Here is a 56,629-nt window from a genome sequence, read left to right on the forward strand (position 1 = left end):
GACCGCCAGCACCTCGCCGTCGGTCTTCACCTCGTCGGGGGTACGGCGCAGCCGCGCGAACGGCCCGTAGACGGGCGCGCCCAGCGCCTCCACCGGACCCGCCGCGTGGTGCCCGTCGCGTTCGGTCACCGTCATGACGGCCAGCGCGGCCCCTTCGGGATCGGTGAGGGTGACCTGGTCGCCGACGGCGATCTCGTCGGGCAGTGCGATGGTGACGGGGTCGGGCCACGCGGTGCCGTCGGTGAGCGTGCCGGTCTCGGCGACCGACGCGGCGTCGGCCTTGCCGAGGAAGCCGGTCAGCGGCGCGAACGCCCCCGAAAGGAGCAGTTCGAGGTCGGCGAGTTCGCGGGCGTCGGGGGTCCAGTCGGTCATGGCGGTCGATTATCCGATCTCGGCAGGCATAGGAGGAGCCGCACAGCGGCGTCATAAAGGCTGACACATCTTCTAGGAGGTGACCGTGGACTCGGCAGCAGAACTGCGTTTCCGCGAGTTCGTGGCCGCCCGGTCACCCGCGTTGATGGGCCTTGCCTACCTGCTCACCGCCGGTGACCAGCACGCCGCGGAGGACCTGGTGCAGGCGTCGCTGGTCCGCGCGCTGGGCCGGTGGTCCGACGTGGCCGACCCCGAGGCCTACGTCCGGCGGGTCATGTACCACCAGCATGTCAGCCTGTGGCGGCGGGCGTGGCGGCGGCACGAGACCACGATGGCCGAACCCCCGGAGAAGGGCGCCGACGACGCCACCCGCACGGTCGAGTTACGCCTGGCCCTGCGTGAGGCGCTGGCCACCCTCACCCGGCGGCAGCGCACCATGCTCGTGCTCCGCTACTACGAGGACCTGCCCGAGGAGGAGATCGCCCGTGTCATGGGCTGCTCGGTCGGCACGGTCCGCAGCACCACCCACCGATCACTGGCGAAGCTGCGCTCCGCCGACCTGAGGGAGCTCTCCCGATGAACGAGGACACGATGATCAAGGAGGGCCTCCGCGACTGGGCCGAGGAGGTGCGCGTGCCCGGTGACCTGGCCGACCGCGCGCTGCGGGCCCGCAGGACGCGGCTGTTCGGCTTCGCCGGGTCGGGCGCGGTGCTGGTCGCCGTCGCCGTCACGGCCGTCGTCACCCTGCTGCCGGGCGCTTCGCCCGACCGCACCATCGTGGCCGAGAGGCCGAGGCCGGCCGCTTCGCCGGCGCCGACGACCGTCCACAGCGACACCGAGAATGACCCCCCGGTGAACCTGGTCGCGGCCGGGCCGTGGGCCGTGGGCTCCTACTACTCGACCGAATGGGTCGACACCGGCCGGGGCACCGAGACCCTCCGCTACACCTGGAGCGTCTACGACCAGGGCAAGGGCCGCTATGTCCGCACCCCCTACCAGTGGGTCGACGTGCTGCCCGGCATGGGCCTCGCGGCCGTGCTCGAGGGAGACCTGCCCTCCCGTCGGCTCGGCCTGCTCGACCTGACGACCATGACGTACACCCGCTGGTACGACCTGGAGGACGCCGCCGGATCGGTCTACTGGTCACCCGACGGCTCGAAGCTGGTCGCCACCACCTACAGCGCGCCGCCCGACGAGACGAAGTGGACGGACGCGAAGCGCACCAGCGGTGAGCACGTGCCGCAGTCGCGCACCGGCTTCCACGTGATCAACCCGAACGCCGGAACCCGGACCTGGCGCCCGCTGCCGCCCGACCCCGACGCCATGGGCAGCAGGGAGGACCTGCGCTGGGACGACGACAGCACCCGCCTGTGGGCCACCAAGATCACGGGCGGCGGCCGGTGGCTCTACGACACCGAAGGCGTCCGCCTCGGCTCCGAGGAGGACTACCCCCGCCGCATGAACGAGGCGGGAGTGTCCCCCAACGGCAGGCTGCGGGCCGGTCCCGCGGGGCTGCCCACCAAGGTCACCGATGTCGAGACCGGTGAGGTCGTCGGCCGTCAGCGGATGCTCCAGCTGTGGGCCTGGGTCGACGACGACCACCTGATCGGGCTCGGCTGCGCCCGTGACTGCGACAACGAGTTCGACAACGCGCTGGTCATGGTGAGCGTCGACGGGAAGGAGACGGTGCAGCTCGCCTCCTACCGCGACTCGCGCAACTCGTGGCGGCCGATCCTGGTGCGCCGCTAGATGATCCGCGCGAAGTGGTTCCTCGGCCGGCGCACGATCAGCGTCACCTCGTCGTAGACGGGGTCGAGCTTGCCGCGCGACAGAGCCGCCACCACCCGGCACACCGTCTCGACCAGTTTCCCGCGGGGGCCGAGACGGGCCGGGCCGGTGGTTTCTCCCCGGTCCTCGGCGATCATCAGGCCGCGCATCAGGCAGTAGGCGCGCAGCCCTTCCCGCGAGCAGACCGGTTCGTAGACCGCCGGCAGCGGCTCGCCGAACCGGCCCCGCAGCCAGCCGGGCAGGACCCGGTCGACGAAGCCGTAGGCCGACTCCCGGTCACGGACCCGGATGAGCAGCAGCCCCCCGGGACGCAGCGCGTTGACCATCCGGTCAAGGATCAGCTCGGCGTACTGGACTCGTTCGAGCAGGAACTCGACGCAGACGATGTCGAACCCCCGCGGTGTCATGGGCACCGAGCGAAGGTCGCCCAGGGCGTAGACGTGCAGGTCGGGGCGTTCGACGGTGTGCGCGCGAAGGATGGGCCGATCCTCATCGACCCCGGTAACCCGGCAGTCGACACCGCCGAGTTCCAGCGGTTCGCCCCGGCCACAGCCGGCCACCAGGACGTCGAGCGGCTTCCCGGGCGTCTCCGCCGCGCGTTCGCCGATGATTTTTCCGAAAGACGACATGTCACAAAGCGTAGTCATCCGCTCACGGAATCGGGTCGCATCATGGGCGAGTCGCGAGCGCAGTAGCCTTGTGAGGTACCCCCGGTCCCGATCAGGTTCCGGGTCGTCCGCGTGCCGTCGATTCCTCCGGCAGGCGGCTGTAGTGACTCACGTGGGGGCCCGCGGCATGACACTTTCCGGACTTCTCGACCTCGTCGCAGCGCAGCCAGAGCTGGCCGAGGCGCTCGGCCAGGAGGTGACCGGCGCCGATCTGATCGCGCCGACCGCCCTGCGGCCGTTCGGGGTGGCCGCCGTCGCGCGCACCCGTCCCGTCCTCGCCGTGACCGCCACCGGGCGCGAGGCCGAAGACCTGGCCACCGCCCTGACGAGCCTGCTGCCCGAGTCGCAGGTGGCCGTCTTCCCGGCCTGGGAGACCCTGCCGCACGAGCGCCTCTCGCCGCGCAGCGACACGGTGGGCCAGCGGCTCGCCGTGCTGCGGCGGCTGGCCCATCCCGTCGCGGGCGACGCGACCGCCGGGCCGCTGCGGGTCGTGGTCGCGCCGGTCCGCGCGATCCTGCAGCCCATCGTGGCCGGGCTCGGCGACCTGGAGCCGGTACGCCTGCACCCCGGCGACGACGCCGACCTCGAAGACGTGGTCGTCCGCCTGGTCGAGAACGGCTACCACCGGGTCGACATGGTGGAGAAGCGCGGCGAGGTCGCGGTCAGGGGCGGCCTGCTCGACGTGTTCCCGCCGACCGAGGAGCACCCGCTGCGGCTGGAGTTCTGGGGCGACACCGTGGAGGAGATCCGCTGGTTCAAGGTCGCCGACCAGCGCTCCCTCGAAGTGGCCGAGGGCGGGCTGTTCGCCGCGCCGTGCCGCGAGCTGCTGCTCACCCCCGAGGTCCGCGACCGCGCCCGTGAGCTGGCCGAGAATCATCCGGCGCTGGGGGAGATCCTCGGCTCGCTGGCCGACGGGATCCCGGTCGAGGGCATGGAGGCGTTCGCGCCCGTGCTCGCCGGGGACATGGACATGCTGATCGACCACCTGCCGCTGCGCGCGGCGGTGTTCGTCTGCGACCCCGAGCGCATCCGGGGCCGGGCGGTCGAGCTCGTCCGCACCAGCCAGGAGTTCCTGGAGGCGTCGTGGATCACCGCCGCCGCCGGGGGAGAGGCCCCGATCGACCTCGACGCCGCCGCCTTCCGCACCCTCGACGAGGTGCGCGAGCACGCCGGCGAGCTGGGCCAGCCCTGGTGGTCGATCGCGCCCTTCGGCGACGGCCTCGACCTGGGGGCCCACGACGTGGAGGCCTACCGGGGCGACACCCAGCGCGCCCTCGGCGACATCAAGGGCTGGCTCGGGGCCGGGCGCTCGGTCGTGCTGATGAGCGAGGGCCACGGGCCCGCCGAGCGGATGGTCGAGCTGCTCAAGGGGGTCGACGTCGCCGCCCGGCTGGTCCGGTCGATCGACGAGCCGCCGGGCCGCGACGTCGTGCAGGTCACCACGGGCCGGCTGGAGCACGGATTCGTGACCTCCGGCCTGGCCGTAATGACCCATCTCGACCTGGTGGGGCAGAAGGCGTCCACCAAAGACATGCGGCGGCTGCCGAGCCGGCGCCGGAACATGGTCGACCCGCTCCAGCTCAAGATCGGCGACCACGTCGTCCACGAGCAGCACGGCGTCGGCCGCTACATCGAGATGGTCCAGCGGACCGTCCAGGGCGCGACCCGCGAGTACCTCGTCATCGAGTACGCCAAGGGCGACCGCCTCTACGTCCCGACCGACCAGCTCGACGAGGTCACCCGCTACGTCGGCGGCGAGTCCCCGACCCTCAACCGCATGGGCGGCGCCGACTGGGCCAAGGCCAAGACCCGCGCCAAGAAGGCAGTCAAGGAGATCGCGGGCGAGCTGATCCGCCTCTACTCCGCCCGCATGGCCTCCCCGGGCCACGCCTTCGCGGCCGACTCGCCGTGGCAGCGCGAGATGGAGGACGCCTTCCCCTACGCCGAGACCGGCGACCAGCTCGAAGCCATCGACGAGGTCAAGCGCGACATGGAGCGCGCCGTCCCGATGGACCGGCTGATCTGCGGCGACGTCGGCTACGGCAAGACCGAGATCGCGGTGCGGGCGGCGTTCAAGGCGGTCCAGGACGGCAAGCAGGTCGCCGTGCTGGTCCCGACGACCCTGCTCGTCCAGCAGCACCTGTCGACCTTCGGCGAGCGATTCGCCAACTTCCCGGTGACCGTGCGGCCGATCTCCCGCTTCCAGACCGACGGCGAGGTGAAGGACACCCTCGAAGGGCTCAAGGCGGGCGGCATCGACGTCGTCATCGGCACCCACCGGCTGTTCTCGCCCGAGGTCAGGTTCAAGGACCTCGGCCTGATCATCGTCGACGAGGAGCAGCGGTTCGGCGTCGAGCACAAGGAGGCGATGAAGCACCTCCGCACCCAGGTCGACGTCCTGGCCATGTCGGCGACGCCGATCCCGCGAACCCTGGAGATGGGCCTCACCGGCATCCGCGAGATGTCGACCATCCTCACCCCGCCGGAGGAGCGCCACCCGATCCTGACCTTCGTCGGGCCCTACGACGAGAAGCAGATCGCCGCCGCGATCCGGCGTGAGCTGATGCGCGACGGCCAGGTGTTCTTCGTCCACAACCGGGTGCGCAGCATCGACAAGGTCGCCGCCCGCCTGCACGAGCTCGTGCCCGAGGCGCGCGTGGCGGTCGCCCACGGCCAGATGAACGAGCAGCAGCTCGAGAAGATCATGGTGGGCTTCTGGGAGCGCGACTTCGACGTGCTCGTCTCGACCACGATCGTCGAGTCGGGCCTCGACGTGCCCAACGCCAACACTTTGATCGTCGACCGGGCCGACAACTACGGCCTCTCGCAGCTCCACCAGCTCCGCGGCCGCGTCGGCCGTGGCCGCGAGCGCGGCTACGCCTACTTCCTCTACCCGCCGGAGAACCCGCTCACCGAGACCGCCCACGAGCGCCTCGCCACGATCGCCCAGCACACCGAGATGGGCGCGGGCATGTACGTCGCCATGAAGGACCTGGAGATCCGGGGCGCCGGCAACATCCTGGGCGCCGAGCAGTCGGGCCACATCCAGGGCGTGGGCTTCGACCTCTACGTGCGGATGATGGCGGAGGCCGTACAGGAACAGAAGAACAAGCTCTCCGGCGAGACGGTCACCGAGCAGCCCGACGTCAAGGTCGAGCTCCCGATCAACGCGCACATCCCGCACGACTACGTCACCAGCGAGCGCCTGCGGCTGGAGGCCTACAAGCGGATCGCCGCGATCGTCACCGAAGAAGACATCACCGCCGTCCGCGACGAGCTCACCGACCGCTACGGCCGTCCGCCGCAGGAGGTCGACAACCTGCTCGAAGTGGCCCGGTTCCGGATCAGGGCCCGCAAGGCGGGGCTGACCGACGTACAGCTGATGGGCGCCAACATCAAGTTCGCCCCGGTGGCCCTGCGCGACTCCCAGCAGGTGCGGCTCCAGCGGCTCTACCCGAAGGCCCTGCTCAAGCAGGCCACCGAGACCCTGCTGGTGCCGGTGCCGAAGACCAAGCCGATCGGCGGGCAGCCGCTGCGCGACCTCGACATGCTGCGCTGGTGCGGAGACCTGGTCGAGGCGCTTTTCCTGGAGCCCAACCGAGTAAAGTAGGCGCGCCGAACAGTCAGGGACCTGGAGGGTCTTCCGTGAAGCTCAAACTGGCCGCCGTGGCCGTCGCCGCAGGCTTGGCGCTGACCGCGTGCAGCGGGCCGATCGAGGCCGGTTCCGCCGCCACGGTCGGCGACCGCCGCATCACCATCGCCACGCTTGACAACAACGTGACGGAGTTCCAGAAGGCGCTGGAGGCCGCGAAGATCGCCCCCGACCAGCTGCAGCAGCTTCCCGGCACGGTGACCCAGGCGGTGCTCCTCCAGCTCGCCAACGTCAGCCAGTTCAGCCAGCTCGAGGAGCAGAACGGCATCACGGTCTCCGAGGGCGAGGTCGACGCCTTCTACGCCAGCAACAACGGCCAGGCCGCCGTCGACCAGATCCTCCTGCAGCGCGGCGTGTCCCCGGTGCTGGCCCGCGACTGGCTGAAGGTCTCCATCGGCTCAGAGAAGCTGGCCGCCAAGCTCGGCGGCGGCACCGGCGAGCAGCAGATGGCCGCCGGCCAGCAGAAGATCAACGAGCTGGCGAGCAAGATCCCGGTGACCTTCAGCCCCCGCTACGGCAAGTTCGACCCGTCGCAGGGCTGGCTGCCGAGCGACCGCTTCGGCACCGCGCCGGCCGGCAACGGCGCCGCTGCGGGCTGACGCGTGCCGCTGATCGTCGTCACCTCCTCGCCCCGGGTCGCCCCCGGGATCCTCAGCGCTCCCGCGTGGGAGGCCCTGCGGGCAGGGAAGGTCTTCACCGGTTCCGCCGACCATCCGCTGCTGCCGTTCGTGCCCGGGGCGGAGGTCCGCGACGACCCGGCGGCCATCGCCCGCGAGGCGGTCACCTCGACCCTGGTCTGGCTCGCGGCGCAAGACGGCGACGAGGCGTTCTTCCGCGCCGTCGGCCACGCGGCGCTGGCGCTGCCCGACCCGCCGGAGATCGAGGTCGTGCCCGGCTCCTACGACCTGCCCGGCGCCCGCCTGCTCGACATGGTCGCCGTGATGGACCGGCTGCGCCGCGAGTGCCCCTGGGACGGGCGGCAGACCCACGAGTCGCTGATCCCCTACCTGGTCGAGGAGTCCTACGAGGTCGTCGAGACGATCGAGAACGGCGACCTGGCCGGGCTCCGCGAGGAGCTCGGCGACCTGCTGTTCCAGGTGGTCTTCCACGCCCGGCTCGCCCAGGAGCGCGGCGACGAGGGCTGGGACGTCGACGACGTCGCCGAGGCGATCGTGACCAAGCTGGTCCGGCGCCACCCCCACGTGTTCGCCGACGTGCGCGTCGACGGGGCCGAGACGGTGGCGGCCAACTGGGAAGAGATCAAGAAGGCCGAGCGCGCGGCCAAGGGCGAGTCGGAGTCGGCGCTGGCCGGGGTCCCGATGGGCCAGCCGGCCGTGTCGCTGGCGGCCCAGCTGCTGCGGCGCGCGTCCCGGGCGGGCGCCCCCGCCGAACTGGCCCAGGGGCCCGGCTCGGCCGGTCAGCGGCTGTTCGACCTGGTCCGCGAGATCCAGGACGCCGGAGCCGATCCCGAGGCGGCGCTGCGGCAGGCGGCGCGCGACTACCGGGCCAGAGTCGAGGCCTGGGAGCGGAACTCCGTCTCGGATGATGGACAGATGGGCGTTACCGGCGAGTAGGCGTCGATAGGCTCTTGTCGCAAACTGTCTTTCGACATTTAGGAGTGCTTCGTGGCTTCCATCGAGGCCGTTCACGCCCGCGAGATCCTCGATTCGCGGGGTAACCCGACTGTCGAGGTCGAAGTCCTGCTCGAAGACGGCAGCACCGGCCGGGCCGCCGTCCCGAGCGGCGCCTCCACCGGGCAGTTCGAGGCGGTCGAGCTCCGTGACGGCGGCTCCCGCTACAAGGGCAAGGGCGTCGAGAAGGCCGTCCTGGCCGTCACCGACGAGATCCAGGACGAGATCCTCGGCATCGACGCCGAAGAGCAGCGCATCATCGACCAGGTCATGATCGACCTCGACGGCACGCCCAACAAGGCCCGTCTCGGCGCCAACGCCATCCTCGGCGTCTCGCTGGCCGTCGCCAAGGCCGCGGCCGAGTCGTCCGACCTGCAGCTGTTCCGCTACGTCGGCGGCCCCAACGCCCACGTGCTGCCGGTCCCGATGATGAACATCCTCAACGGCGGCGCCCACGCCGACTCCAACGTCGACATCCAGGAGTTCATGATCGCGCCGATCGGCGCGGCCACGTTCTCCGAGGCCGTCCGCATCGGCGCCGAGACCTACCACTCGCTCAAGTCGGTGCTCAAGGAGCGCGGCTACGCCACGGGCCTGGGCGACGAGGGCGGCTTCGCCCCGAACCTGCCCAGCAACCGCGACGCCCTCGACCTGATCCTGGTCGCGATCGAGAAGGCCGGCTTCACCCCCGGCACCGACATCGCGCTCGCCCTCGACGTGGCCGCCACCGAGTTCCACAAAGACGGCGTCTACACCATCGACGGCAAGGGCCTGTCGGCCGAGGAGCTCGCCGCCTACTACGAAGACCTGGTCCGCAGCTACCCGCTGGTCTCGATCGAAGACCCCTTCGACGAGGAAGACTGGACGGGCTGGAAGACCCTGACCGACACCGTCGGCGGCAAGGTCCAGATCGTCGGCGACGACCTGTTCGTCACCAACCCCGAGCGGCTCCAGCGCGGCATCGACAGCGCCACCGCCAACGCCCTCCTGGTCAAGGTCAACCAGATCGGCACCCTGTCGGAGACCCTCGACGCCGTCGACCTCGCCCACCGCAGCGGCTACCGCTGCATGATGAGCCACCGCTCGGGCGAGACCGAAGACGTCACCATCGCCGACCTGGCGGTCGCGGTCAACGCCGGCCAGATCAAGACCGGCGCCCCGGCCCGCTCCGACCGCGTCGCGAAGTACAACCAGCTCCTGCGCATCGAAGAACTTCTCGACGACGCCGCCCGCTACGCGGGTCGCAAGGCGTTCCCGCGCTTCCAGGGCTAGGTTTTACCGGTACGGCCCGCGTCCGCCCGGCGCGGGCCCTACCGGAAGCGAGGTGCAGATGGCGAAACGACCGCAGCTCACCGGCCGGGCCGCGATCCTCGCGGTCGTGGTCTGCGCGATCGCGATGAGCCTGGCCTATCCCGTGCGCGAGTTCCTCGCCCAGCGGCGGCAGATCACCCAGCTGGAACAGCAGCAGGCGAAGGCCCTGGCCGACCTCCGCTCGCTCGAAGAGGAACGCAAACGGCTCGAAGACCCCGAATACATCAAGCGCGAAGCCCGCGAGAAACTCCATTTCTGCGAGCCCGGCGCCCACTGCTACGGGGTCCTCGACGACGGAACGAAGACATCCGCCTCGGCCGGACAGCGCAGGGCCGCCGTCTCGCCGTGGTACATCTCGCTCTGGCAGTCGGTCGAATCGGCCGACCGGGGCGAAGGCAAGAAAATGGGGGGATAGGTGTCCGGGGTCAGTCCAGACGACCTGGCGGCGGTAGAGGCCCAACTGGGCCGGCCTCCGCGCGGCGTGCGCGCGATCGCCCACCGATGCCCGTGCGGCCTCCCCGACGTGGTCGAGACCTCACCCCGCCTCCCCGACGGAACCCCGTTCCCGACGACCTTCTACCTGACCTGCCCCCGCGCGGCCTCGGCGATCGGCACCCTTGAGGGCGGCGGCGTCATGAAGGAGATGCGCGACCGCCTGGCCGCCGACCCGGAACTGGCCGCCCGCTACCAGGCCGCCCACGACGACTACCTGGCCCGCCGCGACAAGGCCGCCGCGGAAGACGGCCTGGAGCCCCTTCCCCGCGGCACCCAGACGGCCGGCGGCATGCCCGACCGCGTGAAGTGTCTCCACGCCCTGGTGGGCCACGAACTGGCCGCCCCCGGAACCAACCCGTTCGGCCGCGAGGCCCTCGACGCCCTCCCGGAGTGGTGGGCCGACGGCCCGTGCGTCTGCTGAGGTCGGTCGATCGTCGGGTGGGCCGGTAGCTTGGCTGCGTATGCTGGCGGGCCTGATCGCCGGTGCTGATGAGGTGGGTTGAGTAGTGACGCGTGTGGCCGCCATCGACTGTGGGACCAACTCGGTCCGGTTGCTCATCGCCGACGTCGAAGGTGACACGCTCACCGACGTCACGCGGCGGATGGAGATCGTCCGGCTCGGGCAGGGCGTCGACAAGACCGGGATGCTCGCCCCCGAGGCCCTGGAGCGCACCTTCGCCGCGATGCGCGGCTACGCCGCCGAGATCCTCGACGAGGGCGCGGTGAAGACGCGGGTCGTCGCGACCTCCGCGACCCGCGACGCCGGGAACCGGGACGTCTTCGTCGACGGCGTGCGCGCCATTTTCGGCGTGGAGCCCGAAGTCGTCAGCGGCGCCGCAGAGGCCGCCCTCTCCTTCAACGGGGCCGTAAGGGGCATTTCCGACCCGCCGGGGCCCTATCTGGTCGTGGACATCGGCGGCGGTTCGACCGAGTTCGTCGTCGGCTCCTCGGAGGTCAAGGGCGCCCTGTCCATGGACATCGGCTGCGTCCGCCTGACCGAACGCCACGACGGCGACTTCGCCGCCATGCGCGCCGACATCGACGCCGCCCTGGCGGTGGTCGCCGACGCGGTCCCGGTCCGCGACGCCCTTACGCTCGTCGGGCTCGCCGGCTCGGTGACGACCGTCGCCGGGATCGCCCTGGGCCTGCCCCGCTACGACTCCGAGCGGATCCACCACTCGCGGATCTCCGCCGAAGACGTCCACGAGGTGACCGAACGGCTGCTCACGATGACCCGCGAGGAGCGCGCCGCGATCCCGGTGATGCACCCGGGCCGGGTCGACGTGATCTGCGCCGGCGCGCTCATCCTCGACCGGATCGTCCGCGACTTCGGGTTCACCGAGGTGGTCGTGAGCGAGCACGACATCCTCGACGGCATCGCCTGGTCGCTGACCTGAGCCTGCTACTTGTGCAGGCGTACCGGCAGGGAGAACAGGCCGCGCATGATGTTGCTCGGCCACCACACCAGGTCGTCGGTCGCCAGTTCGAGGTCGGGGAAGCGGCGGATCACGCCGCCGATGGCGACCTCGCCCTCGATCTTGGCCAGCGCCGCGCCCACGCAGTAGTGGGGCCCGCGCCCGAAGGCCAGATGGGGTTCGTCGACGCGTCCGGGCCGGAAGGCGTCGGGGTCGTCGAAGGCCTCCGGATCGCGGTTGGCCGCCAGCAGCGACACCAGGACCGGCTCGCCGGGGAGCATCTCCTGGCCGCCGATCACGACGGGCTCGGTCGGGAAGCGCCACGTCGCGTTCCGGACCGGGCCGTCGTAGCGCAGCATCTCGTCGATCACGTCGGGCAGCGTCGACGGGTCTTTCTTCAGGGCCGCGAACTGACCGGGGTTGCGTAACAGCGCCAGCAGGCCGTTGCCGATCAGGGCGACCGTCGTCTCGTGCCCGGCGATCAGCAGCAGGAACGCCGTCGAGGTCAGCTCCTCGGGGCTGATGTCGGGGCGTCGCACCAGCTCGGTCAGCAGGTCGTCGCCCGGATGGGTGCGCTTGTGGGCCACCAGGTCGCCCAGGAACCGCTCCAGGCCGTCGGTCGCCGCCGCGAGCTGGTCGATCTCCGAGGCCGCCGCCGAGTCGATCACCGAGGCCAGGTGGTGGAAGGCGGCCCGCTCGGGCTCGGGCACGCCCAGCAGGTCGCAGATGATCGCGATCGGCAGCGGATAGGCCAGGTCGGCGATCAGGTCGGCCTCGTCTTTGGCGGCCATCACGGCGAGCAGGCCCTCGGTCAGGTCTTCGGCCCGGGCCCGCAGCCTCGCCACCCTCCGGGGCGTGAACGCGGCGCTGACCAGGCGGCGCAGCCGGGGGTGGTCGGGGGAGTCGGCGTTGAGCATGTGCCGGGCCAGCGTCGAGCGGTGGTCGAGGGGTAGCCCGAGCTGCGCGCGGAACCATTCGGGGGAGCCCAGCGCCGGGTCCTTCGCCAGCGCCGGATGGGTCAGCGCGGTCACCGCGTCGGCGTAACGCGTGATCAACCAGGCCTCGCAGCCGGGCAGCGGCACCTTGGTGACCGGGGCGTTGCGGCGCAGCCAGTCGTAGGCCGGGTAGGGGTCGGCGTCGAAGGCGGGGCCGAAAAGTGGAGGGAGGGACACGGCGCTTGTCCTTCCCCGCCGCCTCCGCTGGCACGCTTGGGGCCATGAGTTTCGTACCTCCCGGCACCGGCTGGCCGGACGACCCGGCCACGCCCTCGACCCCCGTCGCGACCACGCCGGCGGAGGTGGCCGACCTGGCCGGGCACAGCCCGTCGATCGGCGAGCTGACCGCCCGCCAGTCGGTGTGCCGCGCCTGCCCCCGGCTGGTGGCCTGGCGGGAGGAGGTGGCCGACGTGAAGCGGAGGGCGTACCAGCACGAGACCTACTGGGGCCGCCCCATCGCGGGCTGGGGCGACGACGATCCGAGGGTCCTGATCGTGGGCCTGGCCCCCGCCGCCCACGGCGGGAACCGCACCGGCCGCATCTTCACCGGCGACCGCAGCGGCGACTGGCTCTTCGCCTCCCTCCACCGCACGGGCCTGGCCGCCCAGCCGACGAGCGTCCACGCGGGCGACGGCCAGCGCCTGATCGGGGCCCGCATGGTCGCCGCCGTCCGTTGCGCCCCGCCCGCCAACAAGCCGACCCCCGAGGAGCGGGACAACTGCTTCCCCTGGCTCCTCCAGGAGCTCCGTCTCGTACGACCCCGTGTCATCGTCGCCCTGGGTGGCTTCGCCTGGCAGGCGATCTGGCCGGCCCTGAAGGCCGCTGGCTACAGCCTCCCGACCCCTCGCCCGCCGTTCGGCCACGGGGCCGAGGTACCTCTGGGCCCGACGACCTTGATCGGCTGCTACCACCCGAGCCAGCAGAACACGTTCACCGGCAGGGTCACCGAGGCGATGCTCGACGCGATCTTCACCCGCGCCGCCGGCTTGTGAGAACTCGCAGGTCACAGGGCTTGTGAATTGCTTCACATGTGTGAAGTCGGTCACGTTCGAAACTTTGGGCAAAGTTCGCGGGTGAAGTCGTACAGGAAATTGCCGATCTGGAAAGTTCGGTCAAGTTCCCTTGGGAAGCGATTGGCCTCGCGCGGTGTTGTTCAGGTAGCTTGTGAATGCTTTCACAAGCGATCGGAACACACGAAGGGCATCCGTGGTGAACCGCACGTCGAAGCACATCGTCATCGTTGGCGGTGGATACGTGGGCATGTACACCGGCCTGCGGCTCCAGCGCACCCTCCGTCGCGAACTGCGGAACGGTTCGGTCCGAATCACCCTCATCGACCCGCAGTCCTACATGACCTACCAGCCGTTCCTGCCGGAGGCCGCCGCGGGGAGCATCTCGCCGCGGCACGTCGTGGCGCCGCTGCGCCGCGTCCTCCCCAAGGTCCGGATCCTCAACGGCAAGGTCGCCAAGGTCAACCACGAGCAGCGTGAGCTGACGTTCGAGCCGATCGTGGGCGAACCCCGTGAGATCGGCTACGACATCGTGGTCATGGCGGCCGGTTCGGTCTCCCGCACGCTGCCGATCCCGGGGCTCGCCGACGCGGCCATCGGCTTCAAGTCGGTCGGCGAGGCCATCGCGCTGCGCAACCGCGTGCTGGCGCTGCTCGACCGGGCCGAGTCGGCCGACGACGAGGACGTGCGGCGCCGGGCGCTCACCTTCGTCGTGGTCGGCGGCGGGTTCGCCGGGATCGAGGCGCTGGCCGAGCTCCAGGACATGACCGACGACGCCATCTCCTACTACCCGTCGATCAAGAAGAGCGACCTGCGGTGGGTGCTGATCGAGGCGACCGACCGCATCCTGCCCGAGGTCGGGCCCGAGATGGGGACCTGGACCGCCGAGCAGCTGCGCGAGCGCGGCATCGAGCTGAAGATGTCGACCCGGCTGAACTCGGTCGTCGGCGGGCACGTCGAGACCAGTGACGGCGACGCCTTCGAGGCGGCCACCGTCGTGTGGACGGCCGGCGTCAAGGCCGCCCCGATCGTGAACTCGGGCGACTTCCCGCTGGATGAGCGCGGCCGCATCAAGACCACGACCCAGCTCACCGTCAGCGGCGTCGAGGGCGCCTTCGCGGCCGGCGACGTGGCGGGCGTGCCCGACCTCACCCACCCGGGGGAGTACTGCGCGCCCAACGCCCAGCACGCCGTCCGCCAGGCGAAGGTCCTCGGCGACAACGTCACCGCCTACCTGCGCGGCCGTCCTCTCAGGGACTACAAGCACAAGTACGTCGGCTCGGTCGCCGGGCTGGGCCTGCACAAGGGCGTCGCGAACGTCTACGGAGTCAAGCTGCGCGGCTGGCCCGCGTGGTTCATGCACCGGACCTACCACCTGTCGCGGGTGCCGACCACCAACCGGAAGGTCCGCGTCATGGCCGACTGGACCCTGTCGCTGTTCTTCCGCCGGGAGACCGTGTCGCTCGGTGAGATCGAGCACCCCCGCGACCAGTTCAGAGCCGCTGCCGCCGGGTAACCCCGGCATCTCCCTTTGTTAACGGCCCGCGCCTACCATCAGGCGCGGGCCGTTATCACATTGCAAGGCGAGAAGGGAACGCGGATGGTTGTTTCATCCCGTTTCGCTGGCCATTCTCCCTGCTACTGTATTGCCGCCCAGTTTGATGGATCGTACGGGGGATGCGGCGTAAGGTCTCACCAGTTACAGTTGTGCGCTCCGTGACGTATGATCGCGGCGCCCCCGTAGCCCAATGGCAGAGGCAAGCCCCTTAAAAGGGCTTTAGTGCGGGTTCGAGTCCCGCCGGGGGCACCGTTTGGTGGCGTAATTCGGCCCGTGACCAGCAGAAATGCGGTCGCGGGCCGTTGTGATTCCAGGATGGGCCTATCGGGGCGCCGCAGCCGACCTGCGACGATGATCGTCGGGCTGTCCGTCGCGGTGCCGCGCGCACCCCCTGGGGCGAGGTCGTCAGCCCTCCCGTCAAGCCCCGGAACCCCTCCGCCGACGCCGGATCGGGGCGTCGGGGCGGCTGCCCGAACAGGGTTCTGTCAGGGGCGCCGGTGCGGACGTGCCGGAGCTCGCCGCCGGGGCCTGGCCCTGGTCGCGGGCACCGCCTTGCTTCGAGGGGAGAATCCCATTCCGTGCCCGAATGTCGCCCTCTCCCCTTCGGTTAGTAGCGGAGGACGGAAAACGCCACTAGCGGCCGTCCGATAAATCCCTGATCAGGAATGGCCGGGTCGGTGCGGATGGCGGCCGATGTTTCGCGAGTGCTCCCGCCGTGGCCTTTCTCCGCAGCAGGGGAGTGCGATGAACGGCCGCGTGGGATCCGCTTTTCCGGCATGGTCCACTACACGCATTGCCTGATTGGTCGCGGCGCTTTACATCGTCTTCCGGCCATCGAATTCCACGCTTTCCCGAAATGTGCGGCCCGGCCTTTTGGACTCGCGGTGTCCGAGGCCGGGTGCCATCGTGGGCGCACAGCGGTTCCCGCAGGTGGGAGGTGGTCTGTGCCCGGCCGGCGACGGGTCGCGACCGCCTCCTGCGACCATTTTTTACGGCACCCGAAATGGGCTCCGGACGCCACCCGGGCGTGCATCTGGATAGGCCGCGACCATGGTTCCCGGATGGTTCCCAGGTCGCCGGTAAAATTTCGCTCAAGCCGACTCCGGAAACCGTCGGTCACATCAGTCACATTGGTGACGGGCTGTTTCTCCGCCGAAAGTTGCCAGGTTCCGTTCAGGTGGCGGTCTCACGGGCGGCGGCCAGGGCCGATCTGACCGCCTCGGGCAGGTCGGGTGAGTCGACGGCGTCGAGTTCGGCGAGGTCCCACTGGCGGGCCGCGACGAGCTTCGCCAGCGGCTCCGCCATCGCGTCTCCCACCAGGCAGCAGACCGCGCGGGGCACCAGCAGGTCATGGGAGGCGGCCAGCCGCAGGAACGCCGCAGCGGCCTCCGGCGACTCCTCCGCGACGATGCCGAGCCACCACAGCGCCCGCCGGGCGTCCTGCCACGACAGGCCACGGGTGATCACGTCGATGATCCCCGGCCGCGCCGCCGCGACCTCCGACAGCAGCCGGGCGGCGACGAGGACGGGCCGGAGCGGTTCGCCCATCACCCGGCCGGGCATCAGCCCGCCCCTGGCGGCGGGCCGGCCGTCCATGTCGGAGATCCTTTGGAGGATCTCGGGCCGCTCTCCCACCAGCAGGTCCACGACGACGGCCGCCTCCCGGAAGCGGCCGCCCGTCCACTTCTGCCGCTCTCTGGCCAGCAGGGGGATCGCATGGGGGCGGGCTGCCAGCCGCGCCCGGTCGACCACGTCGAAGACGGGCCCCGGAGGGGTCGGCATGTCCTCGCGCTCCTCGCCCTCGAAGGCGTCGAGGGCCATCGCGAAACACAGGTCGAGGTCGTCGGGGTCACCCACCCGGATCACGGGGCCGAAACGGGCCTCCAGCCCGCCGGGACGCCGCGCCTCCGCGATCACCCGGATCGGCGTCCTGCCCCGGTGCCCGTGGAGTTCGGCCAGCAGGAGCGGCACGTCGCCGCGCAGGTCGGCCTCGTCGACGAGGATCAGGGCCGGTTGCCCGGCCGACGCCAGCTGCGCGATCAGGCCCCGGCTCGGTCCGGGCGCGAGCCGGCCGCACCGCCATTCGTGCTCGCGGGTACGCGCGAACTCGATCATCAGCCGCGACTTGCCCACCCCCGGCGGGCCCGCCACGACCATCAGCGGGCCCCCGGCGGGATCGGCGAGCCAGGCGCCGAGCCGGGCCGTCTCCTCCTCCCGGCCGACGAAGGGCACCGGGCAGGAGACCGGGTCGACGAGCGTCCTGCCGTATCTGGGGGTCTCCCGCAGCGGCAGTAGCGGGATCACCTGCTTCGGCGGCGTGGGCAGCTCGGCGTGCCGCGAGTTCTTCCGCCCTCGCGACAGGAATCCGATCGTCACCACGACCGCGCCCGCCCCGACCGTGAACCATCCTTCGACCCAGTCGCCCTCCAGGAACCCCCCGAAGGTTCCCTTCAGTGCGAGGAACCCCGCGATCGAAGCCCATGCGAACCACTTGGTGCCCCGTAACCTCACACCTGATCTTCACCCCGGCGTGTCCTCTTTGGGTAGGTGGCCAGCCGCCACACGTACTCGACCGGGCCCTGCCGGAAGCGCCGCAGCCAGAGCGTCGACCACACCCACTGCACGGCCAGGATGGCCGCCGCGATCCCCAGCACCGTCCCGGTCGACCAGCTCTCGGCCGTCCCGCCGACCAGGGGCCGCAGCGCCAGGACGAGCAGCGTCGCCGTCAGGTAGTCGGTCAGCGCCATCCGGCCGAGGGGCGCGAAGAGGGCGTACAGGAACCCCCGGAGGGGGCTGCGCAGCAGCACCAGGAACAGGCAGACGTAGACGACGGCGGTGGCCAGCCCGGCGGCCGTGAACAGCTGGACGTCGGACGTCTGCAGGAGCCCCAGCACGACGGCCGGCACCAGCGCCACCCCGCCGACGATCGCCGGAACCCAAGCCGAGGAGTCCAGCCGGTCGGCCACCCCGTAGCGGACCAGCGCCGAACCCAGCAGGAACAGCCCTGGGACCACCAGGATCCCGCCGCCGAGGAACAGCGCCAGGCCCAGCGCCACCGCCGACAGCACGGCCACCACCCGGCGGGGCAGCCACGTCGACGGCAGCAGGACGACCAGCCCGGCCGCGGCGTAGATCGTCAGGATGTCACCGTCCCAGAGCAGCCGATGGGCCAGCCCGAGCGCGAGCAGCGCCAGCAGCCGCCGCACCAGCACCACCCGCGAGCCGGCCGACTCGTAGAGGAGCCAGAAGCCCATGCCGAACAGCAGTGAGAAGATGGGGAAGAACCGATGGTCGACCAGCAGTCCGAGCCACAGATCGGCCGTGGTGGGCGGCGCGCCGTCGGGCGGCAGCAGCCCGACCGTGGTCGCGATGGGCCGGACGTTGGCGACGAGGATCCCGCAGAGCGCGAAGCCGCGGATGACGTCGAGAGCCACGATGCGTGGCCGGGGGGAAAGTCGTGACATGCCGCTGAAGTCTGGCCACGGCGTCGGTCCGGAACCTGACCCGAACGGCCAGACCGGGCCCCTGCGGCTCGTCCTTTCGGCCAGCGGTGAGAACCCGCCGCGAGTCGACGGGAAATGATCTTGTCGACGATGATCGCGGCGTATCGTGGCTCGGAACACGGTACGGCGATTGGACGGGTGGAACATGGACACTCTTCACGGATCTTCCCCCTTTCCCCCTATCGCGGACTACGGCTTCCTCTCCGACTGCGAAGTGACCGCACTGGTCGCCAGCAGCGGAAACATCGAATGGCTCTGCCTGCCACGGCTCGACTCCCCGTCGGTTTTCGGCGCGGTGCTCGACCGGGGCGCGGGGCGGTTCCGGCTGGGCCCGGCCGACACGTTCGTCCCGGCCGCCCGCCGCTATCTCCCGGGCACGATGGTGCTGGAGACCTCCTGGGGCACCCCCCAGGGCTGGATCATCGTCAGGGACGTCCTCCTCATGGGCCCCTGGCACCACGAGAACGAGCTCTCCCACACCCACCGGAGAGCGCCCACCGACTACGACAGCGACCACGTCCTGCTCCGGACGGTCCGCTGCGTGTCGGGCGAACTGCAGATCACACTGGACTGCGAACCGGTCCTCGACTACGGCCGTAAGCCCGTGAACTGGTCATACACAGGTAGGGGTTACCACCAGGGACTGGCGACCGCAGAGGGCAGTGACCTCAGGCTGAGGCTCACCACCGACATGCGGCTGGGCTTCGAGGCGGGCCGCGCGATGGCCCGGACCCTCATCAGGGAGGGGGAGACGCGCTTCGTCGCCCTCTCCTGGACCGAGCACGAACCCCCGTACACCTACGACGACGCCTACAAGCGGCTCGTCTGGACCGCGCACCACTGGCAGCACTGGCTGGCCCGCGGCGACATCCCCGACCACCCCTGGCGGGGCTACCTGGAGCGCAGCGCCCTCACCCTGAAGGGGCTCACGTTCGCCCCCTCGGGAGCGCTGGTCGCGGCGGCGACGACCTCGCTGCCGGAGACCCCGGGCGGCGAGCGCAACTGGGACTACCGCTACTCCTGGGTGCGCGACTCGACGTTCGCGCTCTGGGGCCTCTACACGCTCGGCTTCGACTGGGAGGCCGACGACTTCTTCTGGTTCATCGCCGACGTGGCCGAGCGCGACGAAGAACTCCAGATCATGTACGGGGTCGACGGCGAACGCGACCTGACCGAGCGCATCCTCGACCACCTCGAGGGCTACGAGGGCGCCAAGCCCGTGCGCATCGGCAACGGCGCGTTCGACCACCGGCAGAACGACGTCTGGGGCGCCGTCCTCGACTCCTTCTACATCCACATCAAGTCGCGCGACCGGCTCGACGACCGGATCTGGCCGATCCTGGTGCGTCAGGTCGAGGCCGCGATGAAGCACTGGCGTGAGACCGACCGGGGCATCTGGGAGGTGCGCGGCGAGCCGCAGCACTTCACCTCGTCGAAGGTCATGTGCTGGGTGGCCATGGACCGCGGCGCCCGCCTGGCCGAACTGCGCGGCGAGCCCGAGCTGGCCGAGACGTGGCAGGCGGTCGCCGACGAGATCAAGGACGACATCTGCACGAACGGCGTCAACGAGAACGGGATCTTCCGGCAGCACTACGGCACCGACGCCCTCGACGCCTCGCTGCTGCTGATCCCGCTGGTGCGGTTCCTGCCGCCCGACGACCCGCGTGTGCGGGCCACCGTGCTGGCCATCGCCGACGACCTGACGGTCGACGACCTGGTGCTGCGTTACCGCACCAAGGAGACCGACGACGGCCTGGCGGGCGAGGAGGGCACCTTCACGATCTGCTCGTTCTGGCTGGTCAGCGCACTGGCGGAGATCGGGGAGCTGCAGCGGGCGAGGCGGCTGTGCGAGAAGCTGCTGTCGTTCGCCAGCTCGCTCGGCCTCTACGCCGAGGAGATCGACCCGGTCAGCGGACGGCAGCTCGGGAACTTCCCGCAGGCGTTCACCCACCTGGCTCTGATCAACGCGATCATTCACATCATCCGGGCGGAAAACCACCAGCGCCATCCCGGAACTTCCCCGGCGGATCACTCGTTGAGGAGGCGGTGAGAACCATCCCTTGGTCTTGCGGGGTCAACGATCCCACGGGACCATGGCGAGATAGCTGATCATTAAAACCGCATCGTGGAGGCACGGTGGAGAGCAGAAACCCGATTTTCAGTCGGCGCGGCCCGGTCGGCCAAGGACAGTGGTCGGGGCCGACGCCGAGCCCCCAGCATTTGCAGGACATGTACAACCAGCCGGCCTACGCGCCGCCCACCCCCGTGGGTCGCGCCCTGACGATGGACGACGTCGTCATGAAGGGCTTCATCGTCCTCGGCACGCTCATCGCGTCCGCGGGCGTGGCGTGGATCATGAAAGTGGGCATGGGCGTCGCCATCGTCGCCGTCATCGCCGCTTTCATCCTCGGCCTGGTCATCACCTTCAAGCAGAGCACCAACCCGGCGCTGATCCTCGCCTACGCGGTGCTCGAGGGTGTCGCGCTCGGTGCGATCAGCCGGGTGTTCGAGACCTACGTCAGCAGCGGCATCGTGCTCCAGGCCATCGTGGGCACCATGATGGCGGTGCTCGGCGTGCTCGCGGTCTACGCGCTGAACATCTTCCGGCCCACGCCCAAGTTCACGAAGTTCGTGATCGGCGCCGCCATCGCGGCCGTCGGTCTGATCCTCGTCAACCTGATCGTGGGCATCTGGGTCGACGGCGGCCTGGGCCTGCGTGACGGCGGCCCGCTGGCCATCGCGTTCAGCGTCGGCATGATCCTCCTGGGCATGTTCTTCCTGCTGCTCGACTTCGACGAGATCAACCACGCGGTTCAGGCCGGCGCTCCCGAGCGCACGTCCTGGCTGCTCGTCTTCGGCCTGATGCTCAGCATCGTCTGGATCTACCTCGAGGTCCTGCGCCTGCTGTCGTACTTCTCCGGCGACGACTGATCGAACGACGGAAAGCACGCCCCCGGCTTCCGGCCGGGGGCGTTTTTCGTTCTACGGCAAGGAACAAAAGATCAACAATTCGTAACGAAGAGATGTCTGTTGGGTCTTGTCAAGCCCCTGGCCGTGAGGCAGTGTCGACTCAAAGAGCCTTATCCGTGGAGGTGCTTATGTCGTTGAACCACTCACCGGAGACCCAAACAAAGCTCATCGCCCGCGTCCCTACGATCACCGGACGCGAACTCCCCGAGTGGTTTCAAGCCATCGACAACGGTCCGTCGTTCTCTCGCTGCGACGAGCGTGCCAACTGGCTCGCCGACGAACACGGGCTGACCCACGGCTACGCCGCCGCCATCGTGCTGGAGCACGAGCGACGCCGACGCGGCCACCTGTTCTAAGCGAGACGCGGCCGGCCGAAGGCCGGCTGTGACTCGCGCCAGCGATCTTTCTCAGACCGGCGCCCGCGCCCCCTCCGGCGCGGGCGCATCATTGTGTTCATGGACATCAGCAAGGCCCTGGAATTCGTCCGGGCCAACCACCGCGCGGTTCTGATCACCCGCCACGCCGACGGCCGCATCCAGTCGTCCCCCGTCACGGTCGGGGTCGACGCCGATGACCACGTCGTAATCAGCAGCCGGGAGGGCGCGGTCAAGACCAGGAACGTGCGGCGCACCCCCGAGGTCGTCCTCACCGTCATGACCGACGAGTTCTACGGCCAGTGGCTCCAGATCGAGGGCACGGCCGACGTGGTCTCGCTGCCCGAGGCGATGGAACCGCTGGTCGACTACTACCGCCGCATCAGCGGCGAACACCCCGACTGGGACGACTACCGCGCCGCCATGGAACGGGACCGGCGGGTGATCATGCGCGTCACGGTCACCAAGGCCGGTCCCGACTTCCACGGTTAGGAGAGCCGCTCCACGACCATCGCCATGCCCTGGCCACCACCGACGCACATGGTCTCCAGACCGATGGTCTTGTCGTGGAAGCGCAGGCTGTTGAGCAGCGTCGAGGTGATGCGCGCCCCGGTCATCCCGAAGGGGTGGCCGACGGCGATGGCGCCGCCGTTCACGTTGAGCCGGTCGAGGTCGATCCCGAGGTCCTGGTACGACGGGATCACCTGGGCCGCGAACGCCTCGTTGATCTCCACCAGGTCGACGTCGCCGATCGCCATGCCGGCCTTGGCCAGCGCCTTCTTCGACGCCTCGACCGGGCCCAGGCCCATGATCTCGGGCGACAGGCCGGTGACGCCGGTCGACACGATCCGGGCCAGCGGGGTGATGCCGAGCTGGGCGGCCTTGACGTCACTCATGATCACCACGGCGGCGGCGCCGTCGTTGAGGGGGCAGCAGTTGCCCGCGGTGACCGTGCCGTCGGGGCGGAAGACCGGCTTGAGCTGCGAGACCGCCTCGTAGGTGGTGCCCGCCCGGGGGCCGTCGTCCTTGCTGACGACGGTGCCGTCGGGCAGCGTGACCGGCGTGATGTCGGTCTCCCAGAAGCCGTTGGCCAGGGCCTTCTCGGCCAGGTTCTGCGACCGTACGCCGAACTCGTCCTGCTCGCGGCGGCTGATGCCCCGGGAGGAGGCGACGTTCTCGGCGGTCTGGCCCATCGCCATGTAGATGTCGGGCACGTTCCCGTCTTCGCGCGGGTCGTGCCACGGGGGCGTGCCGCCCGCGGCGGCGGCCTCGGTGCGCGCCTTGGCGTCGAGGAACCGGCTGTTGCGGGTGTCGGGCCACGAGTCGGCGGCCCCCTTGACGAACCGTGAGACGCACTCGACGCCGGCCGAGACGAACACGTCGCCCTCGCCGGCCTTGATCGCGTGGAAGGCCATGCGGGTCGTCTGCAGCGACGACGAGCAGTAGCGGTTGACGGTGGTGCCCGGCACCCCGTCGAGCCCGAGCAGCACGGTCACCACCCGGGCCAGGTTGAAGCCCTGCTCACCGGCCGGCTGCCCGGTGCCGAGCAGCAGGTCGTCGATCTCGTTCGGGTCGAGCTGCGGCACCTTCGCCAGCGCCGCCGTGACCATCTGGACGGTCAGGTCGTCGGCGCGGATCTCCTTGAGCGATCCCTTGTTGGCGCGGCCGATGGGGGAGCGGGCGGTCGCGACGATGACTGCCTCAGGCATGGGGGCTCTCCAGTGTGACGGCGGACCTCTCCCCGGAGGCTACTACCTGGTATTCCAGAAATCGGCGGCAGGGTGCCGGAAAACAGAACTTTGTACTGGTGCACAAGAATCAGCCGTACATACCGGGCAGCGTTGTGGTGGCGTCCTTGACGCCGTGGAGGGCGCCCTTCTCGTCGCGCCACAGGCGCCAGCCGTTCTGCGCGCCGGTGAACCAGGCCGGCGGGGCGCCCGCGTCGGTGGTGCGTTTGCCGGTGGCCAGGTCGAACTCGCACAGCGAGGCGACCGAGTAGAACCCGGCGGCGGCCTTGCCCAAGGGCTGCGGGTCGGTCACGCAGAACGACCAGCTGCGGACCCCCCTGACCTGGGTGGCCTGGCCGCTCGACAGGTCGAAGGCCGAGCCGGGCGCGTTGTGCTTGAGGAACCCGAGGGTGTTCATCGCCTGCGGGAACGCCAGCCACCAGCCCGAACCGGGCACCTGGGTGGCGGTGATCTGCCCCATCACCCGCCCGCTCTGCCCGTCGAGCCGGGCGAACCCGCCGTAGGTGCCCTGGCCGTCGACCGGCCGCACCACCGGCGACACCGCCGGGTTGCCGCTCGGGTAGACCCGCACCACCGACGGCCGCACCCAGTCGATCAACCCGTCGGCCAGCCGGATCGAGAACATCCCGAACGTGGAGGTCTTCCCGGTCTTCGGGTGCGTGTACGGGGCGATGTAGCCCACCAGCCGGTCGCCGGACACCCCGAACGCCCACCCGCCCGACAGGTCGACCCCGTTGCCGAGGGCCGCCTGCACCGGCTGCTGCCACAGGGGCGTGCCGTCTTTCAGCGAGTAGGCCTCCACGACCGGGTCGGCCGCGAGGCGCAGGATGACGACGTGCTTGTCGTCGGACCACTCGACCTCGGCGATGCCGGGCATCTTCCACACGACCTTGCCGGTCTTGGGGTCGAGCACGATCATGCGCGCGTTCGCCAGGGCGGTGTGCTCCGACATGCAGACGTACGGACCGCAGCGCTGCGGCCCGAACGTCGAGTGGACCGGCCGGGTCCAGAGCTGCTTGCCGGTACGGGCGTCGCGCGCCATCAGCGTCGCGTTCCAGCGGCCCTGCTTGGCCGGGTCGAGCGCGACCACGACCCCCTGGCCGGGGGCGGTCTCGACGACGGCGGGGGCCTGCACCCCCATGCCGGGCAGCCGCCCGGCCATCGTGGCGGGCTGGGCCCAGAGCTTCTTTCCGCTGGTCAGCTCGACGGCCACGGTTTCCAGGTTCCCGTCGGCCCGCATCGACGTGAGAGCCGCCACCCCGGCCCCCATGGTGGTCCGGCTGACCACGTTGACCTGGGTGTTGTTCCAAGTCGGGAAGTCGGCGGGGGCGATGGCGGCGTCACTGCCCGAGCAGGCGGCCAGGGCTCCACAGGTGAGCAGGGCGAGCGCGAGGGCATGGGGCCGTATCAAGATTCACTCCTCCAGGGGGTGACGGCCCGGACGCCGAGGGTGACCGGATTCAGGTGTGCGGAGACACCACGTCACGCCTGCGGCGGAGCAGCATGGCCCACCGTCCGTGGGGACCGACCGCCCGGCCTGCGACGCGGGTCGCGGTGACCTCGGTTCCGGGTTCCTCAACGGCCATCGCCGCCAGAAGGTATTGCGAGCCTTCGACGCGCTCGGGGGAGGGCTCTGGCCACAGGTCGAGCGCGGCGCATACAGAAGGTAGCACTGTGTAAGCGGCCTGTAGGTAGCCTCGGGCACTTGGATGGAATCGATCGGGTCCGAACATTTCTGCCGGATTTGTCATGAACGAAGGTCCGAGCAGGTCGGCGAAGCTCACCGTCCGCCCGCCCGCCTCGATCACCGCGATCGTCTGCGCCGCCGCGAGCTGACGGCTCCACCGGCGTGTCACCCAGCGCAACGGCTGGGCGATCGGCCGGACCGTGCCGAGATCGGGGCAGGTGCCCACGACCACCTGCGCGCCCGACTCGCGCAGCCGCCGGACGGCGTCCTGGAGGTGGCGGACCGCGATGGCCGGGCGGGTCTGGGTGGTGACGTCGTTGGCGCCGATGAAGATGACCGCCAGATCGGGGCGCGCGTCGAGGGCGCGCTCGACCTGGGCGTCGAGGTCGCGGGAGATGGCGCCCGACCGGCCCACGACGGTCAGCCGGACCGGCCGCTCGGCGACGGCGGCCAGGCCGAGGGCCAGGTTCACGCCCGGGGTGTCCATCGGATCGGTCATGCCGAGCCCGACCGAGGTCGAGTCGCCGAGCACCGCCATGGAGATCGGCTCGCCGTGCTCGTCGCCGTAGACGCCGTCGGAGGGCGGGCCGTCCTCGGAGACCGGACGGCCGACGAGCCGGCGGGCCACCACGGCCTCGGCCAGCAGGAGCCCATAGGTCGCCGCACCGAGGGCGGTCACGCCGCCCCCGCCCAGCGCGGCGGCCGTCACGATGCGCCTGGCGGCCCGCGCCGCACCCGGAGTCCAGATCACCGGCCCAACCCCCTATACGGTGTGAGGTGAAAACTAGCCGAGCCCCGGCCACCCTCTCCGGGCTGAGGCAGCCGTCCGGCCGACAAAGCTTCGGCAAAGAACACAAGGTGGTTCTCGCGGTGCGCGTACACGACTCGCTGATCGAGCTGATGGGGAACACCCCGCTCGTGAGGCTCCGCAAGGTGACGGCGGGCGCGCCGGCGCAGGTGCTGGCGAAGGTCGAATACTTCAACCCCGGCGGGTCGGTCAAAGACCGCATCGCCCTGCGCATGGTCGAGGCGGCCGAGCGCAGCGGCGCCCTCAAGCCCGGGGGCACGATCGTCGAGCCGACCTCGGGCAACACCGGGGTGGGGCTGGCCATCGTGGCGCAGGAGAAGGGCTACAAGTGCCTGTTCGTCTGCCCCGACAAGGTCGCCAACGACAAGATCGCCGTCCTGCGCGCCTACGGCGCCGAGGTCGTGGTCTGCCCGACGGCCGTCTCGCCCGACCACCCCGACTCCTACTACTCGGTCTCCGACCGCCTCGCGCGTGAGGTCCCGAACGCCTGGAAGCCCGACCAGTACAGCAACCCCGAGAACCCGGCCAGCCACTACCACTCGACCGGCCCGGAGATCTGGGAGCAGACCGAGGGGCGGATCACCCACTTCGTGGCGGGCGTCGGCACCGGCGGCACGATCAGCGGCACCGGCCGCTACCTCAAAGAGGTCTCCGACGGCCGGGTGAAGATCATCGGCGCCGACCCCGAGGGCTCGGTCTACTCGGGCGGCACCGGCCGCCCCTACCTGGTCGAGGGCGTCGGGGAAGACATCTGGCCGGCCACCTACGACACCACGATCTGCGACGAGATCATCGCGGTCTCCGACCGTGACTCGTTCGGCATGACCCGGCGGCTGGCCCGCGAAGAGGCGCTGCTGGTCGGCGGCTCGTGCGGGATGGCCACGGTCGCGGCCGTCCGGGTGGCCCGCAACGCCGGCCCCGACGACGTCGTGGTGGTGCTGCTGCCCGACAGCGGCCGGGGCTACCTGTCGAAGATCTTCAACGACGAGTGGATGGCCGACTACGGCTTCCTGTCCACGGCGGCCAACGAACACGCCGTCGGTGAGGTGCTCGTCCGCAAGGGCGGGGTGCTGCCCCAGTTCGTCCACGTGCACCCCCACGAGACCGTGTCCACGGCGATCGCGATCATGCGCGAGTACGGCGTCTCCCAGCTCCCCGTCATGAAAGAGGAGCCGCCCGTCATGGCCGCAGAGGTGGTCGGCTCGATCGTCGAGCGCGACCTGCTCGACGGCCTCTACCGGGGCAAGGTGCACGCCGACGACCCGCTGGGCGACCACATGTCGGCCCCGCTGCCGATGGTCGGTTCCGGCGAGGCCGTGGCCCGCGCGATCGAGGCGCTGGAGAAGGCCGACGCCGCGGTCGTGCTCGAAGACGGCAAGCCCGCCGGCCTCGTGACCAGGCAGGACCTGCTCGCCTTCCTATCGGGCCGGTAGGGGTACCACTGCGGCCACCTCCCACAGGTGCCCGGCCACCGGGCCGGCGATGAGGTGGCCGCCCATGGTCTCCACGCGTTCGGCCATGCCCACCAGGCCGAAGCCGCCGCCGAGCCGCGACAGCCGCGGGTCGGCGGCCGACAGGGGGTTGGCGACGCGGAGCCGCACCGAGTCCCCGAAGGTGGTCAGCCGCACCTCGACCCACGGCGCGTGCGGGGCGTGGCGGCGGATGTTGGTGAGCGACTCGGTCAGCACCCGGTGCAGCGTGGTCAGCACCTCCGGGGCCAGGGTCAGCGACGAGACGCCCGGCCCGAGGTCGAAGGTGGCGGCCGGGGAGAACTGGCCGACCATCTTGCGCAGGTCGTCGAGGGTGACGCCGACGTGCCGGGTGGCGTGGTCGTCGGCCCGGAGCACGCCGACGAGACGGCGCATCGAGGTCAGGGCCTCGCTGCCGGCCCCGGCGATGGCGTCGAGCGCCGGGAGCACCGCTTCTGGATGGGTCTCGCCGACGGTCCGGGCCGCCTGGGCCTGGACGACGATGCCGGTGATGTGGTGGGCGACCAGGTCGTGCAGTTCCCGGGCGAGTTCGAGGCGCTCGCCCCTCCTGACCCGCTCCTCGCCGATCTTGCGACGCTCCTGCTGGACGCGCAGGTAGCCGCCGATCCCGGCGCCCACCGACCACCCGAGCACGTACACGACGGTGGCTGCCTGGGTGGCGGCGGTCGCGTAGTCGTTCAGCCCCTCGAACCGGAGTGAGGGGAGGCTGAGCAGCACCACCAGGATCCCGACGGCGAGGACGACGGCGTTCCTGATCGGCTCCACCCGGCGCAGCACGGTGATCGTCAGCACCATGAACGCGCCCGCCTCGGTGAACCCCACCGCCCGCAGTTCGGGCGCCCCGCTCACGACGATCGACAGCACCAGGGACGCGGCGATCAGCGCGAGGGCCACCAGCCAGGTCCGGCGCTTGCGCAGCACCACCGCCACGATGCCGACGCCTCCGCCGACGACGCAGACGATGGCCCCCGTGCCGTCCTGCGGCGCCGTCGTCAGGATGGTGTCGAACACCCAGAGCAGTCCGAGCGTGCCGAGCAGCGCGATCTCGCCGACCCGTTGCGTCCAGGTGCTCAGTCGTTCCCACACGACCGCAGACACTACGACGAAAGGGGTAGACCGGACATCGGCCGATCGGCCGACCCCGGCACGGCGAACCGTTCCCATGGGCGAGATGAAGATGAATGTCCGTCTTGTTCCATTGAGAGTGGAGGTGGTCACCGTGACCGTGATCGCAATCGCCCTGGTGGCGTTAGGCCTGGTGCTCGTCGGTGTGCTGGCGCTCGCCGACCCCGTCCTGCTCTCTCGCTTCGAGGAGTCGGACTTCGGGGCGAAGGAAAAGCACAAGGCGGCCTAGCCGATACGCTCGATGTCATGACTGAAGGCTTCGAAACCCTGGCCATCCACGCCGGGCAGGAACCCGACTCGCTGACCGGGGCCGTGGTCCCGCCCATCTACGCCGTCTCGACGTACAAGCAGGACGGCGTGGGCGGACTGCGGGGCGGATATGAGTACAGCCGCTCGGCGAACCCGACCAGGACCGCCCTTGAGTCGTGCCTGGCCGCCCTCGAAGGCGGGGTGCGCGGGCTGGCGTTCGCCTCGGGCCTGGCCGCCGAAGACACCCTGCTCCGTACGGTCTGCCGCCCCGGCGACCACGTGATCATCCCCGACGACGCCTACGGCGGCACCTACCGGCTGTTCGCCAAGGTGCTGGAGCGCTGGGGCCTGGCCTACGACCCCGTCCCGCTCGGCGACGCCGAGGCGGTGCGGGCCGCGATGCGGCCGGAGACCAAGGTCATCTGGGTCGAGACGCCGACCAACCCGCTGCTCGGCATCGCCGACATCGAGCGGCTCGCCGCGATCGCCCACGACGGCGGCGCGCTGCTCGTGGTCGACAACACCTTCGCCTCGCCCTACCTGCAGCAGCCGCTCGCGCTGGGCGCCGACGTGGTCGTCCACTCGACGACCAAGTACGTCGGCGGCCACTCCGACGTCATCGGCGGCGCGCTGGTCGCCCGTGACGTCGCGCTCGGCGAGGAGCTCACCTACCACCAGAACGCCATGGGCGCGGTGGCCGGTCCGTTCGACGCGTGGCTGACGCTGCGCGGCGTGAAGACCCTCGGGGTGCGCATGGACCGCCACTGCGACAACGCCGAGCGGGTCGTCGACCTGCTGCTCTCGCACCCGAAGGTGATCGAGGTCTTCTACCCGGGCATCGAGCGCCACCCCGGTCACGAGATCGCGGCCAAGCAGATGAAGCGCTTCGGCGGCATGGTGTCGTTCCGGGTCGCGGGCGGCGAGCAGGCGGCCGTCGACGTGTGCGACCGGGCCCGCCTGTTCACGCTCGGCGAGTCGCTCGGCGGGGTCGAGTCGCTGATCGAGCACCCCGGCCGGATGACCCACGCGAGCGCGGCGGGCTCGCCGCTGGAGGTTCCGGCCGACCTGGTGCGTCTGTCGGTGGGCATCGAGACCGTCGGGGACCTCCTCGACGACCTCTCGCAGGCCCTCGGCTGACCCGTCCTACGGGTTGAAGAAGACCATCAGGACGAGGATCACCAGCCAGATCAGGGCGACGATGCCGCCCAGTGCGGCGATCTTGGCGGTCTGGACCCTCCCGTCGTCGGACGGGTCGTCGTTCTCCAGAGCCGCGATCGCCTTCTTCGTGTCGCGGTCGATGATGACGAGCATCACGGCCGCGACTATGAACAGCGTCATGGATACGGTGAGGTAGACCTCCCCCAGGTTGCCGCCCCCGAGCAGCAGACCGAAGAGGAAGACACCCAGGGTCAGCAGGCCGAAGACCCGGCCCATCCGCTTGAGGTAGTGCAGGACGTTCAGGTCCTGCTTGCGGATGTAGCGCGGGATCGAGCTCGTGACCACGGTCAGCGGGCCGATCGTGAAGATGGCGAAGGCGATGTGCAGCCAGAGCAGCAGCTTGTCGAGGAACGACATGCGCCGAAGGCTATCGCGATCACGCCTCACACCGTCAGGGTGTCGTTGACCTTCGCGCATGTCGGGCAGGCCTGCTCGGGGTGGATCGCACACGGCGTGTGATCCACGTTGAGTCCGAGCATGCGCCGCGACAGCGACGACAGGGCGCTCTGGGGGCTGAGGGTGAGGCTGCGCCGGCGGTCTTCCCGCTTGATGCTGTGGACCACGAGCGCGAAGCCCGCCAGGGCGCCGAAGGCGAGCAGGAGCGAGACGACGAGGATCAGGCTGGACAACATGTGCGCGACTCCAATCGCTGCGGTGCATCGCACGTTATGAGGTCGCGGAGTCGCTCGGTTGTGAGGCGGCAGACAGGGTGATCTCACCTGCTGTTAGACCGATATCACCCTTCGTCCACTATGACCGTCTGCGTGCCTTGAGGAAGTCGCTCACCACGTATTCGCCGAGTTTGTCGACGTTCGGGGCGAACACCCGGCCGCCGTTGCGCCGCGCGACCTCGTCCACGAAGGCTCTGAGCCGCTCGTCGGCGGCCAGCATGAAGACGTTCAGCGTGGCCCGGCGGCGGGTCATCTTGTCGACCTCGGCCAACGTCAGTTCGAGGGTCTCCTTCGAGGGGGGCCACTCGAACTGCGGGGTGCCGTCGCGCCGCAGGTGGGCGGTCGGCTCGCCGTCGGTCACGACCAGCACGACCGGTTCGAAGTCGGGGTGCCGGTCGAGGTGGCGGCCCGCGATCAGTAGCGCGTGGTGCAGGTTGGTGCCCTGGACCATGTCCCATTCGAGGCCGGCCAGCTCGTCGGGCTGCAGCACCCGGGCGTAGTTGGAGAAGCCGATGATCTGCACCGCGTCCTGCGGGAACTTCGAGGCCACCAGGGCCTGGAGGGCCAGCGCGGTCTGCTTGGCCGCCGCCCAGGTGCCGCGCAGCGCCATCGAATAGGACAGGTCGACCAGCAGGCAGACGGCCGCGGCCGAGCGCCTTTCGGTTTCGGCCACCTCGAAATCGTCGACGCTCAGGGTCACCGGGGCGCCGCCGCCCCTGCGCACCCCGTTGATCACCGTGCGGACCACGTCGATCGGCTGCTCGTCGCCGAAGCGCCACGGCCGGGTCGAGCCGGTCAGCTCCCCGGCGGCGCCGGCGTCGTGCTGGTCGTGGTCGCCCCGGCGGGTGCTCTCAAGCGAGTTGAAGACCCGGCGCAGCGCGGTCTCGCCGAGGCGGCGGACCGCCTTCGGGGTGAGCTCCAGCTTGCCGCGGTTGCGGCGCAGGTAGCCCTGCTGCTCCAGCTCGCGCTCGATCTGCTTGAGGGCCTGTACGTCGTCGACCGCCCCCCGGCCCAGCGCCCGGCGGATGGCCTCCTCGTCGACGTCGGACAGGCGCGCGCCCGGGTAGTCCTGGCGCAGCGACGACTCCAGGTCGTTGAGGTCGGCGAGCTCCTGGAGGGCGCTGACGGAGTCGCCCATGCTCATCGGCGACTCGCCGCTGACCCGCTCGGCGGAGTTCCAGGCGAGGTCGGGGCGGCGGGCGTACAGGGAGTCGCCGAGGCGGCGCATCTGGTCGGCCAGGCCGCTGTCCTGCAGCGTCTGGTCCATCAGGCCGGCCAGCTCGGCCCGCTGCTGCGGGGTCATCGAGGCCAGCATCCGCTGCGCGGCGGCGGCCCGGCGGGCCAGCTGGTCGACCAGTTCGTCGAGGTTGCGCGGGTTCTCGGGGAACATGTCCCCGTAGTCGCGCATGAAGTCGTCGAAGTCCTGCTGGGTGTGCTCGCCCCGGGCGTCGCGGTCGAGCATCTCGTTGAGCGCGGCCATCATCTGCCTGACCCGCTCCATCGCGGCCGGGTCGGGGTTGGCCAGGGCGTCGCGCATGCCCTTGAACTGGCTGTCGAGCACTTCCCGCCGCAGCAGGTCGCGCAGCTCCTCGAACGACCGGCGCGCCTGCGGCGACCGCCAGTCGTATTCCGACAGCTCCTGTACGGCCCTCGCGGTGTCGCCCGGCAGGTTGTCGAGCTGGGCCTCGCGGAACCGGGCGTCGTCGGACGGGTCGGGGAACAGCTCGGTGCGCTCCTGCTCCAGCGCGCGGTCGAGCAGTTCCCTGGCCTGCTCCAGGATCCCGTCGAGCCGGGTGTTCTGCCGCAGGTCCCGGCGGCGCTGGCGGACCTGCCGGAGCAGTTCCTCCAGGCCACGCCGTCCGGGCGCGTTGGGCAGACCGCGTTTCAGCAGGTCACGCAGCGCGTCGAGCGGGGTCGAGCCCGACAGGATGGCGTCGCCCATCTCGTCGAGGGCACCCCTGACGTCGTAGGGCGGCGCCAGGGGGTCGGGGCCGTCCTGGTATTCGCCGTACCGGTAGGAGGTCACGTGCGGTAGACCGCGGCGCCCGCGACGTCGTCCTTCGACAGGCGGCGCATCAGGTAGAGGCCTTCGAGCGCGAACTCCAGCGCGGCGGCGGCGTGGCCGGGGGACTCGTCGCCCTCGCCCATGCCGATCCGCGACATGATCTTGGCCAGGCCCTCGACGCGGCCGATCCGGCGCAGCAGCTCGGTGGCGCCGACCAGCTCGCCCGACTCGATCTGGGCGCCCTGGGCGAACTTGTCGAGCAGCGGCGCGAGGTCCGCGCCGCCCAGGGTGCCGCGGAAGGTCTCGGCGGTGGCCCGCCGGAGCAGGTGCGCGAGCACCTCGATCTCCCGGCCCTCCTCGCTGACCTCGAACTCGACCTTGCCGCGCAGCGTGTGGACGATCCCCGGCAGGTCGCAGACCCGCGCCACCGGCAGGTCCTCGCCGGTCAGGGCGGCCCGCCGGACGGCCGAGGCGGCCGCGGTCTCGGCGGCGGCGATCGAGAACCGGGCCGACACGCCCGACCGCGTGTCGACGGCGGAGGACTCGCGGACCAGCCGGGTGAACCTGGCGATGATCTCCACCAGGTGCTCGGGCACGTCTGCGCCGATGTCGGCCATGGCCTCCTGGCGGATCAGGACCAGCTCGTCGTCGACCGACCTCGGGTAGTGGGTGCGCACCTCGGCCCCGAACCGGTCTTTCAGGGGCGTGATGATGCGGCCCCGGTTGGTGTAGTCCTCGGGGTTGGCGGAGGCGATGAGCAGGACGTCCAGGGGAAGGCGCAGGTTGTAGCCGCGGACCTGGATGTCGCGCTCCTCCAGCACGTTGAGGAGCGCGACCTGGATGCGTTCGGCCAGGTCGGGCAGCTCGTTGACGGAGAAGACGCCCCGGTTGGTGCGGGGGACGAGGCCGTAGTGGACGGTCTCGGGGTCGCCCAGCGTGCGCCCTTCGGCGATCTTGATGGGGTCGACGTCGCCGATCAGGTCGCCGACCGAGGTGTCGGGGGTGGCGAGCTTCTCGCCGTAGCGCTCGCTGCGGTGCTTCCAGGCGACGACGATCTCGTCGTCGCCGAGCGCGCGGCAGCGTCCGCAGACGGGTGCGTAGGGGTGGTCGTTGATCTCGCAGCCCGCGATGACCGGCGTCCACTCGTCGAGCAGTCCGACGACCGTGCGGATCAGCCGGGTCTTGCCCTGGCCGCGTTCGCCGAGGAGCACGATGTCGTGCCCGGCGATCAGCGCGCGCTCGAGATAGGGCAGCACGGAGTCGTCGAACCCGACGATGCCCGGGAACCTCGGCTCGCCGGCACGCAGCCTGGCCAGCAGGTTCTCTCGGATCTCGGCTTTGACTGACCGGTGGACATGTCCGCTCTCGCGCAGTTCGCGCAGAGTGCTCAATGTCGGAGCAGGTGCTGGCGATTTGTGCACGGGATCGAGACTACGTCGCGATTGGACTTCAGGCACCCGATTGCGCTGTTGTCGAGAATTCCGGGCGCGAGCCACGGCCGTCCGCGTCTCGCTTGGGATCTTGACCATTGCGTGACGATCCGTGCGCGTCGGCAACGTGCTACTGGGGAGAAACGGGGCATGAAGCCTATGCAACACATCTACCCGAGATAGCGCGACTTGTCCGTAAAAGAGGGGGCGAGACGATGGCGGTAATCACCAGCCGGTTCGCCGACGGTCTCGCCGTCGGGCCCAATCTCCTGGAGAGTGCCGAATCGGCCATCCGGCAGGCCGTCGAGGGTCTGTCCGGGCCCGCCGACCTGGTCTGCTTCTTCATCTGCGGGGAGGACCCCGACGACGTCGCGCGGGCCGGGCAGCGGGCGATGGCCCTGGTCCCGGACGCTGCGGTGATCGGCTGCAGCGCCACCGGCGTGATCGGCGACGCGCAGGGGGTCGAGCTGACCCCGGCGGTGTCGGCGTGGGCGGCCAGCCTGGGCGAGGCGCGGGTGACGACCTTCGCGCTGGAGTCCCTGCGGGCCGATGACCGGTTCGTGGTGATCGGGCTGCCGGAGCGTGACCCCGACGACCGGGTCGCGATCATGCTCGCCGACCCCTACAGCTTTCCGACCGACGCCTTCATCGAGCACTCGGGCGAGGTGCTGGGCAACCTGCCGATCATCGGCGGCCTGGCCAACGGGCTGCGCGGGCGCGGCTCGGTCCGGCTCTTCGCCGACGGCGAGGTCTACACCGAGGGCGCGATCGGGGTGCTGCTGAGCGGCCCCCTCCAGATCAGCACGGTGGTCAGCCAGGGATGCCGTCCGATCGGCCCGACGATGATCGTGACGGCGGCCGAGGAGAACCTGCTTCTCGAACTCGCCGGCCAGCCCGCGCTGGCCCGGCTGGAAGACATCGTGAGCTCCCTCGACGAGGACGACCGCGAACTCGTCGCCAGCGGCCTGCAGATCGGCGTGGCCATGGACGAGTACGCCGAACGCCACGAACGCGGCGACTTCCTGATCCGGGGCGTGCTGGGCATCGACCCAGAACGCGAGGCGGTGGCCATCGGCGACGTGGTGGAGGTCGGCCGCACGGTCCGCTTCCAGGTCCGCGATGCCGAGACGGCCGACGAGGACCTCTACGAGCTGCTCGACGCCCACATCGAGTCGGGCGGCCGGGTCGACGGCGCGCTGCTGTTCTCCTGCAACGGCCGGGGCTCGGCGATGTTCGGCACCCCCGACCACGACGCCCTCGCGCTGCGCGACACCCTCGGCCCCATCGGGATCGCCGGGTTCTTCGCCGCCGGAGAGGTCGGGCCGGTGGGCGGAGTGAACCACGTACACGGATTCACGGCTTCCGTCCTGGTCTTCTCGTCGTCGTCGTGAGACAGTCGGCGCCGTGGCGGTTCTGGCGATCGACATCGGCGGTACGAAGTGCGCAGTCGCCCTGACCGACGCGTCGGGAGACATCCTGACCTCGGAAGTGGCGCCCACCCCGTCCGGCGGTGACGCCGAGACCCTGTGGCGGGCGCTGTGGTCGCTGATCGAGACCACGGTGGGCGCCGAGCCGGTCGACGGCGTCGGCGTGGGCTGCGGCGGCCCGATGACCTGGCCCGACGGCGTGGTCGCCCCCCTCAACATGCCCGGCTGGCGCGACGGCTTCCCGGTCGTGGCCCGGCTCCGCGAGCGGTTCCCCGGCGTGCCGGTACGCATCCACAACGACGCCATCGCCCTGGCTGCGGCCGAACACTGGAAGGGCGCCGGGCAGGGCGTCGACGACATGATCGGCATGGTCGTCTCCACCGGCGTCGGCGGCGGCCTGATCCTGGGCGGCCGCCTGATCAACGGCGGCACCGGCAACGCCGGCCACATCGGCCACATCGTCGTCGACCCGGCGGGCCCGCCCTGCGGCTGCGGCGGCAACGGCTGCCTGGAGGCCGTCGCGCGCGGTCCCGCCCTCGCGGCCTGGGCGGTCGAGCAGGGCTGGGTCCCCGGCACCCCCGCCGCCGGCCCCGTGAACCCCGAACTCTCGGAGCGGGAGGCCGCGGCCCTCTACCGCGAGAACGCCAGGGCGACCGGCCGCCAGCTGGCCACCGACGCCGCGGCGGGCGACCAGATCGCGGTGGCGGCCATGAACCGCGCGGGCTGGGCGCTGGGCCTGGCCATCGCCTCGGCGACCCACCTGTGCGACGTCGACCTGGTGACCATCGGCGGCGGCCTGTCCCAGTCGGGCCCGCTTCTCTTCGAGCCCCTGGAGGAGACGCTGCGGACCCACGCGCGGATGGGCTTCTCCTCGCGGGTCCGGGTCGTCCCGGCCGCGCTGGGTCAGGAGGCGGGGCTGATCGGCGCGGCGGCGCTGATCGTGGGCGGCGACCGCTACTGGTCGCCCTGAGACGCCGGCAGGGTGAAGGGGCGCGGGGCGAAAAACTTGGCCGGGATGGTCGTTGATCGGGAATATTCCCGGACTGAGGGGAGCTGGGCCCGTTCATGGAGTGGGGTGCGCTGGCGGGGATCGCCGTGGTTTCTCTCGGGATGGTGCTGACTCCCGGACCGAACATGATCTATCTCGCCTCGCGGGCGATCTCGCAGGGCCGCAAGGCCGGGTTCGTCTCCCTGCTGGGGACCTTCGTCGGGTTCGTCGTCTACCTGATCGCCACCTGCCTGGGCCTGACCGCGATCTTCGCGCTGGTGCCGGCGGCGTACACGGCGATCAAGCTCGCGGGCGCGGCCTACCTGCTCTATCTCGCCTGGAAGATCGTCAAGCCCGGCGGGCAGGCCGTCTTCGCCGCCGCCGAGCTCCCGCAGGACTCCAACGGGCGGCTCTTCGTCATGGGGCTGGTCACGAACCTGCTCAACCCCAAGGCGGCCATCCTCTACATGTCGCTGCTGCCGCAGTTCATCGAGCCCGCCCACGGCCATGTGATCATGCAGAGCTTCGCGCTGGGGGGCGTGCAGATCAGCATCAGCATGCTCGTCAACGGCCTGATCGTCATGGGTGCCGGCGGGCTGGCCGCCTACCTGTCGACGCGGCCGACCGCCGTGCGGCTGCAGCGCTACGTCACCGGGACCGTCCTGGGCGCCTTCGCGGTGCACCTGGCCGCCGACCGGTCCAAGGCCGTGCTCGCCACACCGTAGTGGCAGGATTGCGCGCATGGCTGTACCGCAGGTGACGTACGACGACGTGCTCGCCGCCCGTGAACTTCTCAAGGGCGTGATCGCCCACACCCCGGTCGTCCACTCCCGGGTGCTGTCGGAGTCGATCGGCGGGCCGGTCTACCTGAAGGCCGAGAACCTCCAGCGGGCCGGGTCGTTCAAGGTGCGCGGCGCCTACGTGCGCATCGCCCGCCTGACCGACGAGGAGCGGGCCAGGGGCGTCGTCGCGGCCAGCGCGGGCAACCACGCTCAGGGGGTGGCCTTCGGTTCGGGGCTGCTGGGCGCCAAGTCGACCGTCTACATGCCCGAGGGCGCCCCGCTGCCCAAGGTCGAGGCGACCCGGGGCTACGGCGCCGAGGTCATCTTCGCCGGGCACACCGTCGACCACGCCCTGCAGGCCGCGCGGCGGCACGCCGACGAGACCGGCGCGATCTTCATCCACCCCTTCGACCACCCCGACGTCATCGCCGGTCAGGCCACGATCGGCCTGGAGATCATCGAACAGCTCCCCGAGACGGGCACCATCGTGGTCGCCATCGGCGGAGGGGGCCTCGCGGCCGGGGTGGCCCTGGCGGCCAAGCACCTCCGTCCGGGTGTACGTGTGGTCGGCGTCCAGGCCGAACGCGCCGCGGCCTATCCCGAGTCGCTCGCGGCCGGCCACCCGGTGATGGTCGAGCCGCAGTTCACGATGGCCGACGGGATCGCCGTCGGGCGGCCGGGCGACCTGCCGTTCGAGATGATCCACTACCTGGTCGACCAGGTGGTGACCGTCTCGGAGGAGTCGCTGTCGCGTGCCCTGCTGCTCTGCCTCGAACGCGGCAAGATGGTCGTCGAACCGGCGGGCGCGGCCGGGGTGGCGGCCCTCCTCGACAAGCCGCACGCCTTCGAGCCCCCGGTCGTCGCGGTGCTGTCGGGCGGCAACATCGACCCGCTGTTGCTGGCCCGGGTGCTGCGCCACGGCCTCGCCGCCGCCGGGCGCTACCTGGCCTTCCGCATCCGGCTGGCCGACCGGCCGGGCGCGCTGGCCGCGCTGCTCAGGAGGCTGGCGGAGCTCAAGGCCAACGTGCTCGACGTCGTCCACGAACGCGTGGGGGCCCGGCTCCACCTCGACGAGGCCGAGGTGCTGCTCCAGCTGGAGACGCGCGGCCCCGACCACTGCGACGACGTGCTGGCCGCCCTCAGGCGCGACGGCTACAAGCTGATCTTCTCCTGAGCGGCCGGTCAGGGCAGCGCGTTCGGGCGCCCCTTGTCGAAGAGCCACTGGCCGAAGAGCTCGCCGAGCTTCTGCCCGGAGACCTCTTCGGCCAGGGCGGTGAACTGCTCGGTCGTGGCGTTGCCGTAGCGGTGGTCGGCCGCCCACCGGCGGATGATCGTGAAGAACGCGTCGTCGCCGACCGTGACGCGCAGAGCGTGGAGGGCCATCGCGCCCCGGTAGTAGACCGCGTTGTTGAACAGGTCGCTCTTCTGCGCCACCCCGGGCGGATAGTTCCACATCGGGTCGTTGGCGTTGCTGTAGTGGCGGTCGAAGATCTGCTGCGCGGTCGCCTGGCCCTGGTGCTCGCTCCACAGCCACTCGGCGTAGGTCGCGAAGCCCTCGTTGAGCCACAGGTCCTTCCAGCGGCTGATGCTCACGCTGTCGCCGAACCACTGGTGGGCCAGCTCGTGGGAGATGATGCCCTCGTCGGGCTCGAAGCCGCCGTAGATCGGCTTGGTCTGGTTCTCGAGCGCGTAGCCCGAGGCGAAGTCGTCGACGATCCCGCCGGTCGACTTGAACGGGTAGGGCCCGAAGACCGTCGTCCAGTAGTCGGTGATCCGCCCCGAGATCTCGAAGAGCCGGTTGAGCTGGCTCTGGTAACGCGGGTCGACGGCCGCGTAGACGGGGATGCCGCCCTCGGAGTCGCCGGTCTTCACCAGGAACTTGCCGGTCGTCATGGTCGCCAGATAGCTCACCATCGGGTGGGTCTCGCGCCAGACGAACGTGGTCTTGCCGCCCTTGGACGTCGGCTCCCCGGCCAGCTCGCCGTTGGCGATGGCGGTCACCCCGTCGGGGACGGTCAGCCGGAACTCGTAGGTCGCCTTGTCGGCCGGGTGGTCGTTGCCCGGGAACCAGGTCTTGGCGCCGTTGGGCTCGGAGGTCACGAACGAGCCGTCGCTCGTGGGCACGAAGCCGTAGGTGCCGAGGTTGGGGGAGTCGCGGACCGGCTGCGGCTCGCCCTGGTAGGTCACCGCGGCCCGGAAGGTCGCCCCCTTCGGCAGGTTGGCCGTGACGGTCATCTCGTCGCCCGACCGGGTGAACGCCGCCGGCTGCCCCCCGATCGTCACCGAGCCGACCGTGAAGCCGTGGAGGTCGAGGTTGAAGCTCGACAGGTTCTCGGTCGCCTTCGCGTCGATGGTCGCGGTGCCGGCCAGCTGCCGCGTCGCGGGGTCGTAGGCCAGGGCCAGGGTGTAGTGGCCGACGTCGTAGCCGCCGTTGCCGTCGTTGGGGAAGTCGGCGTCGCCGATCCCGGCCGCCCCGGCCGTGCCCGAACGGGCGACCTGCTGGTCGGACGCCCCCGACGGCGAACAGCTCGCGAGTGTCACGACGATGAGCGCGCCTGACAGCGCCCTGGTCAACCGCATGGGTGCCCCTCCCCGAACCGACCCTGCCGGGACACCTTATGCGAGGTCGCGGACACGCTCAGGCATCGACGACCAGGGTTGATGCCGCTTTGTCGTGCAGCGCCTGCTTTCTTCGGTCGAACAAAATCCAGACCAGGTCGACGAAGCCGAGGCAGCAGGTCGCCGTGAGGACGACGTACACGACCGACCGCAGCGCCGCCTGGCCGACGCCGATCGGGCCGCCGTCCTCCCGGGCCACGCGCATGCGGAAGATCTTCTTGCCGGGGGTCTGGCCGTTCCAGTAGGCGTGGAAGAGCCAGTAGTAGAGGAACCCGATCAGCAGGCCCCAGAACCAGTGGCTCACCTGCTCGGCGTGCCAGGTCCCGGTGCGCTCGTCGTAGACCGCCGACCACGACTTGTAGGTGAACGGCGAGGAGACGACGCCCACGATGACCGCGTCCACGATGCCCGCGAGAAGTCGCCGCCACCGGCCGGCGAGGGGTTGGCCGGCCGGTGGCGGGGCGCCCTGACCGGGCGTCCCGTAAGGGGGACGCCCGCCCGGCGCCGGCGGCGGTGTCCAGGGCTGGGACGGGTCCTGGCCCGGTAGATCACCCGGCGGCGGAGTCGGAGAAGCCATGCCGTCGTGATCACCTGCTACGGACCAGGACAAATCCGCCGCGGGGTAAAGAGAGAGATCTACAGGTTGCCGCGGAGCTCCTGCTCGCGCTCGATCGCCTCGAACAGGGCCTTGAAGTTGCCCTTGCCGAAGCCGAGGGAGCCGTGCCGCTCGATGAACTCGAAGAAGACCGTCGGGCGGTCCTGGACGGTCTTGGTGAAGATCTGCAGCAGGTAGCCGTCCTCGTCGCGGTCGACCAGGATGCGCCGCTTCTTCAGCTCCTCGACCGGGACGCGCACGTTGCCGATGCGCTCACGCAGCTCGGGGTCGTCGTAGTAGGAGTCGGGCGTCTCCAGGAACTCCACCCCGGCGGCGCGCATGCGGTCGACGGTGTCGAGGATGTCGTTGGTGGCCAGCGCGATGTGCTGCACGCCGGGGCCGCCGTAGAACTCCAGGTACTCGTCGATCTGCGACTTCTTCTTCGCCAGGGCCGGCTCGTTCAGCGGGAACTTGACCTTGCGGGTGCCGTCGGCCACGACCTTCGACATCAGCGCCGAGTACTCGGTGGCGATGTCGTCGCCGATGAACTCGGCCATCCGGGTGAAGCCCATGACCCGCTCGTAGAACTCGACCCACTCCTCCATGTGCTCGACATTGCCGACGCAGTGGTCGATCGCCTGGAACATCCGCTTGCCGGGCTCCACGATCGGCTTCGCCGGCACGTATCCGGGCAGGTAGGGGCCGGTGTAGTTGGACCGGTCGACCAGCGTGTGGCGGGTCTCGCCATAGGTGGCGATGGCCGCGAGCACCACCTTGCCGAACTCGTCCTCGATCACGTACGGCTCCGCCAGGCCGGTGGCGCCCTGGGCCAGCGCGTGCCGATAGGCCGCGTCGACGTCGGGCACGTCGAGGGCCAGGTCGATCACGCCGTCGCTGTGCGCGGCCACATGGCGGGCAAGATCGGAGTCGGGCCGGACCGCCCCACGGAACTCGAACCGGGCGCCGCCCGACTTGAGCACATAGGCGACCTCGTCGCGGCTGCCGGTCTCCGGCCCCTTGTACGCGATCAAGGTCATGCCGTAAGCCGTCGAGTAGTAGTGGGCGGCCTGCTTCGCGTTGCCTACCGCGAACACGACCGCGTCCATGCCGTGGACAGGGAACACGTCATCGCTCATGTGGCCCACTCTGTTCTTCAGTGTCCAACCTGTGCAACTGTGTCCGGAAACAGTGGACAATGTGTCTAGTGGACGGCGGATCGGGAAGAGAAAAGTTGTGAGCGTTGACCAGCTGGATATTCGACTTGTGGCATTGCTGAATGAGGAGCCCAGAATCGGGGTACTCGAGTGCAGCCGCCGCCTCAACGTCGCCCGGGGCACCGTCCAGGCCCGGCTCGACCGGCTCGTCGCGCGCGGGGTGATCATCGGCTTCGGCCCCGAGATCGACCCGGCCGCCCTCGGCTACGATGTCACGGCGTTCGTGACGCTCCAGATCCGGCAGGTGTCCGGCCACGAGCCGCTGGCCGACCGGCTCGGCCGCATCCCCGAGGTGCTCGAAGTGCACACGATCACCGGCAGCGGCGACATGCTGTGCCGTATCGTCGCCCGCAGCAACGCCGATCTCCAGCGGGTCATCGACCTGATCGTCGATCTCCACGGGGTCATGCGCACCGAATCGGTGATCGCACTGGACACACCCGTCCCTTACCGCACACTTCCGCTGGTCAGGGCGGCACAGCGCTAAGTGCACGGAGCATCACGACGTATCGTTTACGGTGATGGTTCATCGTCGGCCGGGGGGTGCGCGTGGGGATCGGCAGGAAGATCGCGGGTTTGTGGCCGCGACGGAGGTTCCTGCGCATCGCCCTCATCGGCTTCGGCGCCGCCGCCGTGGCCGCGATCGGCGCCTTCGCGGTGATCTGGGTGCTCACCCCCATCCCCGACACCACCCAAGAACTGGCCACCGCGCAGGGCTCGGTGATCTACTACCGCGACGGCAAGACGGTGCTCGCCAACCGGGGAGTCGACCGTAAGAACGTGCCGCTTTCCGCGGTGCCGAAGGCGGTCAGGGAAGCGGTCATCGCCGCCGAGAACCGCACTTTCTACCAGGATCAGGGAGTGTCTCTCTCCGGTACGGCCAGGGCGATGTGGTCGACCCTCACGGGCAACCAGATCCAGGGCGGCTCGACGATCACCCAGCAGCTGGTCCGCAACTACTACAGCGGGCTCAGCCAGGAACGGTCCATCATGCGCAAGCTCAAGGAGATCATGATCTCCCTGAAGGTGGATCGCTCCAAGTCGAAAGACTGGGTGCTGGAGCAGTACCTCAACACGATCTACTTCGGCCGGGGCGCCCACGGCATCCAGGCCGCCGCCCAGGCCTACTTCCGGGTCGACGTCGGCAAGCTCACCCCCGCCCAGGGCGCCTACCTGGCCGCGGTGATCCAGCAGCCGTCCAACTTCGCCAACCCGACCGGCGCCATGCTCACCGCCGCGCAGGCCCGCTGGAAGTCGGTCGTCGACGGCATGGTCAAGATCAACGCCGTGACCGCCGGGCAGGCCGCCCAGATGACCTTCCCCGAGCTGAAGAAGCAGAAGAAGCCGCTGTCGCTGTCGGGCCAGAACGGCTACATGCTCGCCCAGGTGGTCAACGAGCTCAACCGCATGGGCTACAGCGACGAAGACATCTTCCAAGACGGCCTCAAGGTCACCACGACCTTCGACAAGAAGCTGATGACCGCCGCCTCCGACGCCGTGGCCGAGGTCCTGCCCGAGGGCACCCCGAAGAAGGTCCGCGCCGGCCTGGCCGCCGTCGACCCGAGCAACGGCGAGGTGGTCGCCTTCTACGGCGGCCGCGACTACGCCCAGAGCGAGTGGAACAGCGCCTTCGACGCGAAGGTCCAGGCCGGCTCGACCTTCAAGGCCTACGCCCTGGCCGCCGCCCTGCAAGACGGGGTGCCGCTGACCCAGCGCTACTACGGCAACTCGCCCATGTACGTCAACGGCGCCGCCATCCCCAACTCGGGCGGCTCCTCCTACGGTTCGGTCAACCTGGTGCAGGCCACCCAATACTCGGTCAACACCGCCTTCGTCGACCTCGGCCAGCAGATCGGCCTCGACAAGATCGCCGAAGCCGCCGAGGCGGCCGGCATCCCCGCCGACCAGCTCGCCCAGCACCGCAAGGCCGCCACCTTCCCGCTGGGGGTGGCGTCGGTGAGCGCCGTACAGCAGGCCGGCGCCTACGCGACCTTCGCCTCCGGGGGCGTCCACCACGACCCCCACGTGATCAGGTCGGTGACCGACGCCAGCGGCAAGACCCGCAAGACCGACACCACCGGCCGCCGCGTCTTCACCGAAGACACCGCCGCCGACGCCACCTACGCGATGGAGCAGGTCGTCACGTCGGGCACCGGCACCGGCGCCCGCCTCTACGACCGCCCGGTGGCCGGCAAGACCGGCACGACCGACGCCTCGGCCGCCGTCTGGTTCAACGGCTTCACCCCGCAGTTGTCGGTGGCGGTCGACATGTTCCGCGACGACAACCTGCCGGTGACCATCCCCGGCTACGGCGAGCTCTACGGCGGCACCCTTCCGGCCCAGATCTGGAAGGCGTTCATGACGACCGCCATGGAGGGCAAGCCGGTCAAGGAGTTCCCCGACCCGGTGAGCTACTACCGCTGGGACAACGACTACTATCGTCCGACCGACGACGAGGAGCGGGAGTTCGCCTCCGACGAGCCGAGCCCCGACCCGAGCCCGACGGCCGGGGGCGACGACTGGAACACCCCGCCGCCGGGCGACGACGGCGGACAGCCCGAGACGACGCCCCCGCCGTCAGACGGCGGAGGCCCCGACGGCGAGCCCCCAGTGACCGAGGAGCCCGACGACCAGCAGCCCGACCTGCCCGACGAGAACAACCCGCCCGACGTGCCGGTCGGCACCCGCTAGGCCGGCACGGACGGCGACTGGCGGCCAGATCGACCGGATACCTCAGTCAACCGGCCAGCTCTGCCCTGAGCGCGGCTTCGGTGGTGACCGGCAGTCGGCAGGCGAAGTTGCGGCAGACATAGGCGGCCGGTTCGCCGTTCACGAGGGTGCGGCCCGCCATCAGCGGGACGTCGCCCTCGCCCAGCGCGACGACCAGGCCCGGCGCACCGGACATGAGGGCGGCACGGTGCAGCGCCTTGACGCGGTCGTCAGAGAGGTCGCCCGTGACGGCCACCTCGACCGGCCCCGCCAGCGCCGCCGCCGCGACCGCCAGACCCCACCCGGCGAACCGGGCGTAGCGGTCGGCCAGCGTGGATACGGGCCCGAGCGCGGCCTCGGCCGCCTCGCGGTGCCGGGCCGAACCCGACAGGGCGGCGTAGGACAGCAGCGCCCCGGCCGCCGCGAACTGCCCCGAGGGCGTCGCGTTGTCGGTCGGGTCCTGCGGCCGCTGGAAGAGGCGCTCGCCGTCGTCGGCGGTGTCGAAGAACCCGCCCTCGCCGTCGGGGAACCGGTCGAGCAGGGTGTCGAGCAGGGCCTCCGCGCGCCGATACCAGTGGGCGTCGCCGGTGATGCCGTAGAGAGTGAGGAAGCCCTCGGCGACGTCGGCGTAGTCTTCGAGCACCCCGGCGTTCTTGCCCGCGTGCCCGTCGCGCGAGGTGCGGAGCAGCCGCCCGTCACTGATGTGCACCTCGTCGAGCAGCTCGGCCGCCCGTCTCGCCGCCTCGACCATGGCCGGGCGGTCGAAGAGGGCGCCCGTCTCGGCGAGGGCCGCGATGGCCAGCCCGTTCCAGGCGGCGACCACCTTGTCGTCGCGCCCCGGCCGGACCCGCAGCTCCCGCGCCGTCCGCAACCGCGCCCGGATCGACTCGTAGCGCTCCTGGTCGTCGGGGTCGGCGAGCAGCTGGAGCACCGAGGTGCCGTGCTCGAACGTCCCGGTGACCTCGAACAGCTCAGCCGCCCAGGCGGCGTCGGCCTGGCCGAGGACCTCCTGGAGCTGGTCGGGCGTCCAGACGTAGAAGCGCCCCTCCTCGCCCTCGCTGTCGGCGTCGAGGGCCGAGGCGAAGCCGCCCTCGGGGGTGCGCAGCTCGGCGATCATCCACTCGGCCGTCTCAAGGGCGATGCGCCTGGCCAGCGGAGAGCCGGTGTCACGCCACCAGTGGGCGTAGACGCGCAGCAGCAGGGCGTTGTCGTAGAGCATCTTCTCGAAGTGGGGCACCACCCACGAGGCGTCGACGCTGTAGCGGGCGAACCCGCCGGCGAGCTGGTCGTAGAGGCCGCCCCGGGCCATGGCCTCCAGGGTGGCGTCGGCCATGGCGCGGGCGTCGGGGGTGCGTACGCGCAGCAGGAACTCCAGCACCATCGACGGCGGGAACTTCGGCGCCCCCCCGAACCCACCGCGCCCGGCGTCGAACCCCTCCCGGAGACTCGCCACCGCCGCCTCCAGCGTCTCGGCCGTCGGCAGCGGCCCCGACGGCAGGGCGGCGCGCTCGTTGAGCGCCTCGACGACCTTCCCGCCCTGGTCGAGCACGGCCTCACGATCGGTCGTCCAGGCCTCGTGGACGCCCATCAGCAGCCGCTGGAACCCCGCGCGCGGGAAGTAGGTCCCGGCGTAGAAGGGATGGCCGTCGGGGGTGGCGAAGACCGTCATCGGCCAGCCGCCCTGACCGGTCATGGCCTGCGTGGCGGCCATGTAGACGGCGTCGACGTCGGGACGCTCCTCCCGGTCGACCTTGATGTTGACGAACCGGGCGTTCATGATCGCCGCAGTGCCCTTGTCCTCGAAGGACTCGTGGGCCATGACGTGGCACCAGTGGCAGGCGGAGTAGCCGACGGAGATGAGGAGGGGGACGTCACGGCGTCTGGCCTCGGCGAAGGCGTCTGGGCCCCATTCGAACCAGTCGACGGGGTTGTCGGCATGCTGCAACAGGTAGGGGCTCGTGGCCCCGGCCAGCCGGTTCATACGGCCAAGCCTAGGTGAGCTCCTATGCCGCCGACGTCGGCAGGTTGAACACCTGGTCGAGCGCCGTCACCTCGAAGAGATGCGCGATGTACGGCGTCATCCCCACGAACCGCATCTCCGCCGGGTGCTCCTCCGCCGCGTGATAGAGGTGGATCAAGGTCGCCAGCCCCGACGAGTCGATGAAGGTCACCCCCGTCAGGTCGACTTCCAGCATCATCAGACCGTGGCTGACCAGGGTCGGCGTCATGGCGGCCAGGTCGCCCGACGTCGTGTAGTCGAAGTCTCCGGACAGCGTCAGCCGGGTGGTGCCGGGCTCCGGATTCTCGATCTCAATCAGGAAAGGCGCGGTTTCCATCAGGCTCCATCTGCGGCGAGCGTGCCCTCCGCCAGAAGGTGGCGGGCGCGCGGGAAATCATGGAGTTCGTCGTGGAGGAGGCGCAGGGCCAGCGCCACCGAGCGGGACGGCACGCCGCGGGCGTGCAGGAGGTCGCAGGTCCACGTGACGAAGTCGGTGAACAGTCTCGTGTCGTCGATGTAGAGGGCGGCGGAGAGGAAGTCGGCGATGTGGGCGAGGTCGTCGGCGGTGTGGTCGACCTGGGCCTGGGTGTAGTCGCGCATCGGCGGGAAGCGGCGGGGGAGTTCGGCCATCACGCCGGCGAGGATCTCACCCCGGCGCTTGACGAACAGCGTGTACTCCTCGTCGGCCAGGTGGGCCAGGGTCGCGCCGGGGGTGGGGAACGACGGGAGCCTGCCGTCTTCGAGGAGGTCGGCCGCCGCGTTCGCCGTGGGGGCCCAGCCGTCGGCGCCGAGTTTGACGGCGAAGCGGCCGTCGGCGCCGAAGCCCGACCCGCCTGCGAGCACCGGGATGCCGACGGCCTGGCAGGCGGTGAGGGTCGCGTGGGCGCGCGGGAGCCTCGTGGGGAGGGCGCAGCCGATCGCGACCGCGTCGGGGCCGGTCTGGTGCAGGTGGGTGATCAGATGAGGGCCCGGTACGTTGGCCCCGAGGAAGTCGACGTGCCAGCCGCGCAGCCGCAGGACCTCGGCCAGCAGGCGGGTCGGCAGGGCGTGGTATTCGCCGTCGGTGCAGGCCACCGTGATGCGGCTTCGGGTCGGGCGGGGGCGCACGGCGGTGGTGATGGCGGCCACGGCGCGTTCGCTGATCGCGGTGGCGCCGTGTTCGCGGGCGACCGACCACGCGCCGGCCGCCCACAGTTCGCCGACCCGGCGCTGGGCCGGGGCGATCACGTCGAGGAGCAGCGACTCGGCCGGCATGCCGTCGTCGAGCAGGCCGAGGACGAGGTCGATCGCGCCGAACTCGTCGGCCGCGCCGACCCGCTCCAGGTATGCGTCGACGACGTCGACCGTGACGCTCATCGTGACCGCCGGATGGCCAGCAGGGCGCGGTCGTCGAAGACTCCTCCCGCCAGCCAGTCGCTGTTCAGCTGCTCCAGCCGCTCGACGACGGCGGTCGCGGGCATGCCGGCGCAGGTGGCCAGGGCGGTCTTGAGACGGGCGGAGCCGTACATCTCGCGGCCGGTGGGGCCGCCGAAGGCCTCGGTGATGCCGTCGCTGTAGAGGAGCAGCAGGTCGCCGGGGGCCAGCTCGACGGTGGCGGTGCGCAGTGTGATCGCGCCCGACTTGATCGCGCCCAGGAGGGTGCCGCGGGCGTCGACCTCATCGACCACGCCGTCGGCGCGCAGCAGCAGCGGGGCCGGGTGGCCCGCCACGGCCAGGTCGATCATGCCGTCGCCGGGATGGATCGCCGCCAGCACCAGCGTCACGTGGGAACGCGGCGTGTAGGAGCTCAGCAGCGCCTTGTTGATCAGGTGCATGAGCTGCTCGGGGTCGCGTTCGAGCAGCAGCAGCGCGCGCAGGCTGTGGCGGACCTGACCGGCCAGCACGGCCGCGCGCGGGCCCTTGCCGCACACGTCGCCGAGGGTCACCAGCGGGCCGTCGGAAGTGGGCAGCACGTCGTAGAAGTCGCCGCCGATCAGGGCGGTCTGCTGGGCGGCGCGCAGCGAACCGGCCAGTTCGAGGCCGTCGACCGTGGGCAGCGGCGGCGGCCGCAGGTCGCCCGCGAGGATCGCGTTGGTCGCGCTCTGCTCCTGGTAGAGCACCGCGGCCGAGATCGCCGCGCCGGCGCGGGCGGCGAACACCCGGACCAGCGTCTCGGTCTCGTCGTCGAAGCCGGCGCCGCCCTCACGGCGGGCCAGCACCAGCGCACCGGCGGGCACGCCGTTGCCGGGCAGCGGGGTCACGAGCAGGTGGCCGACGGGGCCGAAGCCGGCCGGCAGCAGCCACTCGGGCGCCTGGTGCGGGTCGAGCCAGCGGCTCGGCACCGGCGGGAACCCGGCCAGCGCCTCGGCCAGGCCCGGCACCTGGTCGGCGTGGGCGACCGGGATGTCGCCCTCTTCCAGGCCCGCCTCAGAGGAGCGAAGCCAGGCGGTACGTCGCAGGCCTCCCGGCGGCAGCACCACCATCGCCGCGTCGGCCAGCAGACCGGTCGCGAGCTCGGCGGTGGCGCGGGCGCAGCGGCGGGTGTTGAGCGAGGCGGACAGTCGGCGGCCGGCCTCGACGAGGAACTGGGTGCGCTCACGCTCGGCCCGAAGGGCGTCGGCCCGCGCGGTCTCCTTCGTGACGTCGCGCAGATACCACGCCTGGTGGACGATCCCGAAGATCTCCCGGCGGACCCGCAGCAGCCGGTCGCCAAGCGCCGTCTCGTAGGTCTCGCCGGGTTCGCGGGTGCGGTCGAGCAGGCTGGTCACGTCGCCCGGGACCATCTCCCTGGCGGCGCCGTTGACCAGCACGACAGAGCCGTCGGCGTCGCACAGCACGACGCCGTCGGCGGCCGCTTCCACGATCGCCCGCAGCACCTCTGTCGAGGGCGCATGCGTTACCGAATCCATCACCGGCCCTTTCGCACGAGGATCGCTCAACTTTACCCGCCGGGGTCAGCTGCGACTCGTGCCAGCGATATTGCCCGTAAAGATGGCAATCATGCGGCTTGTGAATTGACCGGCGGGTGCCGGGTAGTTAGCGTGCGACGAGCTAGTACAGGGGGACGGAGTGAACACCGACCAGCATCTCAGGTGGGCGATCACCACCGACCTGATCGGCTTGCGCGGCCAGGTGTCCGGCGTGGCCACCGACGCGGGCCTGCGGGGCCACCGGCTCAACGACCTGGTCACGGCGGTCAACGAGGCCGTGATCAACGTGCTGGAACACGGCGGCGGCGAGGGCCTCGTCGAGATCTGGTACGACGCCGAGGGCATCACCGTCGAGGTGACCGACTCGGCCGGCACGCTCAAGCCGCAGGACATCCACCGCAGCCGTCCCTCGTCGAGCACGCCGCGCGGATTCGGCCTGTGGCTCATGGGCCAGCTGTGCGACGAGTTCAGCATCTCCCAGATGGTCGGCCGATCCCGCATCCGGCTGCGGATGACCGTTGCCCAGTCACCCCGCTAGCCGCGTCCGACCGGCGGGCGTAGGCTCACGACACGTGAGCGAGCGAGCCGTCAGGCACAGGAGTCGGAAGCACATGCCGACGGAGGAGACCGCGTGAGCGTCGATCTGGACTTCGCGGCTCGCCACGCGGGCCGGCCCGCCCGTGACCTGACCCGCCGCGACGTCGCCCGAGCGCTGCTGGCCGTGCCCTCGGGGCAGGCCCTGGTGTCGCTGCCCGAGCTGCGCCGCGACCTGATGGCGGCCGGCAACCCGCTCACAGCCGTGTTCTGGGAGTCGGCCAAGTCGACCCTGACCCGCATCGAGTCGGGCGTGGCCACCGTCGGCGACGTGCAGCGCTGGCTCGAGTCGACCGGCACCGAGCCGATCCTGCTGACCCGCAGCTACTTCGTCTGGCCCGACGAGAGCGAGCGCGGCCCGGTGGCCACCGAGATGTACGGCCGCCTCGTGGCCCACCTGGAGGAGCTCGTCGAAGCGGGTGTGATCGACCCCGACGCGCTCGCCCAGGGCGACGTGACCTCGCGGCAGGCGTACGAGGAACTGCAGGAGCGCTGGCTCACGGCCGGCCTGCCCGACGGGCGGGTGCCGGGCGTCTCGGTGAGCGAGGAGCAGGACGCCGAGCTCTACGCCGCCTGGGACGAAGAGGAGGCCTACGCCCTCCAGGAGCTCAGAAGGGCCCTCGACGACCTTCCCGAGCCGCCCTTCCCTGCGGGCGACCTGAAGGCCGCGGCCGACCGGCTGCGGCGTTCGCTGGTCTCGCCCGGGTTCCCCGGCAACGTGCTGCGGGCCTGCGCCGGTCTCGACGAAGACCGGCTGCCCGACGCCGACGAAGACCTGTGGCTGCGGGTGGCGGCGGGCATCGCCGCGCCCATCTCCGACCTGCCCGACGAGGAAGACGCCGCCCGGTTCTTCGACCTCGACGGCGAGCTCAGCCACGAGGACTCGGTGCTGGCCTCGCTCTGCGCGATCCACCACGCCGACTGGCTGGCCGCGACCGTCGCGCTGACCCGTTACGGCCCCGGGGTGCTGGCCTCGCCCGAGCGGATCGCCCGGTTCATCGCCGACTCCGAAGACCTGGTGAGCGAGCCCGACGACCCCGAGGAGCTCGAGGCGACCGAGATGCTCTTCACCTCGGTCACCCCGCTCTGGGCTCATCTCGGGATCGTCGACAAGGCCGAGGTGCTCACTCCGCTCGGCTGGTGGGGCCTGCCCAAGGCCCTCGAAAAGGCCTGGTCAGGCGACTAGGTCGGCATATTCGGGGTGGCGGTCGATGTAGCCCTTGATGAACGGGCACATCGGCACCACCTCGAGGCCCCGCTCGCGGGCCGAGTCGAGCACCGCGCGGGCCAGCTTCGAGCCGAGGCCCTTGCCCTCGTGGGCCGGATCGATCTCGGTGTGCACGAAGACGATCCGGCCGGGCCGCGGCAGGCGGTATTTGACGAAGCCGGCGACCTCGCCGTCGACGCTGATCTCGAAGCGTTCGGTCTCGGCGTTGTCGGCGACGTCAGTCACTTTTGGAGTTCCCCTCGTGGGGCACCTCGATCTTCGCGATCTGCCGGTTCATCGACTTGATCAGGAAGAACAGGGCCACACCGATGGAGGCGACGACGATGAATCCCAGCAGGCCGGGGCCGATTGCCGTCGGGTCGGTGGCGGGAGTGGCGATCGAAATCACGGTATGCAGTCTACGAGCAGGGGATGGCGCCGGTTCCGGCGGGGACCTGGATGCCGGCGAACAGGTCGTCTTCCGGCAGGGTCACGTCGACCAGTGATCGGGCCAGGTGGTAGTCCTCCGTCGGCCAGACCTCCTGCTGGATCTCGCGCGGGCAGGCGAACCAGAAGCCGTCGGGGTCGACCTGGGTGGCGTGGGCCATCAGGGCGCGGTCGCGGGTCTCGAAGTAGTCGCCGCACGGGATCCGGGTGGTCACCTCCCACTTCTGCGGGCGGTCCTCCCAGCGGGCGATCCAGTCGGCGTAGGGGGAGCCCAGGCCGCGGCTGTTCATCGCCTCGTGGAGGGTCTCGAACCGCGCCTTGGTGAAGCCCGAGTGGAAGTACATCTTGAGCGGCTGCCACGGCTCGCCCGTGCCCGGGTAGCGGTCGGGGTCGCCGGCCGCGTCGAAGGCCTCCACCGAGATCCTGTTGGTCTTGATGTGGTCGGGGTGCGGGTAGCCGCCGTCGTCGTCGTAGGTGAGGATCACGTGGGGGCGGAACTCGCGGACGGCCGCCACGAGCGGCGCCGACGCGACCTCAAGGGGCTGGAGGGCGAAGCAGCCCTCGGGGAGGGGCTCGCTCTCGTCTTCGGGCAGGCCCGAGTCGACGAAGCCCAGGAACCGCTGGTCCACGCCGAGGATCTCCCTCGCGCGCTCCATCTCCAGGCGGCGGACCTCGCCCATGTTCTCGAGAATGTCGGGCCGGTCCATCTTCGGGTTCAGGATCGAACCGCGTTCCCCGCCGGTGCAGGTCACGACGAGGACCTCGACGCCCTCGGCGGCGTACCGGGCCATCGTGGCCGCACCCTTGCTCGACTCGTCGTCGGGGTGCGCGTGCACGGCCATCAGCCTCAGCGCGTTCGTCACGGCTCTCCTTCGTTGGGGCAATCCGTAGCACGAGCCGGGTCGGCCCGGCTCGCGTGTCACATACATCCAATAGCGTGATGAGAATTGTCTCGGACAACGCCGGGACCTCGCAGGGAGATTCCTTTCATGTCGGCACCAGCTCCGCGCCCGATCCTGGGCACCCCCGACGAGTTCCCGCCCAGGCCGCCCATGGGGCGCGGCCGGTTCGTCGTGTACGCCGTCATGGCCGTCGTCGTCGCGGTCGTGGCCGGCGGGTGGGGTTACGTGATCCTGTCGGCGCGGGGCAACCCCGAGGTGCGGGCCGACGTCATAACCTTCGACATCAGCCGCCCCGATTCCGCGGAGATCACCTTCATGGTGCACAAGCCGGATGACCGCGCGGCGACGTGCCGTCTGCGCGCCGTCGACGTCCACCACGTCGAGGTCGGGACCCGGGAGATCACCATTCCCTCGGGCGACGGTGACGTCACCCTCACCGAACAGGTGAGGATTAACGCGCAAGCCACAAGCGTAGATGTTCAGGGCTGCTCCCTCGTATAGACTGGAATCTTTGGGGAAGCGTTCGAAGGCGTTAACTTGTTAGCCCTTCGACTCACCTAGGGAAGCAAGGAGAACCCGCGTGGCCGTCTCCCACAACGAGAACGTCACCTGGCTGACGCAGGAGGCGTACGACCGCCTCAAAGAGGAGTACGACCGCCTTTCTGGCCCGGGTCGGATCGAGATCGCCAAGAAGATCGAGGCCGCCCGCGAGGAGGGCGACCTGAAGGAGAACGGCGGCTACCACGCCGCCAAGGACGAACAGGGCAAGATGGAGGCCCGGATCTTCCACCTCCGCCAGATCCTCGACACCGCGAAGGTGGGCGAGGCGCCCCGCACCGAAGGTGTGGTCGGGCCCGGCATGACGGTGACGATCCGCTTCGAGGGTGACGACGACGAGGTCACCTTCCTGCTCGCCTCCCGCGAGGAGAGCGGCGCGCCGATCGACGTCTACTCGCCGAAGTCGCCGCTGGGGTCGGCGATCAACGGCAAGAAGATCGGGGAGAAGGCCAGCTACACCATGCCCAACGGGCGGTCGATCACCGTCGAGGTGCTGGAGGCGGTTCCCTACATCGGGAGCTGACGCGTTCGTCTGACATCGAATCCGCCGGAGAAGCGTGCTCCGGCGGATTTTGACTTCTCGGGCCTCATTGGGCACAGTCGTGGAACGGGACAGCCCGATGAACGTCTTCGGAGGGAGTGGTGGCGTGCCCCTGCGGGTCGGAGGCTTCCTCCACGAAGCCCGTCAGGATCTCGCGTTCCGCCCCCGGCTGCGCCGCCCCCACCTCGCCCGACGGGCCATCCCCGTCATCGGCGTCGCGCTCGCGGTGGTGCTGATCACCGACTTACTCGTGCTCGCCGGGCTCGACGGCGTGCAGGAGCGGGCCGCGCTCGACGTCCGCCGCCCTCCCGCCGCCGGCGACTACGTCGCGGCCAGCGGTCAGGTCCCCACCAACGCGGTCGCCCCCCTGGGCAAGCTGGCCCGTCCCCACCTCTTCGTCGTCGCCCCCGCCGCGCTCAAGCCCGAGCAGGTCGACAAGGTCCGCCGTCAGAAGGGCGTGAAGGCGGTCGAGATCGCCGACGCGGCCGACGTGAACCTGGGCGGCTGGCGGGTGCCGACGATGGGCGTCGACCCCTCGACGTTCCGGGCCTTCACCCCCAAGAAGACCGCCTCCTCCGACGAACTGTGGGCCAACGTGGCCGCCGGCGACGTCGTGGTCTCCTACGAACTCGGCAAAGAGGGCGGCCTCAAGCTCGGCGACGACGTCCGCACCCCCGGCGCCGAGATGCGGGTCGGCGCCTACGCGACGGTCGGCATGGGCTCGATCCACGCCGTGGTCTCGCGCGACACCGCGACCCGGCTCGGGCTGCCCCACGGCAACGCGATGGTGGTGAGCGCCCCGAGCGTCGACTCGGCCAAGCTGCGCAAGGCGCTGCTGAAGGTGCTGCCGGGCAGCCAGATCGCCACGATCAACCCGGTCGTGATCGCGCCACCGCGGCGGCACATCGCCCAGCCGCAGCGGGTCGTGCAGTGGCCGGTGTCGGCGCTGATGTCGGTGCCGCAGATCGAGACCGCGCTGAAGGCGGCCGCCTCGAAGCTCGGCAGCCGCTACGTGTGGGGCGCCGAAGGCCCCGACACCTTCGACTGCTCGGGCCTGGTGCAGTGGGCCTACGCCCAGGCCGGGGTCCGCATGCCGAGGGTGACCAACCAGCAGTGGGCGACCGGGCCGCAGGTGCCGCTCTCCCAGGCCCAGCCGGGCGACCTGCTGTTCTGGCGCAACGACCCGACCAACCCTGGCTACATCTCCCACGTCGCCATCTATTGGGGCAACGGGCAGATGCTCCACTCGCCGCGTACCGGCGACGTCGTGAAGATCGCCCCCCTCAACACCCGCAACCTCGCCGGGGTCGTGCGGGTCAGCCCTCAGGTCGCCGCGCAGGTTCGATAGGCAGACCCGCCTCCAGCAACGAGAAGGCCTCGTCGACCATGTCGGCGAAGGGCACCTCGTCTTCGGCGGTCGCCCAGGTCTGCAGCACGGGGATGATCGTGCCCATGACCGCGCCGATCAGGACGCGCACCTGGAACGAGGCCGGGTCGGCGCCGGTCCGCCGGGCGACGCCCTCGGCGAGCAGGTCCATCGTGTCGAGCATGTTCTGGAAGATCCGGGCCCTGATGGCCGGGACGCCCATCTGAAGGCGGGCGCGGGCCCGGATCTCCCCGAGTTCCCGATCGGGGATGCCCCGCATGGCCTCGCCGAAGGCGTTGCGCAGCGCCCTGACGGGCGGCACCTCCGGCGGCTGGGCCATCAGGCGTTCGACCAGCAGGGGGTCGTAGTCGTCTTGGACGACGATGTCTTCCTTGGTGGGGAAGTAGCGGAAGAGCGTGCTGGGGGACACCTCGGCGGCCTCGGCGATCTGCTCGATCGTGGTCGCGTCGTAGCCCTGCTCGGCGAACAACCGCAGGGCGTGTTCCTGGATCGTCCGCCGAGTCTTCTCCTTCTTGCGTTCACGCAGTCCCGGCGAGTTCATGGGTCGATTCTCCCGCCGGTTCCACGGGAGCGGAACGCATGAACGTCACGATCAGCACCGCCGCCAGGGCCATCAGGCCGCCGCAGGCCCACAGCACGGCGTCCATGGCGTCGGCGAAGGCCGCGCGACCGGCCTCGGCCCAGCCGGGGACGCGCACCGCCGTCGCCACCGAGTCGCGCACGGGGGCGGGGGCGGCCGGGGGGAGCGCGTGGACGTACACGGAGGAGAGCAGGCTGCCCAGCCCGGCCACCCCGAAGGCGCCGCCGGTCTGGCGGAGGGCCTGGAGGACGCCGTTGCCCATGCCGGTGCGGTCGGGCGGGAGCAGGGCGAGCAGGCCGTCCATGGCCGGGACCATCGTCAGGCCCACGCCGGCCCCGGTGAGGGCGAGCCAGGTCGCGGTGTACGGATAGTCGCCCGGCAGCACCGCCCCCGCCATCAGGCCCGAGGCCAGCAGCGCCAGTCCGGCGCCCATGATGACCCGCAGGCTCAGCCGCCTGATCAGGCGCTCGCCGATCAGCCCGCCGACCATGAGCCCGGCGACCATAGGCACGATGCGCAGCCCGGTGCCCATCGCGTCGAAGCCCTGGACGGCTTGGAGGTAGAGCGGCGCGACGAACAGGACGCCCATCATGCCGAGCGAGACCACGGTCGCGCCGAAGGCGCCCCAGACGAAGGTGCGGTCGCGGAACAGCCCCAGGTCCATCATCGGGGCCTTGGCGCGGGCCTCCACGCGTACGAAGAGAAGAAGGAGCAGCAGCCCGGCGGCGATCGGCCCGAGCACCTGGGGCGAGCCCCAGCCCCGCACCGGCGCCTCGATGACGCCGAAGACCAGCGCGGCGAGTCCGGTCACCGACAGCAGCGTGCCTGGGACGTCGGCGCCCTTCTTCTGCGGATCACGTGATTCCGGCACCAGCAGCACCACCGCGAGCAGCGCGATCGCCACGGCGGGCAGGTTGATCAGGAAGATCGAGCCCCACCAGAAGTGGTCGAGCAGGTAGCCGCCGACGATCGGGCCGAGCGGCAGGCCCACGGCCATG

The 56,629-nt window shown here is 70.5% G+C and carries 54 protein-coding genes and 1 tRNA gene (2 of these 55 only partly in view); 30 read left to right on the plus strand and 25 right to left on the minus strand.

The features are described 5' to 3' along the window. Nucleotides 1–372, minus strand: partial view of an adenylyl-sulfate kinase gene (gene cysC, locus FDA94_RS14815; RefSeq protein WP_137247635.1) — the beginning only. It extends 837 nt beyond the left edge of the window; only the first 372 of its 1,209 coding nucleotides appear in the window; it begins with the start codon at nt 370–372; its stop codon lies off the left edge, out of view. A gap of 85 nt (nt 373–457) precedes the next feature. Between cysC and FDA94_RS14820 the strand changes: the two genes are divergently transcribed. Further along, complete coding sequence (locus FDA94_RS14820) at nt 458–952, plus strand: SigE family RNA polymerase sigma factor (protein ID WP_137247636.1); 495 nt, start codon at nt 458–460, stop codon at nt 950–952. Beyond that, entirely contained in the window at nt 949–2,121 is a 1,173-nt protein-coding gene (locus FDA94_RS14825; RefSeq protein WP_137247637.1) for a hypothetical protein, read from the plus strand. The genes FDA94_RS14820 and FDA94_RS14825 overlap by 4 nt, the downstream gene beginning before the upstream one ends. Here the strand turns inward: FDA94_RS14825 and FDA94_RS14830 are convergent. Beyond that, complete coding sequence (locus FDA94_RS14830; RefSeq protein ID WP_246059900.1) at nt 2,118–2,789, minus strand: class I SAM-dependent methyltransferase; 672 nt, start codon at nt 2,787–2,789, stop codon at nt 2,118–2,120. The genes FDA94_RS14825 and FDA94_RS14830 overlap by 4 nt on opposite strands. 166 nt (nt 2,790–2,955) lie before the next feature. On the opposite strand from FDA94_RS14830, the gene mfd reads away from it, so the two are divergent. The 7 genes from mfd (at nt 2,956) to FDA94_RS14865 (ending at nt 11,314) form a co-directional block, all read left to right on the plus strand. Next, nucleotides 2,956–6,438, plus strand: a complete 3,483-nt coding sequence (mfd, locus tag FDA94_RS14835; protein WP_137247639.1) for a transcription-repair coupling factor — start codon at nt 2,956–2,958, stop codon at nt 6,436–6,438. Nucleotides 6,439–6,473: 35 nt separating this feature from the next. Then, nucleotides 6,474–7,079, plus strand: coding sequence for a SurA N-terminal domain-containing protein (locus FDA94_RS14840; RefSeq protein ID WP_170990937.1), 606 nt, complete (start codon nt 6,474–6,476; stop codon nt 7,077–7,079). A gap of 3 nt (nt 7,080–7,082) precedes the next feature. Then, complete coding sequence (locus FDA94_RS14845; protein ID WP_137247641.1) at nt 7,083–8,054, plus strand: nucleoside triphosphate pyrophosphohydrolase; 972 nt, start codon at nt 7,083–7,085, stop codon at nt 8,052–8,054. 51 nt (nt 8,055–8,105) lie between these two features. Next, entirely contained in the window at nt 8,106–9,383 is a 1,278-nt protein-coding gene (gene eno, locus FDA94_RS14850; protein ID WP_137247642.1) for a phosphopyruvate hydratase, read from the plus strand. Nucleotides 9,384–9,441: 58 nt separating this feature from the next. After that, nucleotides 9,442–9,837, plus strand: a complete 396-nt coding sequence (locus FDA94_RS14855; protein WP_137247643.1) for an FtsB family cell division protein — start codon at nt 9,442–9,444, stop codon at nt 9,835–9,837. Beyond that, nucleotides 9,838–10,338: a DUF501 domain-containing protein gene (locus tag FDA94_RS14860; RefSeq protein WP_137247644.1), complete on the plus strand. Its 501-nt coding sequence runs from the start codon at nt 9,838–9,840 to the stop codon at nt 10,336–10,338. It abuts the gene before it with no gap. An 85-nt stretch (nt 10,339–10,423) separates the two neighbouring features. Next, nucleotides 10,424–11,314 carry a Ppx/GppA phosphatase family protein gene (locus FDA94_RS14865; protein ID WP_137247645.1) on the plus strand — a complete coding sequence of 297 codons (891 nt, stop codon included), beginning with the start codon at nt 10,424–10,426 and terminating at the stop codon, nt 11,312–11,314. A gap of 5 nt (nt 11,315–11,319) precedes the next feature. Here FDA94_RS14865 and FDA94_RS14870 read toward each other — a convergent pair whose 3' ends face one another. Next, complete coding sequence (locus FDA94_RS14870) at nt 11,320–12,504, minus strand: cytochrome P450 family protein (protein WP_137247646.1); 1,185 nt, start codon at nt 12,502–12,504, stop codon at nt 11,320–11,322. 44 nt (nt 12,505–12,548) lie between these two features. Between FDA94_RS14870 and FDA94_RS14875 the strand changes: the two genes are divergently transcribed. The 3 genes from FDA94_RS14875 to FDA94_RS14885 all read left to right on the plus strand — a co-directional run bounded on the left by FDA94_RS14875 (nt 12,549) and on the right by FDA94_RS14885 (nt 15,144). Continuing rightward, complete coding sequence (locus FDA94_RS14875; RefSeq protein ID WP_137247647.1) at nt 12,549–13,319, plus strand: uracil-DNA glycosylase; 771 nt, start codon at nt 12,549–12,551, stop codon at nt 13,317–13,319. Nucleotides 13,320–13,587: 268 nt separating this feature from the next. Beyond that, nucleotides 13,588–14,853, plus strand: coding sequence for an NAD(P)/FAD-dependent oxidoreductase (locus FDA94_RS14880; protein WP_246059929.1), 1,266 nt, complete (start codon nt 13,588–13,590; stop codon nt 14,851–14,853). A gap of 218 nt (nt 14,854–15,071) precedes the next feature. Further along, nucleotides 15,072–15,144 (plus strand) — tRNA-Leu (locus tag FDA94_RS14885). 924 nt (nt 15,145–16,068) lie between these two features. Here the strand turns inward: FDA94_RS14885 and FDA94_RS14890 are convergent. Both FDA94_RS14890 and FDA94_RS14895 read right to left on the minus strand, forming a co-directional pair. Then, nucleotides 16,069–17,406, minus strand: a complete 1,338-nt coding sequence (locus FDA94_RS14890) for an AAA family ATPase (protein ID WP_137247649.1) — start codon at nt 17,404–17,406, stop codon at nt 16,069–16,071. Further along, nucleotides 17,403–18,359 (minus strand): DUF418 domain-containing protein, encoded by a 957-nt coding sequence (locus FDA94_RS14895; protein ID WP_137247650.1) that lies wholly within the window; start codon nt 18,357–18,359, stop codon nt 17,403–17,405. Before FDA94_RS14895 ends, FDA94_RS14890 begins: the two co-directional genes overlap by 4 nt. A 184-nt stretch (nt 18,360–18,543) precedes the next feature. Here FDA94_RS14895 and FDA94_RS14900 point away from each other — a divergent pair, with 184 nt between their 5' ends. The 4 genes from FDA94_RS14900 to FDA94_RS14915 all read left to right on the plus strand — a co-directional run bounded on the left by FDA94_RS14900 (nt 18,544) and on the right by FDA94_RS14915 (nt 22,234). Beyond that, entirely contained in the window at nt 18,544–20,448 is a 1,905-nt protein-coding gene (locus FDA94_RS14900) for a glycoside hydrolase family 15 protein (RefSeq protein WP_137247651.1), read from the plus strand. An 86-nt stretch (nt 20,449–20,534) separates the two neighbouring features. Beyond that, nucleotides 20,535–21,329: a Bax inhibitor-1/YccA family protein gene (locus tag FDA94_RS14905; RefSeq protein WP_137247652.1), complete on the plus strand. Its 795-nt coding sequence runs from the start codon at nt 20,535–20,537 to the stop codon at nt 21,327–21,329. A gap of 167 nt (nt 21,330–21,496) precedes the next feature. Continuing rightward, nucleotides 21,497–21,724: a DUF4287 domain-containing protein gene (locus FDA94_RS14910; protein ID WP_062440405.1), complete on the plus strand. Its 228-nt coding sequence runs from the start codon at nt 21,497–21,499 to the stop codon at nt 21,722–21,724. A gap of 99 nt (nt 21,725–21,823) precedes the next feature. Next, nucleotides 21,824–22,234, plus strand: a complete 411-nt coding sequence (locus FDA94_RS14915; RefSeq protein ID WP_137247653.1) for a PPOX class F420-dependent oxidoreductase — start codon at nt 21,824–21,826, stop codon at nt 22,232–22,234. Here the strand turns inward: FDA94_RS14915 and FDA94_RS14920 are convergent. From FDA94_RS14920 to FDA94_RS14930, 3 genes are all read right to left on the minus strand, one after another. Further along, nucleotides 22,231–23,451 (minus strand): acetyl-CoA C-acetyltransferase, encoded by a 1,221-nt coding sequence (locus tag FDA94_RS14920; protein WP_137247654.1) that lies wholly within the window; start codon nt 23,449–23,451, stop codon nt 22,231–22,233. The genes FDA94_RS14915 and FDA94_RS14920 overlap by 4 nt on opposite strands. A 109-nt stretch (nt 23,452–23,560) precedes the next feature. Then, on the minus strand, nt 23,561–24,901 hold the full coding sequence (locus FDA94_RS14925; RefSeq protein ID WP_246059906.1) for an outer membrane protein assembly factor BamB family protein: 1,341 nt from the start codon (nt 24,899–24,901) through the stop codon (nt 23,561–23,563). 49 nt (nt 24,902–24,950) lie between these two features. Beyond that, nucleotides 24,951–25,928, minus strand: a complete 978-nt coding sequence (locus FDA94_RS14930) for an SGNH/GDSL hydrolase family protein (protein ID WP_137247656.1) — start codon at nt 25,926–25,928, stop codon at nt 24,951–24,953. 119 nt (nt 25,929–26,047) lie between these two features. On the opposite strand from FDA94_RS14930, the gene FDA94_RS14935 reads away from it, so the two are divergent. Continuing rightward, nucleotides 26,048–27,418: a cystathionine beta-synthase gene (locus tag FDA94_RS14935; protein WP_137247657.1), complete on the plus strand. Its 1,371-nt coding sequence runs from the start codon at nt 26,048–26,050 to the stop codon at nt 27,416–27,418. Here the strand turns inward: FDA94_RS14935 and FDA94_RS14940 are convergent. Then, on the minus strand, nt 27,404–28,561 hold the full coding sequence (locus tag FDA94_RS14940) for a sensor histidine kinase (RefSeq protein WP_246059908.1): 1,158 nt from the start codon (nt 28,559–28,561) through the stop codon (nt 27,404–27,406). The two genes, FDA94_RS14935 and FDA94_RS14940, sit on opposite strands and share 15 nt — an antisense overlap. Before the next feature lie 133 nt (nt 28,562–28,694). Here FDA94_RS14940 and FDA94_RS41125 point away from each other — a divergent pair, with 133 nt between their 5' ends. Continuing rightward, nucleotides 28,695–28,829, plus strand: a complete 135-nt coding sequence (locus FDA94_RS41125; protein ID WP_281286589.1) for a hypothetical protein — start codon at nt 28,695–28,697, stop codon at nt 28,827–28,829. Nucleotides 28,830–28,846: 17 nt separating this feature from the next. Beyond that, a complete protein-coding gene (locus FDA94_RS14945; RefSeq protein ID WP_137247659.1) occupies nt 28,847–29,986 on the plus strand; it encodes a cystathionine gamma-synthase in 1,140 nt (379 codons plus the stop codon). 6 nt (nt 29,987–29,992) lie between these two features. Here the strand turns inward: FDA94_RS14945 and FDA94_RS14950 are convergent, their stop codons facing one another. The 4 genes from FDA94_RS14950 to FDA94_RS14965 form a co-directional block, all read right to left on the minus strand. After that, nucleotides 29,993–30,424 (minus strand): hypothetical protein, encoded by a 432-nt coding sequence (locus FDA94_RS14950; protein ID WP_137247660.1) that lies wholly within the window; start codon nt 30,422–30,424, stop codon nt 29,993–29,995. A 26-nt stretch (nt 30,425–30,450) separates the two neighbouring features. Then, a complete protein-coding gene (locus FDA94_RS14955; RefSeq protein ID WP_137247661.1) occupies nt 30,451–30,699 on the minus strand; it encodes a hypothetical protein in 249 nt (82 codons plus the stop codon). 118 nt (nt 30,700–30,817) lie between these two features. Then, the gene (locus FDA94_RS14960) at nt 30,818–32,764 is read right to left on the minus strand and encodes a vWA domain-containing protein (RefSeq protein ID WP_137247662.1); all 1,947 of its coding nucleotides are present in this window, start codon (nt 32,762–32,764) and stop codon (nt 30,818–30,820) included. Then, nucleotides 32,761–34,134: a sigma 54-interacting transcriptional regulator gene (locus FDA94_RS14965; RefSeq protein ID WP_425460146.1), complete on the minus strand. Its 1,374-nt coding sequence runs from the start codon at nt 34,132–34,134 to the stop codon at nt 32,761–32,763. The genes FDA94_RS14960 and FDA94_RS14965 overlap by 4 nt, the downstream gene beginning before the upstream one ends. 254 nt (nt 34,135–34,388) lie before the next feature. Here FDA94_RS14965 and FDA94_RS14970 point away from each other — a divergent pair, with 254 nt between their 5' ends. The 4 genes from FDA94_RS14970 to ilvA all read left to right on the plus strand — a co-directional run bounded on the left by FDA94_RS14970 (nt 34,389) and on the right by ilvA (nt 38,544). Further along, nucleotides 34,389–35,564, plus strand: a complete 1,176-nt coding sequence (locus tag FDA94_RS14970; RefSeq protein WP_137247664.1) for an FIST signal transduction protein — start codon at nt 34,389–34,391, stop codon at nt 35,562–35,564. Nucleotides 35,565–35,577: 13 nt separating this feature from the next. Continuing rightward, nucleotides 35,578–36,570, plus strand: a complete 993-nt coding sequence (locus tag FDA94_RS14975) for an ROK family protein (protein WP_137247665.1) — start codon at nt 35,578–35,580, stop codon at nt 36,568–36,570. Between the two features lie 140 nt (nt 36,571–36,710). Then, a complete protein-coding gene (locus tag FDA94_RS14980; RefSeq protein ID WP_281286590.1) occupies nt 36,711–37,313 on the plus strand; it encodes a LysE family translocator in 603 nt (200 codons plus the stop codon). Between the two features lie 16 nt (nt 37,314–37,329). Then, nucleotides 37,330–38,544: a threonine ammonia-lyase gene (gene ilvA, locus FDA94_RS14985; RefSeq protein WP_137247667.1), complete on the plus strand. Its 1,215-nt coding sequence runs from the start codon at nt 37,330–37,332 to the stop codon at nt 38,542–38,544. Nucleotides 38,545–38,552: 8 nt separating this feature from the next. Here the strand turns inward: ilvA and FDA94_RS14990 are convergent, their stop codons facing one another. The 3 genes from FDA94_RS14990 to hppD are packed head-to-tail and all read right to left on the minus strand — an operon-like array spanning nt 38,553 to nt 41,720. After that, entirely contained in the window at nt 38,553–39,950 is a 1,398-nt protein-coding gene (locus FDA94_RS14990) for a M1 family metallopeptidase (RefSeq protein WP_137247668.1), read from the minus strand. Nucleotides 39,951–40,008: 58 nt separating this feature from the next. Then, nucleotides 40,009–40,566, minus strand: a complete 558-nt coding sequence (locus FDA94_RS14995; RefSeq protein ID WP_137247669.1) for an RDD family protein — start codon at nt 40,564–40,566, stop codon at nt 40,009–40,011. Nucleotides 40,567–40,625: 59 nt separating this feature from the next. Further along, a complete protein-coding gene (hppD, locus tag FDA94_RS15000) occupies nt 40,626–41,720 on the minus strand; it encodes a 4-hydroxyphenylpyruvate dioxygenase (RefSeq protein WP_137247670.1) in 1,095 nt (364 codons plus the stop codon). A gap of 97 nt (nt 41,721–41,817) precedes the next feature. Here hppD and FDA94_RS15005 point away from each other — a divergent pair, with 97 nt between their 5' ends. Together FDA94_RS15005 and FDA94_RS15010 are read left to right on the plus strand one after the other, a co-directional pair. Beyond that, nucleotides 41,818–42,285, plus strand: coding sequence for an Lrp/AsnC family transcriptional regulator (locus tag FDA94_RS15005; protein ID WP_062338945.1), 468 nt, complete (start codon nt 41,818–41,820; stop codon nt 42,283–42,285). Between the two features lie 62 nt (nt 42,286–42,347). Then, nucleotides 42,348–44,489 (plus strand): transglycosylase domain-containing protein, encoded by a 2,142-nt coding sequence (locus FDA94_RS15010; protein ID WP_246059914.1) that lies wholly within the window; start codon nt 42,348–42,350, stop codon nt 44,487–44,489. 46 nt (nt 44,490–44,535) lie between these two features. Here the strand turns inward: FDA94_RS15010 and FDA94_RS15015 are convergent, their stop codons facing one another. The 4 genes from FDA94_RS15015 to FDA94_RS15030 are packed head-to-tail and all read right to left on the minus strand — an operon-like array spanning nt 44,536 to nt 49,394. Beyond that, nucleotides 44,536–46,488, minus strand: coding sequence for a thioredoxin domain-containing protein (locus FDA94_RS15015; RefSeq protein ID WP_137247671.1), 1,953 nt, complete (start codon nt 46,486–46,488; stop codon nt 44,536–44,538). 22 nt (nt 46,489–46,510) lie between these two features. Continuing rightward, complete coding sequence (locus FDA94_RS15020) at nt 46,511–46,843, minus strand: STAS domain-containing protein (RefSeq protein ID WP_137247672.1); 333 nt, start codon at nt 46,841–46,843, stop codon at nt 46,511–46,513. Continuing rightward, entirely contained in the window at nt 46,843–47,862 is a 1,020-nt protein-coding gene (locus FDA94_RS15025) for a cobalamin B12-binding domain-containing protein (protein ID WP_137247673.1), read from the minus strand. The genes FDA94_RS15020 and FDA94_RS15025 overlap by 1 nt, the downstream gene beginning before the upstream one ends. Further along, nucleotides 47,859–49,394: a SpoIIE family protein phosphatase gene (locus FDA94_RS15030; protein ID WP_137247674.1), complete on the minus strand. Its 1,536-nt coding sequence runs from the start codon at nt 49,392–49,394 to the stop codon at nt 47,859–47,861. Before FDA94_RS15030 ends, FDA94_RS15025 begins: the two co-directional genes overlap by 4 nt. Before the next feature lie 160 nt (nt 49,395–49,554). On the opposite strand from FDA94_RS15030, the gene FDA94_RS15035 reads away from it, so the two are divergent. Then, nucleotides 49,555–49,953: an ATP-binding protein gene (locus FDA94_RS15035; protein ID WP_137247675.1), complete on the plus strand. Its 399-nt coding sequence runs from the start codon at nt 49,555–49,557 to the stop codon at nt 49,951–49,953. A gap of 93 nt (nt 49,954–50,046) precedes the next feature. After that, nucleotides 50,047–51,195, plus strand: a complete 1,149-nt coding sequence (locus tag FDA94_RS15040; protein WP_137247676.1) for a hypothetical protein — start codon at nt 50,047–50,049, stop codon at nt 51,193–51,195. Here FDA94_RS15040 and FDA94_RS15045 read toward each other — a convergent pair. The 3 genes from FDA94_RS15045 to mca are packed head-to-tail and all read right to left on the minus strand — an operon-like array spanning nt 51,184 to nt 52,526. Continuing rightward, nucleotides 51,184–51,462 carry a GNAT family N-acetyltransferase gene (locus FDA94_RS15045; RefSeq protein WP_137247677.1) on the minus strand — a complete coding sequence of 93 codons (279 nt, stop codon included), beginning with the start codon at nt 51,460–51,462 and terminating at the stop codon, nt 51,184–51,186. The genes FDA94_RS15040 and FDA94_RS15045 overlap by 12 nt on opposite strands. Next, entirely contained in the window at nt 51,455–51,625 is a 171-nt protein-coding gene (locus FDA94_RS39150; RefSeq protein WP_157555625.1) for a hypothetical protein, read from the minus strand. The genes FDA94_RS15045 and FDA94_RS39150 overlap by 8 nt, the downstream gene beginning before the upstream one ends. Before the next feature lie 10 nt (nt 51,626–51,635). Continuing rightward, complete coding sequence (gene mca / locus FDA94_RS15050; RefSeq protein WP_137247678.1) at nt 51,636–52,526, minus strand: mycothiol conjugate amidase Mca; 891 nt, start codon at nt 52,524–52,526, stop codon at nt 51,636–51,638. Between the two features lie 126 nt (nt 52,527–52,652). On the opposite strand from mca, the gene FDA94_RS15055 reads away from it, so the two are divergent. From FDA94_RS15055 to FDA94_RS15065, 3 genes are all read left to right on the plus strand, one after another. Then, on the plus strand, nt 52,653–53,066 hold the full coding sequence (locus FDA94_RS15055; RefSeq protein WP_137247679.1) for a DUF4307 domain-containing protein: 414 nt from the start codon (nt 52,653–52,655) through the stop codon (nt 53,064–53,066). 79 nt (nt 53,067–53,145) lie between these two features. Then, on the plus strand, nt 53,146–53,646 hold the full coding sequence (gene greA / locus FDA94_RS15060) for a transcription elongation factor GreA (RefSeq protein WP_030451918.1): 501 nt from the start codon (nt 53,146–53,148) through the stop codon (nt 53,644–53,646). A gap of 124 nt (nt 53,647–53,770) precedes the next feature. Beyond that, nucleotides 53,771–55,012 carry a C40 family peptidase gene (locus FDA94_RS15065; RefSeq protein WP_246059916.1) on the plus strand — a complete coding sequence of 414 codons (1,242 nt, stop codon included), beginning with the start codon at nt 53,771–53,773 and terminating at the stop codon, nt 55,010–55,012. On the opposite strand, the gene FDA94_RS15070 is transcribed toward FDA94_RS15065, so the two are convergent. Next, nucleotides 54,981–55,592, minus strand: a complete 612-nt coding sequence (locus FDA94_RS15070) for an acyl-CoA-like ligand-binding transcription factor (protein ID WP_137247681.1) — start codon at nt 55,590–55,592, stop codon at nt 54,981–54,983. The two genes, FDA94_RS15065 and FDA94_RS15070, sit on opposite strands and share 32 nt — an antisense overlap. After that, nucleotides 55,570–56,629 carry the 3' portion of an MFS transporter gene (locus FDA94_RS15075; RefSeq protein WP_212735324.1) on the minus strand. 416 nt of this gene lie beyond the right edge of the window, so the window shows 1,060 of its 1,476 coding nt (coding positions 417–1,476); its start codon lies beyond the right edge, outside the window; the stop codon is at nt 55,570–55,572. Before FDA94_RS15075 ends, FDA94_RS15070 begins: the two co-directional genes overlap by 23 nt.

It is taken from the genome of Herbidospora galbida (assembly GCF_005233835.1).
In the GTDB taxonomy this organism is placed as follows: domain Bacteria; phylum Actinomycetota; class Actinomycetes; order Streptosporangiales; family Streptosporangiaceae; genus Herbidospora; species Herbidospora galbida.

Bases quoted from the DNA above. Each gene is read 5' to 3' on its own strand.
- FDA94_RS14825 (WP_137247637.1), top strand. From the start codon at position 949: ATGAACGAGGACACGATGATCAAGGAGGGCCTCCGCGACTGGGCCGAG.
- FDA94_RS14830 (WP_246059900.1), bottom strand. From the start codon at position 2,789: ATGTCGTCTTTCGGAAAAATCATCGGCGAACGCGCGGCGGAGACGCCC.
- mfd (WP_137247639.1), top strand. From the start codon at position 2,956: ATGACACTTTCCGGACTTCTCGACCTCGTCGCAGCGCAGCCAGAGCTG.
- FDA94_RS14855 (WP_137247643.1), top strand. From the start codon at position 9,442: ATGGCGAAACGACCGCAGCTCACCGGCCGGGCCGCGATCCTCGCGGTC.
- FDA94_RS14875 (WP_137247647.1), top strand. From the start codon at position 12,549: ATGAGTTTCGTACCTCCCGGCACCGGCTGGCCGGACGACCCGGCCACG.
- FDA94_RS14880 (WP_246059929.1), top strand. From the start codon at position 13,588: ATGTACACCGGCCTGCGGCTCCAGCGCACCCTCCGTCGCGAACTGCGG.
- FDA94_RS14895 (WP_137247650.1), bottom strand. From the start codon at position 18,359: ATGTCACGACTTTCCCCCCGGCCACGCATCGTGGCTCTCGACGTCATC.
- FDA94_RS14900 (WP_137247651.1), top strand. From the start codon at position 18,544: ATGGACACTCTTCACGGATCTTCCCCCTTTCCCCCTATCGCGGACTAC.
- FDA94_RS14910 (WP_062440405.1), top strand. From the start codon at position 21,497: ATGTCGTTGAACCACTCACCGGAGACCCAAACAAAGCTCATCGCCCGC.
- FDA94_RS14915 (WP_137247653.1), top strand. From the start codon at position 21,824: ATGGACATCAGCAAGGCCCTGGAATTCGTCCGGGCCAACCACCGCGCG.
- FDA94_RS14920 (WP_137247654.1), bottom strand. From the start codon at position 23,451: ATGCCTGAGGCAGTCATCGTCGCGACCGCCCGCTCCCCCATCGGCCGC.
- FDA94_RS14945 (WP_137247659.1), top strand. From the start codon at position 28,847: ATGACTGAAGGCTTCGAAACCCTGGCCATCCACGCCGGGCAGGAACCC.
- FDA94_RS14950 (WP_137247660.1), bottom strand. From the start codon at position 30,424: ATGTCGTTCCTCGACAAGCTGCTGCTCTGGCTGCACATCGCCTTCGCC.
- FDA94_RS14955 (WP_137247661.1), bottom strand. From the start codon at position 30,699: ATGTTGTCCAGCCTGATCCTCGTCGTCTCGCTCCTGCTCGCCTTCGGC.
- FDA94_RS14970 (WP_137247664.1), top strand. From the start codon at position 34,389: ATGGCGGTAATCACCAGCCGGTTCGCCGACGGTCTCGCCGTCGGGCCC.
- FDA94_RS14980 (WP_281286590.1), top strand. From the start codon at position 36,711: ATGGTGCTGACTCCCGGACCGAACATGATCTATCTCGCCTCGCGGGCG.
- ilvA (WP_137247667.1), top strand. From the start codon at position 37,330: ATGGCTGTACCGCAGGTGACGTACGACGACGTGCTCGCCGCCCGTGAA.
- FDA94_RS14990 (WP_137247668.1), bottom strand. From the start codon at position 39,950: ATGCGGTTGACCAGGGCGCTGTCAGGCGCGCTCATCGTCGTGACACTC.
- FDA94_RS14995 (WP_137247669.1), bottom strand. From the start codon at position 40,566: ATGGCTTCTCCGACTCCGCCGCCGGGTGATCTACCGGGCCAGGACCCG.
- hppD (WP_137247670.1), bottom strand. From the start codon at position 41,720: ATGAGCGATGACGTGTTCCCTGTCCACGGCATGGACGCGGTCGTGTTC.
- FDA94_RS15015 (WP_137247671.1), bottom strand. From the start codon at position 46,488: ATGAACCGGCTGGCCGGGGCCACGAGCCCCTACCTGTTGCAGCATGCC.
- FDA94_RS15020 (WP_137247672.1), bottom strand. From the start codon at position 46,843: ATGGAAACCGCGCCTTTCCTGATTGAGATCGAGAATCCGGAGCCCGGC.
- FDA94_RS15025 (WP_137247673.1), bottom strand. From the start codon at position 47,862: ATGAGCGTCACGGTCGACGTCGTCGACGCATACCTGGAGCGGGTCGGC.
- FDA94_RS15030 (WP_137247674.1), bottom strand. From the start codon at position 49,394: ATGGATTCGGTAACGCATGCGCCCTCGACAGAGGTGCTGCGGGCGATC.
- FDA94_RS15055 (WP_137247679.1), top strand. From the start codon at position 52,653: ATGTCGGCACCAGCTCCGCGCCCGATCCTGGGCACCCCCGACGAGTTC.
- FDA94_RS15070 (WP_137247681.1), bottom strand. From the start codon at position 55,592: ATGAACTCGCCGGGACTGCGTGAACGCAAGAAGGAGAAGACTCGGCGG.